At 57.5% G+C, this 49,774-nt stretch carries 40 protein-coding genes and 2 pseudogenes; 23 read left to right on the top strand and 19 right to left on the bottom strand.

All coding sequences use genetic code 11. The features are described 5' to 3' along the window. Positions 1-360 precede the first annotated feature (360 nt). The gene (locus tag CLV97_RS14875) at positions 361-1,476 is read left to right on the top strand and encodes a KamA family radical SAM protein (protein ID WP_106346313.1); all 1,116 of its coding nucleotides are present in this window, start codon (positions 361-363) and stop codon (positions 1,474-1,476) included. A gap of 242 nt (positions 1,477-1,718) precedes the next feature. Beyond that, entirely contained in the window at positions 1,719-3,329 is a 1,611-nt protein-coding gene (locus tag CLV97_RS14870; RefSeq protein WP_106346312.1) for an FMN-binding glutamate synthase family protein, read from the top strand. Between the two features lie 9 nt (positions 3,330-3,338). Here CLV97_RS14870 and CLV97_RS14865 read toward each other — a convergent pair whose 3' ends face one another. After that, positions 3,339-3,647 (bottom strand): hypothetical protein, encoded by a 309-nt coding sequence (locus CLV97_RS14865; protein ID WP_106346311.1) that lies wholly within the window; start codon positions 3,645-3,647, stop codon positions 3,339-3,341. Between the two features lie 20 nt (positions 3,648-3,667). Between CLV97_RS14865 and CLV97_RS14860 the strand changes: the two are divergent. Further along, positions 3,668-3,928 (top strand): annotated as a pseudogene (locus tag CLV97_RS14860) (23S rRNA (uracil(1939)-C(5))-methyltransferase RlmD); the annotation flags it as partial. Between the two features lie 238 nt (positions 3,929-4,166). After that, on the top strand, positions 4,167-5,066 hold the full coding sequence (locus tag CLV97_RS14855) for an alpha/beta hydrolase (protein WP_106346309.1): 900 nt from the start codon (positions 4,167-4,169) through the stop codon (positions 5,064-5,066). Positions 5,067-5,083: 17 nt separating this feature from the next. On the opposite strand, the gene CLV97_RS18415 is transcribed toward CLV97_RS14855, so the two are convergent. Then, on the bottom strand, positions 5,084-5,593 hold the full coding sequence (locus CLV97_RS18415) for a hypothetical protein (RefSeq protein ID WP_211295766.1): 510 nt from the start codon (positions 5,591-5,593) through the stop codon (positions 5,084-5,086). Positions 5,594-5,805: 212 nt separating this feature from the next. On the opposite strand from CLV97_RS18415, the gene CLV97_RS14845 reads away from it, so the two are divergent. Beyond that, positions 5,806-6,702, top strand: coding sequence for a GNAT family N-acetyltransferase (locus CLV97_RS14845; RefSeq protein ID WP_170070556.1), 897 nt, complete (start codon positions 5,806-5,808; stop codon positions 6,700-6,702). A gap of 203 nt (positions 6,703-6,905) precedes the next feature. Here CLV97_RS14845 and CLV97_RS14840 read toward each other — a convergent pair. The 3 genes and pseudogenes from CLV97_RS14840 to CLV97_RS14825 all read right to left on the bottom strand — a co-directional run. Beyond that, positions 6,906-7,196, bottom strand: a pseudogene (locus CLV97_RS14840) (hypothetical protein); the annotation flags it as partial. 255 nt (positions 7,197-7,451) lie between these two features. Next, entirely contained in the window at positions 7,452-8,957 is a 1,506-nt protein-coding gene (locus tag CLV97_RS14835) for an MDR family MFS transporter (protein WP_106346306.1), read from the bottom strand. 477 nt (positions 8,958-9,434) lie between these two features. Next, complete coding sequence (locus CLV97_RS14825) at positions 9,435-9,959, bottom strand: type 1 glutamine amidotransferase domain-containing protein (protein ID WP_106346304.1); 525 nt, start codon at positions 9,957-9,959, stop codon at positions 9,435-9,437. Positions 9,960-10,297: 338 nt separating this feature from the next. On the opposite strand from CLV97_RS14825, the gene sufC reads away from it, so the two are divergent. The 8 genes from sufC to CLV97_RS14785 all read left to right on the top strand — a co-directional run bounded on the left by sufC (position 10,298) and on the right by CLV97_RS14785 (position 18,765). Then, entirely contained in the window at positions 10,298-11,086 is a 789-nt protein-coding gene (gene sufC / locus CLV97_RS14820) for a Fe-S cluster assembly ATPase SufC (protein WP_106346303.1), read from the top strand. 14 nt (positions 11,087-11,100) lie between these two features. Further along, a complete protein-coding gene (sufD, locus tag CLV97_RS14815; protein WP_106346302.1) occupies positions 11,101-12,408 on the top strand; it encodes a Fe-S cluster assembly protein SufD in 1,308 nt (435 codons plus the stop codon). Next, positions 12,405-13,625: a cysteine desulfurase gene (locus CLV97_RS14810; protein WP_106346301.1), complete on the top strand. Its 1,221-nt coding sequence runs from the start codon at positions 12,405-12,407 to the stop codon at positions 13,623-13,625. Before sufD ends, CLV97_RS14810 begins: the two co-directional genes overlap by 4 nt. Then, positions 13,612-14,040, top strand: coding sequence for a Fe-S cluster assembly sulfur transfer protein SufU (gene sufU / locus CLV97_RS14805; protein WP_106346300.1), 429 nt, complete (start codon positions 13,612-13,614; stop codon positions 14,038-14,040). Before CLV97_RS14810 ends, sufU begins: the two co-directional genes overlap by 14 nt. A gap of 90 nt (positions 14,041-14,130) precedes the next feature. After that, a complete protein-coding gene (gene sufB / locus CLV97_RS14800) occupies positions 14,131-15,555 on the top strand; it encodes a Fe-S cluster assembly protein SufB (protein WP_106346299.1) in 1,425 nt (474 codons plus the stop codon). Positions 15,556-16,406: 851 nt separating this feature from the next. Continuing rightward, entirely contained in the window at positions 16,407-17,951 is a 1,545-nt protein-coding gene (locus CLV97_RS14795; RefSeq protein ID WP_245891623.1) for an MFS transporter, read from the top strand. A 215-nt stretch (positions 17,952-18,166) separates the two neighbouring features. Beyond that, a complete protein-coding gene (locus CLV97_RS14790) occupies positions 18,167-18,436 on the top strand; it encodes an AbrB/MazE/SpoVT family DNA-binding domain-containing protein (protein WP_106346298.1) in 270 nt (89 codons plus the stop codon). Next, positions 18,436-18,765 carry a type II toxin-antitoxin system PemK/MazF family toxin gene (locus CLV97_RS14785; RefSeq protein WP_106346297.1) on the top strand — a complete coding sequence of 110 codons (330 nt, stop codon included), beginning with the start codon at positions 18,436-18,438 and terminating at the stop codon, positions 18,763-18,765. Before CLV97_RS14790 ends, CLV97_RS14785 begins: the two co-directional genes overlap by 1 nt. Positions 18,766-19,081: 316 nt before the next feature. Here CLV97_RS14785 and CLV97_RS14780 read toward each other — a convergent pair whose 3' ends face one another. The 6 genes from CLV97_RS14780 to dapD form a co-directional block, all read right to left on the bottom strand. Then, positions 19,082-21,010: an oxidoreductase gene (locus tag CLV97_RS14780; protein WP_211295765.1), complete on the bottom strand. Its 1,929-nt coding sequence runs from the start codon at positions 21,008-21,010 to the stop codon at positions 19,082-19,084. Positions 21,011-21,453: 443 nt separating this feature from the next. Then, complete coding sequence (locus CLV97_RS14775; protein ID WP_146130516.1) at positions 21,454-21,783, bottom strand: hypothetical protein; 330 nt, start codon at positions 21,781-21,783, stop codon at positions 21,454-21,456. Between the two features lie 302 nt (positions 21,784-22,085). After that, complete coding sequence (locus tag CLV97_RS14770) at positions 22,086-23,162, bottom strand: Cfr family 23S rRNA (adenine(2503)-C(8))-methyltransferase (RefSeq protein WP_106346295.1); 1,077 nt, start codon at positions 23,160-23,162, stop codon at positions 22,086-22,088. 380 nt (positions 23,163-23,542) lie between these two features. Further along, positions 23,543-24,682: an N-acetyldiaminopimelate deacetylase gene (locus tag CLV97_RS14765; RefSeq protein ID WP_106346294.1), complete on the bottom strand. Its 1,140-nt coding sequence runs from the start codon at positions 24,680-24,682 to the stop codon at positions 23,543-23,545. A gap of 66 nt (positions 24,683-24,748) precedes the next feature. Further along, entirely contained in the window at positions 24,749-25,954 is a 1,206-nt protein-coding gene (locus tag CLV97_RS14760) for an aspartate aminotransferase family protein (RefSeq protein ID WP_106346293.1), read from the bottom strand. Between the two features lie 105 nt (positions 25,955-26,059). Continuing rightward, a complete protein-coding gene (gene dapD / locus CLV97_RS14755; RefSeq protein WP_106346317.1) occupies positions 26,060-26,770 on the bottom strand; it encodes a 2,3,4,5-tetrahydropyridine-2,6-dicarboxylate N-acetyltransferase in 711 nt (236 codons plus the stop codon). Between the two features lie 508 nt (positions 26,771-27,278). Between dapD and CLV97_RS14745 the strand changes: the two genes are divergently transcribed. Further along, the gene (locus CLV97_RS14745) at positions 27,279-27,965 is read left to right on the top strand and encodes a response regulator transcription factor (protein WP_106346316.1); all 687 of its coding nucleotides are present in this window, start codon (positions 27,279-27,281) and stop codon (positions 27,963-27,965) included. Beyond that, positions 27,949-29,427, top strand: a complete 1,479-nt coding sequence (locus tag CLV97_RS14740) for a HAMP domain-containing sensor histidine kinase (protein ID WP_106346291.1) — start codon at positions 27,949-27,951, stop codon at positions 29,425-29,427. The genes CLV97_RS14745 and CLV97_RS14740 overlap by 17 nt, the downstream gene beginning before the upstream one ends. A gap of 95 nt (positions 29,428-29,522) precedes the next feature. Here CLV97_RS14740 and CLV97_RS14735 read toward each other — a convergent pair whose 3' ends face one another. The 5 genes from CLV97_RS14735 to proS form a co-directional block, all read right to left on the bottom strand. Beyond that, positions 29,523-29,999 carry a nucleotidyltransferase domain-containing protein gene (locus tag CLV97_RS14735; RefSeq protein WP_106346290.1) on the bottom strand — a complete coding sequence of 159 codons (477 nt, stop codon included), beginning with the start codon at positions 29,997-29,999 and terminating at the stop codon, positions 29,523-29,525. Positions 30,000-30,397: 398 nt separating this feature from the next. Further along, positions 30,398-32,254 (bottom strand): ABC transporter ATP-binding protein, encoded by a 1,857-nt coding sequence (locus tag CLV97_RS14725; protein WP_106346288.1) that lies wholly within the window; start codon positions 32,252-32,254, stop codon positions 30,398-30,400. Next, positions 32,251-33,975: an ABC transporter ATP-binding protein gene (locus CLV97_RS14720; protein ID WP_106346287.1), complete on the bottom strand. Its 1,725-nt coding sequence runs from the start codon at positions 33,973-33,975 to the stop codon at positions 32,251-32,253. The genes CLV97_RS14725 and CLV97_RS14720 overlap by 4 nt, the downstream gene beginning before the upstream one ends. A 3-nt stretch (positions 33,976-33,978) precedes the next feature. Continuing rightward, positions 33,979-34,452 carry a MarR family winged helix-turn-helix transcriptional regulator gene (locus tag CLV97_RS14715; protein WP_170070555.1) on the bottom strand — a complete coding sequence of 158 codons (474 nt, stop codon included), beginning with the start codon at positions 34,450-34,452 and terminating at the stop codon, positions 33,979-33,981. 683 nt (positions 34,453-35,135) lie between these two features. Beyond that, positions 35,136-36,593, bottom strand: a complete 1,458-nt coding sequence (gene proS, locus CLV97_RS14710) for a proline--tRNA ligase (RefSeq protein WP_106346285.1) — start codon at positions 36,591-36,593, stop codon at positions 35,136-35,138. Positions 36,594-37,047: 454 nt separating this feature from the next. On the opposite strand from proS, the gene aceB reads away from it, so the two are divergent. After that, entirely contained in the window at positions 37,048-38,652 is a 1,605-nt protein-coding gene (gene aceB, locus CLV97_RS14705) for a malate synthase A (protein ID WP_106346284.1), read from the top strand. Positions 38,653-38,875: 223 nt separating this feature from the next. After that, positions 38,876-40,159: an isocitrate lyase gene (gene aceA, locus CLV97_RS14700; protein ID WP_106346283.1), complete on the top strand. Its 1,284-nt coding sequence runs from the start codon at positions 38,876-38,878 to the stop codon at positions 40,157-40,159. Positions 40,160-40,265: 106 nt separating this feature from the next. Here aceA and CLV97_RS14695 read toward each other — a convergent pair whose 3' ends face one another. Together CLV97_RS14695 and CLV97_RS14690 are read right to left on the bottom strand one after the other, a co-directional pair. Continuing rightward, entirely contained in the window at positions 40,266-41,732 is a 1,467-nt protein-coding gene (locus CLV97_RS14695) for a nicotinate phosphoribosyltransferase (RefSeq protein ID WP_106346282.1), read from the bottom strand. Positions 41,733-41,819: 87 nt separating this feature from the next. Beyond that, entirely contained in the window at positions 41,820-42,236 is a 417-nt protein-coding gene (locus CLV97_RS14690) for a M67 family metallopeptidase (RefSeq protein ID WP_106346281.1), read from the bottom strand. 175 nt (positions 42,237-42,411) lie between these two features. Here CLV97_RS14690 and CLV97_RS14685 point away from each other — a divergent pair, with 175 nt between their 5' ends. Beyond that, positions 42,412-43,263 carry a DUF72 domain-containing protein gene (locus CLV97_RS14685; protein ID WP_106346280.1) on the top strand — a complete coding sequence of 284 codons (852 nt, stop codon included), beginning with the start codon at positions 42,412-42,414 and terminating at the stop codon, positions 43,261-43,263. A gap of 448 nt (positions 43,264-43,711) precedes the next feature. On the opposite strand, the gene CLV97_RS14675 is transcribed toward CLV97_RS14685, so the two are convergent. After that, positions 43,712-44,272 (bottom strand): flavodoxin family protein, encoded by a 561-nt coding sequence (locus CLV97_RS14675; protein WP_106346279.1) that lies wholly within the window; start codon positions 44,270-44,272, stop codon positions 43,712-43,714. Positions 44,273-44,703: 431 nt separating this feature from the next. On the opposite strand from CLV97_RS14675, the gene CLV97_RS14670 reads away from it, so the two are divergent. The 5 genes from CLV97_RS14670 to CLV97_RS14645 all read left to right on the top strand — a co-directional run bounded on the left by CLV97_RS14670 (position 44,704) and on the right by CLV97_RS14645 (position 49,450). Then, a complete protein-coding gene (locus tag CLV97_RS14670) occupies positions 44,704-45,654 on the top strand; it encodes an ABC transporter permease (RefSeq protein ID WP_106346315.1) in 951 nt (316 codons plus the stop codon). Further along, positions 45,647-46,597, top strand: a complete 951-nt coding sequence (locus tag CLV97_RS14665; RefSeq protein ID WP_106346278.1) for an iron chelate uptake ABC transporter family permease subunit — start codon at positions 45,647-45,649, stop codon at positions 46,595-46,597. Before CLV97_RS14670 ends, CLV97_RS14665 begins: the two co-directional genes overlap by 8 nt. Continuing rightward, positions 46,591-47,349: an iron ABC transporter ATP-binding protein gene (locus CLV97_RS14660; RefSeq protein WP_106346277.1), complete on the top strand. Its 759-nt coding sequence runs from the start codon at positions 46,591-46,593 to the stop codon at positions 47,347-47,349. The genes CLV97_RS14665 and CLV97_RS14660 overlap by 7 nt, the downstream gene beginning before the upstream one ends. A gap of 64 nt (positions 47,350-47,413) precedes the next feature. Then, complete coding sequence (locus tag CLV97_RS14655) at positions 47,414-48,364, top strand: siderophore ABC transporter substrate-binding protein (RefSeq protein ID WP_106346314.1); 951 nt, start codon at positions 47,414-47,416, stop codon at positions 48,362-48,364. A 681-nt stretch (positions 48,365-49,045) separates the two neighbouring features. Then, entirely contained in the window at positions 49,046-49,450 is a 405-nt protein-coding gene (locus CLV97_RS14645; RefSeq protein WP_146130514.1) for a CDI toxin immunity protein, read from the top strand. The last annotated feature ends 324 nt before the right edge of the window (positions 49,451-49,774 follow it).

The raw sequence follows: 49,774 nt of genomic DNA, 5'->3' as shown, positions 1-49,774 counted from the left end.
TGGGTTCGTCCTGAACATATAAAAACCTTCCTTCGGAATTGTTTTATTCCGAATTCAACAAAAAAGGCTGTTGACCCTTCTTTGTCAACAGCCTCGACCCGGTATGGGCCGGGTCTTTTTTTTGCGGAGATTCATCCGGACACAAGGATTTTTTGAAAGTTTTATGGTAACGTGTTTTTTTCGTTTACAAAAATGAGGAATTCTGTCGTTTTTTTATTTGCGCAGATTCGCCGAGCGGGTTTCGTCCATTTCAAAACTTGAGGAAATACTTCATCCGCCGGGGATTCTGACAACTTTTGAAACATATATAAATCTTTGTTATCCTAAATGCGGATGACATTCTCTAAAGGAGGTAGGGAGATGCCGCGCTATATTACCGACATCCGGAAGATTGAGGCGATTCCTGAAGAAGAGCGCGAGAAATTGACACCGATCACGGATAAATTCGTGTTTCGGGTGAACGACTACTACCTCTCTCTGATCGACTGGGACGATCCCGATGACCCGATCCGCAAGCTGATCATCCCCAACGAGCGGGAATTGGACGAATACGGACGCTGGGATGCCTCCGAAGAGCACCTGAACTATGCCGCTCCGGGTTGTCAGCATAAATACGCGACCACTGCCTTGCTTTTGGTATCCGAAGTTTGCGGCGCCTACTGCCGTTTCTGCTTCCGGAAGCGGTTGTTCCGCAACGATGTGCACGAAGCGTCGCTCAATATCGAGCCGGGGCTGGAATACATCTCCAAAAACCCGCAGATCAACAACGTGCTGCTCACCGGCGGCGACTCGCTGATTCTGGGCACCAAGAAGATCCGCTCCATTCTGCAGCGGCTGCGGGAAATCCCCCATGTGAAGATCATCCGCTTCGGCTCCAAGCTGCCTGCCTTCAACCCGATGCGCATCTATGAAGACGAGGAGCTTTTGGAGACGCTTTCAGAATATTCCCGTCCGGATGCGCGGATTCACGTGATGGCTCACTTCAACCATCCGAGGGAGCTGACCGAGCACGCTTACCGGGCGATCAACGCCCTGCAGCGGGCCGGCGTGATCTTGGTCAACCAGACTCCGGTTCTCCGGGGCATCAACGATGACCCGAAGGTGCTCGCGGAGCTCCTGGATAAACTCTCTTGGGCCGGCGTCACTCCCTACTACTTCTTCCAGAACCGTCCGGTGGCCGGAAACGCGGACTTCGTCATCCCCTTCAAGGAGCAGTACCGGATCATCGAAGAGGCGAAGGCGCGCACCTCGGGCCTCGGGAAGCGGGTCCGCTACGTGATGAGCCACTCCTCCGGGAAGATCGAGATTCTGGCGGTGGATGGAGACAAGATCTACCTCAAGTATCACCAGGCTCGCCACCCGGACTACTACGGCCATTTCATGGTGTTTGACTGCCCGGACGACGCCGCCTGGTTCGACGATCTTCCGGGAGCCGACAAAGTGCTGGAGGCACAGAAACAGGACGTGTCGGCCTGACGGCGAAGATCGCGGAAACCGGTGTCCCCCTGCGGGACGCCGGTTTTTTTATGGATTTTCCCTGCCGGGAGGGGGACGGCGCGGGACCCGGCCGGGAATCCGAAAGCGACCCGTTTTTCTTGTTGAGCCGAAGGAAAAACTGAAAACGAGTTTATGCCCGGGGCGCATCGGGGGAGGGAGGACTTCTCCCAAGAGAAGTTTCTGCGGCCGGGGCCGAAGGTGTGGAAAGAGGTGGTGGAATCATGGATTTTTTGGAGGGCTTCTTAACGCTCGAGGTGACCGTCCTGATCGTTGCCGTCCTCGTCCCCCTGATCACGGCGGTTTATCTATACCTTTACGACCGGCGGCAGAAACAGCATTCTGTTCTGCGCAATTATCCGATCCTCGGCAAGGTGCGCTACTTTCTGGAGATGATCGGTCCGGAGCTGAGGCAATATCTCTTTGACAGCGATAACGAGGCAAAACCGTTTTCCCGGGAACAATACGGCCACATCGTCAAGCGCTCCAAATATGTCCGGGACGTGATCGGATTCGGCTCCAAACAGGATTTCGAACGGGCGGGCTACTATATCCGCAACGCCATGTTTCCCCTGCAGCTGGAGGAAATGAAGTATGACCGGAAGACGACGGTTTCCACTTACAAATATGTGCTGCTCCGGGAGGGGCTGTTTTCCCGAAAAGAGGCCCGGGTTCAGGACGAGCTCTGCGCCTACCTGCTGGATGAATCCGACGCGGTCGTGATCGGGGAGAATTGCCGACACCCCTTCGTCGTCCGGGGGCCGATCGGAATGTCGGCGATGAGTTACGGTTCCCTGGGCTCCCATGCCATCTCCGCCCTGTCGATCGGCCTCGGGATGGCCCGGGGGACGTGGATGAACACCGGAGAGGGCGGGCTGTCTCCTTACCACTTGGAGGGGGATGTGGATCTGATCATGCAGATCGGCCCGGGATTGTTCGGCGTGCGCGACGAGGAGGGGCGGTTCGATTGGGTGGAGCTGAAGAAAAAAGCGGAGATGCCCCAGGTAAAGGCCTTTGAATTGAAGCTGGGGCAGGGGGCCAAGATTCGCGGCGGTCACGTCGACGCCGAGAAGGTGACGCCGGAAGTTGCCGCGATTCGCAAGGTGAAGCCGTATCATTCGATCGACAGCCCCAATCGGTTCCGGGAGTTCCACGACGTGCCGACGATGGTCGATTTCATCGAGCGCATACGGGAAGCGACCGGGAAGCCGGTCGGCATCAAAATCGTCGTCGGCGGACCCGATTCCCTGGCGGAGCTGGCATCCTACATGAAAGAGACGGGAAAGGGGCCCGATTTCATCACGGTGGACGGCGGGGAAGGGGGGACTGGGGCGTCCTATCAGGAGCTGGCGGACAGCGTCGGCCTGCCGGCCAAATCGGCGCTGATGATCGCCGACGCCACCCTGCGGCGCTTCGGTGTGCGCGACCGGGTCAAGGTGATCGCTTCGGGCAAGCTTTTCTCCCCGGACCGGATCGCCGTCGCCCTGGCCATGGGTGCCGATTTGGTCAACATCGCCCGGGGGTTCATGATCGCCGTCGGGTGCATCCAGTCCCTCAAGTGCCACTCCAACGACTGTCCGGTCGGCGTAGCGACGACGGATCCGAAACTGCAACAGGCTCTGGTGATCGAGGAGAAGTGTTACCGGGTGCTCAACTATCTCGTGTCCCTGCGCGAGGGGCTCTTCCGCGTCGCCGCGGCCGCCGGGGTGGATTCGCCGGTTCGGTTGACTCCCAGCCACGTCATCTACAAGGATGAGAAGGGAATCGTCACGTCCCTGGAGGAGGTTTACCGGTTGATGTCCGCCAGGGTGGGTTCCGATTTCCCGACCGCCTGACAAAGCGGCCTATTTCCAAACGCTCAACCGTTCCGCCCGCTCGACAAAGACGGCGGACATGGCGCGCATCCTGGCCTGAACCAATGTCTTTCTTCCTTCCGGGGTGCGGGAGTAGATGAGTTTGGCGGGACCCATCGATTCGGTCCATTTTCGCAGGAACAATTCCGCGTATTCCTTTTTGCGGCCGAGCTCCTCCGGGACGGCATGGTAATCTTTCCGTTTGATCAGCCACAGCCACTTCGACTCCCGGTATAACAGGTGGCGGGGGTTTTCAATCGGCTCGAGAAATTCCTGGAGGTCATTCAGGAACCGCGTCAATGGCTTCGATGCTGTTCAATGCGGAAACCGTCATTCCCCGGTGGGCGGAAGAAGGGATGCGGGCCGACGTCATTGTCGTCGATCCGCCGCGAAAGGGGTGCGACCGGCGGCTTTTGGACGCCGTTTTGACGATGGCACCGGAGCGGCTGGTATATGTTTCTTGCAACCCGGCCACATTGGCCCGGGATTTGAAGCATCTGGCCGCTCACGGGTATGCGGTGCAAGAAGTCCAGCCGGTGGACATGTTTCCGCAAACGGTCCACGTGGAGCGCGTCATTTAGATGTCAAAAGAGCGCCATTTGTTTAAAGTATTGTTAATAAATATTTTTGTTTTTATAATGAAAAGTGTTGTAATGGGGAAGGATTCTCGGAGGCAAGTCCATATCTTATTTGTCCATCGTATTTGCATTCTTGAAGCGGTCAGGTTCATTGAGGATTGGCTGATTGAGATTGTGCGGGCGGATGGATGTGAAGATGAAGCGGATGGTTTGTCAAATGCCGAGATCAAGGTGATGTGCGATGGGTTTTTCAAGGATGGATTGTCAGTTTCCAAGCCATGGCGATAAATGTTCCGCTTGGCTTTACTTGCCGGACGGCGCGGTTAAGCCCCCGCTGGTTGTTATGGCCCATGGTTTCGGGGGATTGAAAAACTGCGGATTGGAACCGTATGCTGAATTGTTCGCCGAACACGGATTGGCCGTTTTGCTGTTTGATTACCGGGGATTTGGGGAAAGTGAAGGCACCCCAAGGCAGTTGATTTCTCCGCGGCGGCACGTGGAGGACTATCATGCCGCCGTGACCTGGGCGCGGGGGCTGAAAGATATCCATTCCGAAAAGATCGCGCTGTGGGGGACCTCTTTCAGCGGCGGCCACGCCATTGTGGCGGCAGCCCAGGATCCGAAGATCGCCGCCATTTCCATTCAAGTCCCGTTTGTTTCCGGGATAGCCAGTGCTACTCCGATCGTGATTCAGAACGGTCCGAAATACTTTTTCAAAGCCGCTTTCTCGGCATTCAGAGACCTTTGGCGGGCCGCAACGGCACGGGAACCTTACTTGATCCAAATTTATGGCGCGCCCGATGAGTTTGCCATATTAAACACCCATGATACCAAAGCCGGATATGAATCCCTGATACCTCCGGGGCTTGAGGTGGAGAATGCAACGCCGGCCCGCATTTTTCTGACCTTGGTCTTATACCGTCCATTAATTGTGGCCGGCAGGGTAAAATGCCCGGCGCTTGTCATCGCGGGGGAGCACGACTCGTTAATTCCCATCAAGTCCGTCAAAAAGGCGGCGGCGAAAATGAAGCGGGCTGAGTTGATATCCCTTCCCATCGGTCATTTCGAACCCTATTTAGGCGAAACATTCAACCAAGTGTCGAAAAAGCAGCTGGACTTTCTGAAAACCCATTTGTTATGAAATGATTGAGCAGAAATTTAACCGCACCCGATGGATTCCATTTTTTCTCGGATGAAGCGCGCTTCAGGAGCGCTGGACACTTCTTCCCAGCCTTCCCCGCCTCCTTCCGCGCCGGTTTCCATTTCTTCCGCCGCGTCCGCTTCTTCCGTTTCTTTTTCCGTTTTGAACAGGCTGTGCAGCGCCTGATAGGTGGTGATCGTTACAAAGGCGGGCTGTTTGAGATCGGTGGAGACCCAGTCGGGTTTTTCGTTTGTTTGCAAAAAAAGTTCCAAGAAGCGTTGAAGCCATTCGTCAAGGTCGGGGTGAGAATGATCGTCGGCTTGTTTATGCTCAGCATCACCTCCAGCCCGAGGACGGTCTTTCCGGAACCGGGCGGGGCGACCAGGTGCAGATGTCGGTTTTCCAGATGGCGATCCGGATGTTCCAACACCCGTCTCTGGTAGTTTCTCCACGGATGGATGAAAGAGATGTGATCGGGAAATCGCTGCATGGTATCCCCTTTCCGCGAGCATTTGTTTCTGCCGCATTCCGGGCGCGCCTCGCCTCTTTTTTATCGGGGCGAAGCCCCCTTTTTTAAATGGATTTGAGGAAAGAAAGGTCCCAAAAGGGCTCCTTTTTTGTTAAGGTGAGTTTATCTACATCCAGAGCCGCTGCTTTTGAGGAAGCGTGGAAGCGACGGCGATCCCTTCGTTCGGGGAGGGGGGCGCTGGTCGGAATTTGTTTTTCGGGGGTGACCTTCTTGATCGAAATCAGACGGTTGAGCGAATGTACGTGGAAGGAGGCGGTGGGCGTCTGGAACGAGGGGTTTCAGGATTACTTCGCCGATGTGAAGATGGATGCGGACACCTTCACGGCCCGGATGGCCCGGGAAGGGCTCTCCCCGGAATTATCGATCATGGCTTTTCATGACGGTCGCCCGGCGGGGATCCTGCTCAACGGCATCCGTCTCATCGAGGGCAAGCGGGTCGCCTGGAACGGGGGAACCGCCGTCGTTCCCCGCAGCCGCCGCTTGGGGGTGGGCAGGGCGCTGGTGGAGGCGGCCTTGGGCATTTACCGCGAGAACGGGGTGGACATCGCCACCCTGGAGGCGATCCGGCAGAATGAAAGGGCGATCGCTCTGTACAAACGGATGGGTTATGTAGTGATCAACCGGCTCGGGGTGTATCGGTGCTCCGGTTCCCTGGAAGAACTTCGGGACGGGGGCGGGACAAGTTATGCGGTTCGGAGGGGGATGCCACAGGATGCGGCCCGGCTTCCCTTTTACCGCCTGACGGCGCCCTGGCAAACCCATTGGCCCAGTCTCACCGGAGGAGAATCCCTTATCGCCTTCGACCCCGAGGGGAGAGCGGCGGGGTACGCCCTGCGCCGGTGCGCCTTTGATGCGGAGGGAAACCTCGCGGGGATCACCCTGTTCCAATGCGAAGCGGATCCGGAACGGAGCGACGGTGAGGCCGTCATGCGTTCCCTGTTGGGAGAAGCGCTGGCCCCCCTGCATCAGCCGGTCAAGCGGACGGCGATCAACCTGCCGCTTTCCAACCGGACGGCGGCGGAACTTCTGGAGAGAGTGGGGTTTTCTCTGGAGCTGGAACAGGTGCACATGATCCTTCACTGCCAGGAAAGCCCCGGAGAGCGATGATTCTTTCCAGATCCCGAACAGTTCCGGATGTCTCTCTAAAAGGCGGAAAGCGATGTCCATCGCCTTCTCCTTAGGAACCCATGGACGGCACCAATCGAAGTTGGGCCGACCGATCGCCTTGAAAGCCGAGTCCGCCAATTCCTTCAGCTCGGCTCCCGCTTTCGGTCAGGTTCAGCCATCGACGGGACAGAGAAGCAGTCCCTTCACGTCGTCTCCCGGCCGGATCGGGTCCCAAGCCTTTGGCCGGGAGAGGACAGGGCAAAGTCGATGAAGGGACCCGTCGGCGGCCCGGGGGCATCGGGCCGATCCGGACGGGGATTGGCGGTCCGGCTGAAGAGCAGCGGCGCGACGCGGTCGAGGACCCGGATCCGCCGAAGCTCTTCAGTGTCCATGTTGTGAAAATAGGTGACAGGGGAGGGGATCAGCTCCACACCGACATGGGTTTCCTCCCTTGCTGCCCGCAGTGCACAGTCCCAAACCGTTTCTCCCGGTTCCTGACCTCCGGCCGACCCGCCACGCGGTCCCCTTCAGCGGTTCCGGGACGCCGTCAGCGTTCGGCGTGAGGAGGAAGGGCCGCTCCTTTGCAAATCACCCCTCACCAAAGGGCGGGTTGCGGGTCAGGGAGGAGATGTCCATCATCGCTTGGTACATGGGGAATTATCTCCTGATAAGTGTCACCATTCCGAATTCTGAATGGGAAAAACAGCCGGAGGAAGAGCACCGCACTTCCCTCCGGAGATTGCATTTGTTTAAACCATTTCGGGTTCCTTTTGGAAACCTCCCGTTTTTTCCGGTCCGTCTTCCCCCGGCTTTGAGGGCGAGGTCACCACCCGCTTCACAAACAGGGCGAGGATCAGGGCGAGGATGCCCAGGAGAAATCCGAAGGTGAAGGCCTGCTTGACGCCCGCCGCCAGAGCGGCTGTCTCATCGGCCGCGCCGGGATGTCCTTCCATGTAGCGTTGCTGCCCCAGGGTCATAATGGTGACGAACAACGCGGTTCCGATAGCGCCGGAGACCTGCATCAGGGTGTTGGCGATCGCCGCGCCGTGGGGATACAGGAAGGGGGGCAATTGATTCAGGCCGTTGGTTTGGGCCGGCATCATCACCATCGCCACCGAAACCATCAGCAGCGTGTGCAGGACGACGACGGTCAAGGGCGACGTATCCTGATCCAGGGACCGGAACAGGAAGACGGTGATGGTCATCGTGACAATGCCCGGGATCAGGAGCCAGCGGGGTCCGAACTTGTCAAACAGATACCCCATCACCGGCGACAGGGCGCCGTTGATCAGGCCGCCCGGCAGCATGATCAACCCGACCGTCACGGCGCTGAAGGCGAGCACCTTCAGCAGATAGATCGGCATGACGATCATGGTGGCAAACATGGTCATCACCACGATCATCATGACGACGATGGCCAGGCTGAACATCGGGTAGGCGAAAACCCGCATGTCGAGCATGGGGGTTGCCAATTTCCTCTGGCGGATCACAAACAGGACGAGGGAGATCAGACCGGCCGTCAGCGCGATGATCACTTCCGGGTCCTTCCAGCCCCCCGCCCCTTCTCCGGCGGAGCTGAATCCGAAGACCACTCCGCCGAAGCCGATCGTGGACAGCACGACCGAGATCAGATCCATTTTCGGGCGGGTCACTTCCGTGACGTTTTTCAGGGAAAGGGCGCCGTACAAAATGGCGATGACGGCGATCGGAAGGACCAGATAAAACAGCCAGCGCCAGGACAGGTAATCCACGATCAGCCCGGACACCGTCGGACCGACGGCGGGGGCGAACATGATGACCAGCCCGAACAGACCCATGACCCGTCCTCTTCTTTCCGGCGGAATCAGGGCCAGGATAACGTTGGTGAACAGCGGGATCAGAATCCCGGTGCCGGAGGCCTGCAGGACGCGCCCCAGCAGCAGAAGCGCAAAGACGGGAGCCGTTCCGGCGATCAGGGTTCCCACGCCGAACAGGGTCATGGCGGCTGTGTAAAGCTGCCTTGTGGTGAAGCGCTGAATGAGAAAGGCGCTCACCGGAACCAAGACGGCAATGACGAGCAGGTAACTGGTGGTGAGCCACTGGGCGGTATTTGCCCCCACCTGAAAGGACTCCATGATCGGCGTGATCGCCACGTTAAGCAGCGTTTCATTCAGGATGGCGACGAAGGCTCCGGAAAGCAAAACGGCCAGCAGCGGCACGACTCGGACTTGGTTTCTCTCCGCTTTCTTCGGCGGTTGTTTTTTTGGTTGCCCCATAATGCGTCCCCTCTCTCAGATCATGTGCACTCCTCTTTTGAACCCTTATTTTTTGAATAAAAAAACCTTCCATTCCCACAGGAAGGAGCCGTTCGCCTGTTGAATTGTGAGATGTGGAGGTTGTGAATACCCGAACAAAAGGTCAGATGAAAAGGGCTGCAGAATACAAAAATAGCAGAACCGAACCGATGTGTCAATCGGAGCGGTTTCGGTTTGGTGTTCCATTTTTTGGGCTTCAGCACGCTTCACAGCGGGGACGGAGGGGGTGTTACCCCATCGTCCTTTTTAAAAAAGGACCGGTCTACGGGGAGGGATTCTTGTCTTCCGCGGATTTTCGGTCCTGCTCTTCCTTTTTTACAAACCAACCGCCGCCGATGGGCCGGTACAGGTGGCGGTTTTTCCGATGAAGGGGACAAAAATCGCATCGACCGCCCGGCCGCCGCAGGTAGCATTCCAGGCATCGGATCGGCCGCGTGGTCATCTTTCCGCCAGCAGATCGCAGAAGGTCTTGGCATAGGCGGGCAGATCCGGGGGGCGACGGCTGGAGACCAGGTTCCCGTCGACAACCACCGGCTCATCCACCCAGAGGGCTCCGGCGTTTTCCATGTCGTCCCGGATGCCGGGGGTGGAGGTGACCCGCTTCCCTTTCAGGATCTGGGCCGAGATCAGCACCCAACCGGCGTGGCAGATCTGTCCGATAGGCTTCCCGGCCTCATGGAGGGAGCGAACGGTCCGGAGCACCTTCGGGTCGCGGCGCAATTTATCCGGCGCCCATCCGCCGGGGATCAGGAGGCCGTCGTACGCATCGGGATCCAGCTCTTCAAAGGAAAGGTCCGCCGTCGCGGGAACCCCGTATTTACCTTTATATACCGCGCCCCGCTCGGGGCCTGCCAACAGGACCTCCGCCCCCTCCTCCCTCAGCCTCATCACGGGATACCACAGTTCCAGGTCTTCAAAATCCGCTTCGACCAAACAGACCACTTTTTTTCCTTTCAGTCGCATGGCGCATCCCTCCGCAAACCCTTTCGGAATCGGCCCATTTTTTTCATGTGCGCAACCCTTGAGTTCAACCTTGATGTCCGTCGGGTCATCGGATAAAATGGAATAAGAATCAATTGAGAATCAGTTTAAAATGAAAATCACGTGAGAATCAATTCAAAGTGAAGCTCTTCGCTCATTATGTTATCATAAACGAAGGGCCCGAACACAGGTCCTTTGGTTTTTTGTTGGCAATTCCCGAGATGTCCGGATGAGGGGTCGATGAGTCCTGCGATTCCGCCGCCCCGGACCGGTCATCATCGGTTTGAAATAAAAAGAAAGAAACATTGGAGGTCATGCACATGGCGAATTCACCGAAACTGATCATAGAAGATCTTCATGTCTCCGTGGAGGACAAGGAGATCTTGAAAGGGGTCAACCTGGAGATCAACGGCGGGGAAGTTCACGCGATCATGGGTCCCAACGGGACCGGAAAGAGCACCCTGGCCCAGGCGATCATGGGGCATCCCAAATATGAAGTGACAAAAGGGAGGGTCCTCCTGGACGGCGAGGACGTCCTGGAGATGGAGGTGAATGAGCGGGCGCTCAAGGGGCTGTTCCTGGCGATGCAGTATCCCTCCGAAGTGAGCGGGGTGACCAACAGCGACTTCCTGCGCAGCGCCATCAATGCCCGCCGGGGAGAAGGAAACGAACTCTCCCTGATGAAGTTCATCCGCCAGCTGGATGAGAAGATGGAGATCCTCGGCATCGACGAATCCTTCGCCCAGCGCTACCTGAACGAAGGGTTCTCCGGCGGGGAGAAGAAGCGGAATGAGATTCTGCAGATGATGATGCTGGAACCCCGGATCGCCATCCTGGACGAGATCGATTCCGGTCTGGACATCGACTCCATCAAGGTGGTGGCCCACGGGGTGAACTCGATGCGCAGCCCCAATCTGGGTGTTCTGATCATCACCCACTATCAGCGGCTCCTCAACTACATCAAACCCGATTTCGTCCACGTCATCATGCAGGGGCGGATCGTCCGTTCCGGCGGACCGGAATTGGCGCTTCAACTGGAAGAGCGGGGCTACGACTGGATCAAGGAAGAGCTGGGCATCGAAGACGAAACGGTCGAGCAAGAGGCCTAAGGTGGGTGACGGCAATGAGTGTGGATACGGGAATTCTTTTTGACCAGAAAACGGTAAACCAGCTGTCCGAAAAACATCAAGAACCCGATTGGATGCGCCAGTTTCGTCTCGAAGCCCTTCAGGCCGCAGGCCGCCTCGACTTGCCCCGGGTGCAGAAAACCCGGATCGACAGGTGGAATTTCACCCGGTTTGAGCCCATGGCCGAGGCGTCCCCTCTGGACAGCCTGAAGGCCCTGCCGGAATCGGTTCAGTCCCTTCTGTCTTCCGACATGGAGAAGGACAACGTCATCGTGCAGAAAAATGCGGATCCGGTGTACGTTCACCTGGACGCGGCGCTGAAGGAGAAGGGGATCATCTTCACCGATCTCGCCTCCGCCGTGCGGGATTATCCGGATCTTGTGCGCAAATACTTCATGACGAAGGGCGTGCGTCCGGATGAACACCGCCTGGCCGCTCTCCACGCCGCCCTGTGGAGCGGAGGCGTCTTCCTCTACGTTCCCAAGGGCGTGGAAGTGGACCTTCCCTTCCAGAGCCTGTTCTGGGCCGACGGCGCAGGGGTGGGGCTCCTGTCCCACGTGCTGGTTGTGGCGGAGGCCAACAGCCGGGTCGACCTCGTCGTCAACGTGGTTTCGGAGCAAGAGGAAGAAGCGGTCCACAACGGGGTCTTGGAGGCCATCGTCGGTCAAGGGGCCCGCGTTCGGGTGGCCACGATCAACCACATGGGCAAGCAGGCGACGGACGTCTTTTATCGCCGCGGTGTGGTGGACCGTGACGGTCAGCTGGAATGGCTGGTCGGCGATCTGAGCGGGGGCAACACCCTGTCGGACATCACGACCCATTTGAACGGGACCGGCGGACAGGTGGATGTGAAGTCCATCGTCGTCGGCTCCGGGGAGCAGCGTTCCAACGTCACGGCCAGCGTGCACCACTGGGGAACCCATACGAAAAGCAACATCCTTTCCCGGGGCGTCATGCGGGATCAGGCCAACAGCATCATCAACGGCATCACCAAAATCGAAAAGGGTGCTACCAAGGCCGACGGGCAGCAGGCGGAAAACGTGCTGATGCTCAACTCCCGGGCTCGGGGGGATGCCAACCCGATCCTGCTGATCGACGAAAACGACGTGAAGGCGGGTCACGCCGCCAGTGTCGGTCGAATCGACGAGATCCAAATGTTTTACCTGATGTCCCGCGGCATTTCCCGGGAGGAAGCGGAGAAGCTGATCATTTTCGGGTTCCTCGCCCCGGTTCTCTCGGCGATCCCCTTTGAATCGCTCAAGCAGCAGTTGAACCGCGTCATTGAAAGGAAGCTGCAGCGATGAACCGGTATGCCCAGGATTTTCCCATCCTGAATCAGGAAGTGAACGGCCATCCGTTGGTATATCTTGACAGTTCCGCCACCTCCCAGAAACCGTTTCAGGTGATCGAGGCGGTGGAAAAGTATTACAAGGAGTATAACTCCAACGTCCACCGGGGGGTTCACACTCTGGGGAGCCGGGCGACCGACGCCTATGAGGGCGCCCGGGAGAGGGTGCGCCGGTTTATCGGAGCCCGCTCCGAGAAGGAAGTGATTTTCACCCGGGGCACCACCTCCGCCCTCAACCTGGTGGCCCACAGCTATGCCCGGGCCCGTTTGGGCCCGGGGGACGAGATCGTCCTGACCCCGGCGGAACACCACAGCAACCTGATTCCCTGGCAACAAGCGGCCAAGGCGACGGGGGCCGCTCTCAAATATTTGCCATTGGAACCGGACGGCACGCTGGATCTGAACAAGGCGAAGGAGGCCATCACCGAGCGGACCAAACTGTTGGCCATCGCTCAGGTCTCCAACGTTCTGGGGACGATTCACCCGATCCGCGAACTGGCGGACCTGGTCCATCAGCAGGGCGGCGTGATCGTGGTGGACGGGGCCCAGAGCGTGCCGCATATGAAGGTGGATGTACAGGAGCTGGACGTCGACTTTCTCGCCTTTTCCGGCCACAAGATGATGGCGCCGACCGGCATCGGCGTCCTCTACGGCAGGGAATCCCTGCTCGAAGGGATGGAGCCGCTGGAATACGGCGGGGAGATGATCGACCACGTCGATCTGTACGAATCGACGTGGAAGGAACTCCCCTGGAAGTTCGAAGGGGGAACGCCCATCATCGCCGGCGCGGTCGGCCTCGCCGCCGCCATCGACTATCTGGAATCGGTGGGGATGGACAACATCCATCGCCATGACAAGGAATTGGCGGCCTATGCCCTGAAGCGGCTGGAAGAGGTCGAGGGCATCACCGTCTACGGCCCCCGGGAAAACCGCACCGGTTTGGTCACCTTCAATCTGGAGGGGGTCCACCCCCACGACGTGGCGACGGTGCTGGACGCCGAGGGAATCGCCGTTCGCGCCGGCCATCACTGCGCACAGCCGCTGATGCGGTGGTTGGGGGTGACGGCGACGGTCCGGGCCAGTTTTTACCTGTACAACGATGAATCGGACATCGATCGATTGGTTGAAGGGATTCGGAAGACAAAGGAGTATTTCGGAAATGTCCTTAGATGACCTCTATCGCCGCGTCATCATGGATCACTACCAACGCCCCCGCAACCGGGGCCGGCTTGAGGACGACGCGGTGACCATCGACATGAACAATCCCACCTGCGGTGACAGGATTTCCCTTCAACTGCAGGTGGAGGACGGCAAGATCAAAGACGCGAAGTTTCTCGGGGAAGGCTGCTCCATCAGTCAGGCATCGGCCTCGATGATGACGGAAGCGATCAAGGGGCTGAGCATCGAGGAGGCCCTGCAGCTTTCCGGTCTCTTTTCCGCGATGATGCAGGGGGAAGAGGTGGACACGGAGCAGTTTCCCCTGGAGGACATCGAGGCGCTCCAGGGTGTCGCCAAGTTTCCGGCGCGCATCAAGTGCGCGACATTGGCCTGGAAGGCCCTGGAAAAGGGAGTCAAACAGCCCCATTAAGGGTGGCGGGAAGGTTCGAAGCCGCGGAAGCCTGACCGGAGGGAACCTTCCCGGCCCGATCGCTTTTTCCTTAGAAAGGGAGGGATTCGTATGGCGAAGGAACTGCCCGAACTCTCGGAGTACCAATACGGGTTTCGCGATAAAGACGTTTCCGTATACCGCTCCAAGCGGGGATTGTCCCGGGAAGTCGTCGAGGAGATTTCCCGGATCAAGGGCGAACCGGATTGGATGCTCGAATTTCGGCTCAAGGCGCTGGAGCAGTTTTTCAAAATGCCCATGCCCAGCGACAAGAACAGCAAATGGTTTTCCATCCTCCCCGGTGATCTGTCCGAGCTGAACTTCGACGACATCACCTATTACGTCAAACCGTCGGAGCGGCAAGGACGCAGCTGGGACGAGGTGCCGGAGGAGATCAAACGCACCTTCGACCGGTTGGGCATCCCCGAGGCGGAACGGAAGTTTCTGGCGGGGGTGTCGGCCCAGTACGAGTCGGAAGTGGTTTACCACAACATGAAGAAAGAGTTGGAACAGCAGGGTGTCATCTTCTGCGACACCGACACGGCGGTGAAGGAGTATCCCGAACTGGTGCGGGAATACTTCGGAACCGTCGTGCCTCCCACGGACAACAAGTTCGCCGCGCTGAACAGCGCCGTCTGGAGCGGCGGGAGCTTCATTTACGTGCCGAAGGGCGTGCGCGTGGAAATCCCCCTCCAGGCCTACTTCCGGATCAACTCGGAGAACATGGGTCAGTTTGAGCGGACGCTGATCATCGCCGACGAGGACAGCTTTGTCCATTACGTCGAAGGCTGCACGGCGCCGATCTACAGCACCGATTCCCTGCACAGCGCCGTCGTGGAGATCATCGTCAAGAAAAACGCCCGCTGCCGCTACACCACCATCCAGAACTGGTCCCACAACGTGTACAACCTGGTGACGAAACGGGCCGTGGCCTATGAAGGGGCCCACATGGAGTGGGTCGACGGCAACATCGGGAGCAAGCTGACGATGAAATATCCGGCCGTCATCATGAAGGGAGAGGGAGCCAAGGCCGACGTCCTGTCCATCGCCGTGGCCGGCAAGGGACAGCATCAGGATGCCGGAGCCAAGGTGACCGCCCTCGCGCCCAACTGTACGGCCACCATCATCTCCAAGTCGATCAGCAAGGACGGCGGCAAGGTGACCTATCGGGGGCTGACCAGCTTCGGCCGCAATTCCCAGGGTTCCAAAGCCAACGTCAAGTGCGACACGCTGATCCTGGACGACAAATCGACGTCGGACACGATCCCCTACAACGAAATTCTGAACGACGACATCACTCTGGAACACGAAGCGACGGTCAGCAAGGTGAGCGAAGATCAGCTCTTCTACCTGATGAGCCGCGGCCTCAGCGAAGAGGAGGCCACACAGATGATCGTGATGGGCTTCATCGAGCCCTTCACCAAGGAATTGCCGATGGAATACGCGGTGGAGATGAACCGGCTGATCAAGTACGAGATGGAAGGCAGTATCGGGTAAGTTTGATCGATACGGTTTATGGGTGGGTGAAACAAGGGCGTTTTGCCCACCAAATTTTTTTAGTTACCACGGCTTAATACAAGGCGACATCCTCGGCTTTGCGAGGGACGCGGAGATATGGCACCAACGATACCTTCACACCTGCGTGTCCGAGATTTCCGGACACGCTTTTTTGACTTGCGGCTATCCTCGCATCCCGATCTACAGTTAAGATTTGTTACCGAGGGCCCCATGATATAAGCAGCGGGGAAAAAGGTCTGCACAAGGAAAAGCTTCTGCATGCCGGGTTCCGGTGAAAGAAGCATGCCACCCATCGCCTTGCATCCCGATGAGGTTTAATCATATTGCAACTTTATCTGCATAGTGGCATGATGGAAGCTCATGGTGCAGATAATGAAGAACGCCAAAAAGGCATTTGGACTCTGGAAAGTGATCAGAAATGTGCCATCGCAGCAGTCTCTATTGGGCGGATCCTTTTCAGTAGCATGTGGACGGCCTTTGGACCCGTTATAAGGAAATGAGCAAAGAGGTTAACGAATTTATCGCATCATTTGCTGCGGATGAATCCCATTCCCTTTTAAATTCGAGATGGAAGGCTCTACCGGATAACGGAATGTCAAGATGATCATCGGGCTACTAAAGGCCGGGGTTTTGACTGGGATTCCGTGACCGCCGCATTCCTCTTTTCCATCTGATGGATTTTGGTGTAGGATGAAAAATATAATTGTTTATTAACAATGTGTCGGAAGGTCCATTCCGCCGGGAGGGAGCGAACGGTTTTCCTTCCGGCCACGGGCTTTTGGAAGCCTCAAATGTCAAATGTGGAGGGAAATAATGTGAATCGACGTCTCATGGGATCGGTGGTTCTTTTTTGTGTCGGCGTGTTTATGGGTGCCTTGGACAACGGGATCATATCCGCGGCCTTGACGACGTTGATCGATTCCTTTGACGTGACGGCAACGTGGGGTTCCTGGACCGTCACCATCTATACATTGGGGATGGCGATCAGCATCCCCATCGTCGGAAAAATGTCCGACAAGTACGGGATCAAGAAGCTGTTTCTGATCGAGATCTTTTTGTTCGGCCTGGGTTCCCTCCTGGTTGCCAGCAGTTTCAATTTCGGGATGTTCCTCGTCGCCCGGCTGATTCAGTCCCTGGGCGGAGGCGGGATCTTCATCATCGCCAGTTCCTACATACTTCGGAGTTTTCCGGTGGAGAAGCAGGGCGGGGCTCTCGGAATGCTGGGAGCCATGCACGGAATCGCGTCCGTTCTGGGACCGAATGCGGGTTCCTTCATTTTGAGCGTCACCGGAAGCTGGCACTGGCTGTTTCTCATCAACATTCCGATCGCCGTGATCCTGCTGATCCTCGGCTTTAAAGTGATCCAGGATCCCGAGATGGACGATGCGGTGCAAAAAACGGATTGGGCGGGCATCGGCCTGCTCAGCTTTGCGCTGCTCAGCCTGATGTACAGCTTTACCCTGTTGGAGGGCGTGGACCTGCTGGAAAGCATGGCTTCTCCCGAATTTCTTCTCTTTGCGGGGGCGGGCATCGTACTCCTCGTCGCGTTGGGGTTTGTCGAAAGGCGCATGGAGGCGTCCCGGGATGTGGATCCTCTGCTGCCCGTGACCTTGCTGAGGGACGCCAGCTATCGCTGGACGCTCGTTTTGGCGCTTTTGTCGGGGGCCATACTGGCTTCGGTCATCTTTATTCCCGCCTACATTGAACAGTATCTGGGCGTGGATCGAAATCTGTCGGGGTACTGGGTCACTCCCCTGGCCATCGCTTCCGGCGTGGGAGCCGGCGCCGGGGGAGCGGTGGTGGATCGGCGCGGGCCGATTCAAGCCCTGTTGGTGGCCACGGTCCTGACGGTAATCGGGTTTTTGCTGTTCCCCCTGTGGGTGAACTCCCTGTGGCAGATGGTGGTGGCGAGCTGCCTTGTCGGAGTGGGGTTCGGTTTCATGCTGGGGGCTCCCATCAATGTGCTCGCGGCGGAAAAGGCGGGGAATCAAAAGGGGATCGCCCTGGCCACCAGCTCCCTCCTCCGTCAGATCGGGATGACCCTTGCGCCGACGGTGTATGCCGGTTTCATCGCCCGGTCCTTCTTGAACCTGGAGGATACGATCAAAAAGAAAATGGAAGATGCCAACATTCCCGTGGGGGGAAACATGGCCCATCCCACCGGGGAAGAGATGGATGTGGCGGCGATGCAGGAAGCCTTTGATAAAATCCCGGATCCGACCGTGAGGGAGATCCTGTCTTCTTCCCTGCACGAGGCGGTGGAAACCGGGTACAGCGGTCTGTTCTACGCGTCCACGACCGTCGCCATCGCAATGCTGCTTGCGGTGATCCTGCTCGGTTTGGTCCGCAGGAAGGCAGCCCGACAGGAAGCTTGATTTGGAAAGCCCCCCGCGCCGGGGTTTTCGCGCTGCTGACAAATTCTCAACACCCGGGAAGGAGGGAAGTGACTTTCCCTCCTTCTTTATGCTTGCCTTGCAACTTTGCAGACCCGATCCCCCCTGCCGTTCAGGATTTTGGGCCCTTTTCGGGTATCCCGGCTCCCTCCGTTGTATAAACTATGTGTATACAGCCTGTTCTTGAGGGTGATATAATGGAATCAAAAGGAAAAGGCGGAGGGATGGCGGTGACCACGCGGGTGCAGAAGTGGGGGAACAGTCTGGCTGTTCGGATTCCCAGCCATATTGCCGAGGAGACGGGCATTCACCAGGGATCTGAAGTCGACATGTGCGTGGAGGGCAACGTCATCAAATTGGTGCCCAAGAAAAGAAAGCCGACCTTGCAGGAGCTGCTGGAGAAGGTGACACCGGAAAATCGCCATGACGAGATCGATTTCGGCGTGGAAGGGAATGAGCGCCTCTGATGCAGGTGCCTGACCGCGGAGACCTGGTCTACGTCAACTTTCACCCTCAAGCGGGACATGAGCAGGACGGGAGGCGTCCCGCCATTGTTTTGTCGCCGAAGGCCTTCAACGAGGTGACCAAATTTGCGGTGGTGTGCCCGATCACAAGCCGGGAAAAGGGGTATCCCTTCGAGGTGAAATTGCCGGAGGATTTGCCGATTCAGGGAGTGGTCCTGACGGACCAGGTCAAAAGCCTGGACTGGCGGGCTCGTCGGTTCCGAATCGAAGGGCGCGCTCCCGTGGAAGTGGTTCAGGAGTGTCTGGACCTCATACATACGTTTTTGTCATAAGATCCGCAGTCTGGGAAGATGGGCCCTTAAGTGTTTTTCTCATACCGATTCAAGGGGGGACAACCTTCCTTGAACATGCAGAGGGGCCGATCGTTTTTTTTGACTCCGAGGATGAGGGGGCGTACGGGAATACCATCCTTTGACACAAGGAAAAGGTGAAGACGGCCTTTTCGGCCGTCGTAACTGCTGACTCGGGAGGCGATTTTCGTCGAGCGACTCGCTACCCCGCGTGGGGCCGATGCGGAAAATCGCCCCCATCCTGACACTTTGTCAACAGCTTGGACGGCCTGTTCGGCCGTCCATTATTGATGCAGCATCACAGGGAGGAGGCGACTTCGTAGGCATCCCAGATGGCGTACATGATGTTGGCCACCCGGCGCGAATCGCCGATCCGGTGGATGTTCGCGAAATCATGTTTCAGCTCGTCGTACAGAGTTTTGTCGGGATCGAAACCGATGGCCAACACGACGGTGTCCGCCTCGATTTCTGTCTCCTCACCGTCCGCGTGGACGAGAACCCCTTTCTCGGTGGCTCGGATCACCTTCGTGGAGGTCAACACTTTTATGCCGTAATGTGGAATGAGCGCCTTGAGCATGTCGGAGTTGGCGTGGCAGAGCGGGCCGTTTGCGGCGAGAAGTTCATCCATCTCCTCCACCAAAGTGACCTGTTTGCCCTTCTTGGCCAGCCAGAGGGCCAACTCGCAGCCGACCAGTCCGCCGCCGACCACCACCGTGCGCTCTCCCGCCGTTTTTTCCCCCAGCAGGACCTCTGTGGCGGTGAAGGTGTTATTGCCGTCTCCCAGGGGGATCCGCTTCGGGATGGACCCGGTGGCCACGATGACGGCATCGGGATTTTCTTCCCTCACCATATCCGCCGTGACGGGGGTGTTCAGTTTGATTCTCACCTGCAAATCCCTCAGCACGTTTTCGTACCAGGCGGCGAGGGCCCGGTCATCCTCTTTGAAGTCGGGTACGCCGCCCGCCAGAAGATTGCCTCCCAGGCGGTCCCCTTTCTCGTAAAGGACGGGCTCGTGCCCGCGGAGCTTCAGCACCCGGGCCGCTTCACAGCCTGCGACGCCTCCCCCGATGATCATCACTTTTTTCGGTTGAAGCGCCGGCGTCAGCCGGGCTTCGCGCTCCCGACAGGCGGCGGGATTGACCGCACAGCCCAGGGAGGAATATTCCTGGATGCGGCCCATGCATCCTTCATGGCAGGAGAGGCACGGACGAATCAATTCCCGCTTTCCGGCCCGCAGTTTGTTCACGTATTCCAGATCCGCCAGAAGGGGGCGTCCCAGACCGATGATGTCGCAGGCGCCGCTCACTAGGGCATCCAGGGCGAGGTCGGGGTTGTCCATCCGCCCGGCGCAGATGACGGGAACATCGACGGTTTCCTTCACCCGTTTCGCGTAGGGGATGTAAAGGCCCTTCGGCATGTACATGGGGGGATGGCTCCACCACCAGGCGTCGTAGGAACCGACGTCCACGTCGAGGGCGTCATAACCGTAGCTGACCAGCAGCTTGGCCGCTTCGATCCCCTCCTCCACGTCGCGTCCCTTTTCATCAAAGGTTTCGCCCGGCAGCCCGCCTTCCCTCCAGTCCTTGATGAAGCTTTTGACGCTGTAGCGCAGCGCCACGGGGAAATCGTCGCCGCAGCGCTCTTTGATTTCCTCAACGACTTCCCGCGCAAACCGGAGCCGGTTTTCCAGGGATCCGCCGTATTCGTCGGTGCGCCGGTTGAAGAAGGAGATGGCGAATTGGTCCAGCAGATACCCCTCATGCACGGCGTGGATCTCGACGCCGTCAAAGCCTGCCCGCTTGGCGTTGACGGCTCCGATTCCGAACATCCTGACGATGTGCCGAATCTCCTCCTTGGACAAGGCCCGGCAGGTCTTGTTCAGCCACCGGTGGGGGATGGGAGAAGGCGCCACGGGCGGATGGTCGCCCAGATTGGTGGGGATGGTCACCCTCCCGCCCGCGCTCATTTGCAGGAAGATCCTGGCGTCATAGGAGTGAATCCGCTCGGTCAACTCCCTGGCGGTCCGCACGAAATGGATGCCGTTGTGGGTGGGGCAGGGAACGCTCGGCATGGCGTGCTTTTCCACCTGATTGTCGACAAAGGTGACGCCGGTGATGATCAGGGCGGTTCCTCCCCGCGCCCGTTCCACGTAATAATCGATGCCGCGCTGATTGAATCCCCCCTTCGGAATCGGAAAGGCCGAGGGGGCCCATCGGCGCCATCGCATAGCGGTTTTTCAGCTCCACCGGTCCGATGGAAACCGGTTCAAACAGTTTGGCGTACTTTTGGGACATACTTCGCTCCTCCTTATTTTGGAAAAACTCTCAAGCTGTCCGTTCCGTCCCACTGCTCCCGCACAATGTTTTTTTCTTGATCCAAAGACAGTGTACAGGGAAAAGCGGAGATTATTTGTGATAAATTGAACAAAAAGGGTTTCGACTTGTGATATTTTGTTTCCGTTGTTTGACAGGCAGTCCTTCCCGGGAGAGGATGAGGGGGGATGAGTCGGTCTTACCCGCTTTTTCGAAAAGCGGGCGGCTCGGCCGGAAAAGGGGAAGGGGAAAGGTCCTTGGCGGGGAACGGCTGACCGTCTTTGCGGGTGATTTGGGGGACACTGGAAGTTTTCCGCCGAAGGGTGTCTGGCAAGGGCAAAGAAGAAGGGTATGTGAATTATTGAACATGGGGGCGCAGACTGCAAAGTCTGCAACTGAGATGGGTGATTTCCGGGGCGGGATGCAGTTTTGGAAAGATCCACCGGCCGGACGGAAGGAATCGCCGGGATAAGGAATCCGGCGCGAATCTCGCCTTCCAAGTTGCGACGGCCCAATCCACTGCCGGCATGGCCTGGGAGGAGGAACTGCTCATCGCGATGCGATGGAGCAGGATTCCCTCTTCCTTCAATCGGATGCAAACGTGCCGGATTACGCCCCGGAGGTTGACTCTTTTCCGGAAATAGGATCGGAGCGGCAGGGAAGGGGATGCGCAGATGAAGGCCATCACCTGCGTCCCTCCGCACGTCGGAGATGGGTTCCGATCTGCCGAGAGGCTGACTGAACGGGACATCAGGTGTAAGACCTGCGGGTTCGCGGGGCGTTTTGCGCAGGGGAATTGGCTCCGGATTCTGAAGATCCACCGGAGAAGCGGGTGTTGACGGGTTTTCTTCTGCCTGATCGGATTATCCTGAAAATGTGGAAATCCCCGGCTCCGTGACGGGGCCGGGGCATTTTCGATGCGCCGGGGTGTCGGCCGGGCACATCCAAAAGGTGTTTTCTGCTGCCGGTCGATGTTTCCCCGGAGTCGCTTCACTGCTCTTGCGGCGCAGGGCTTTTTCGCTCCTCCGGCTTGCCGCGGATGTAGTACCGCCCGTACAATTGTCCGCAGGCGGCTTCGATGTCCACGCCGAAGGATTGTCTTACGGTCACCTTCACACCCGCTCTTCGCAAACGCCTGCAAAAGCGGGTCAGTTCATCCTCGTTCGGCCGCTGGTACGCCTTCGGAGCCCCGCTGGCGGGATTGTAACGGATCAGGTTGACGTGATACAGATAATCCCAGGGGCCACGTCCCCGCAGCAGGGAAATCAGTTTCCCGGCATGTTCGGGTGTGTCGTTGACACCGGGCAGAACGATGTAGGCGATGTACACCTTGCGCCGATTTTTGCGGATGTGCGCATCCAACGCGTCCAACACCTCGTTCAACGGATACTTCCGGTTGATGGGCATCAGAGCGCTCCGCTGCTCGTCAAAGGGGGAATGGAGCGAAAAGGTGAGATTCACCTGCGGAAACTCTCTGGACAGACGTTCGATTTGGGGGATGAGCCCGATTGTGGAGACCGTGATCCTCCGGGGGCTCAAGTTGAACAACCGGGGATCGGTCAGGACTTTCAGGGCGGCGAAGGTTTGCGGGTTGGCCAGCGCCTCCCCCATTCCCATCAGGGAAATGCTGTCGATGGGATGATTCTGCAGATGAAAATAAAGGATCTGATCGGTGATCTCATCCGCGCTCAAATTGCGCTTGAAACCGATCTTGCCCGTGGCGCAGAAGCTGCAGCCGAAGCCGCATCCGCACTGGGAGGAGACGCAGTAGGACTGCCAGCCCGCGCGGTAGATCAGCCGGACCGTTTCGATCTTATTGGAATCGGGCAGTTCAAACAGCACTTTGTCCGCCTGGCCGGACCGTTTTCGGAGTGCGGGTCTCAGGCGCAAAACGCTCTTGCCAAACCGTTCCCGCAACTGATGGCGAAGCGGGAGCGGCAGGGTCGCCATCCGCTCGAATTCGCCGATCCTCTCCTTGAAGATGGCGTGCAGGATTTGGTTGAAGCGGTACATGGGCCATCCCTTCTCAGCGACAAACGCCTTCAGCCGGTCGTATTTGGTTTCCATGACGTTCCCTCCTCGGCAGGCACCAGAGGCACGGCGGCGCCGGCGCCCCCTCGGAGGAAAATAGGGTTTCCAACAAAGAAAGGCGCCGGGTAACCGGCGCCGGAGACAAACCGAACAGATCATCGCTGTTCCAGCAAAAAAGGCGCCGGACATACCGGTGCCTTTGCTGCCTGCGTTTGTTAATGTCGATTTTTATACGTATAAAAACAAGCAGGTTGTGAAGAGCTCCGGTATGTTTTCGCTATGCCATTTAAGCTGAGCGAAAACATTGAACATGCTCTTCACAACCCCCTCGCTTTATACTGATTGTTATTATAATCCAATTTCCGGGGAAAGGCAATCTTTTTCAGGATGTGAGCAACCGGACGGCAGGTATGCCCTCATCCTCTTCCCCGACGCGACTTCCATTCGATGTAGCGGGTAACCAGGCGGATGGCCACCTCGATCGCCTCTTCCTTCGGCTCGATCCGGGGATGATGGAGTCCGTAGGGGGTTTCCACCCCCAGCCAGAACATGAAACCGGGGATCTCCCGCAGGAAGTAGCCGAAGTCTTCGCCGGTCATCGCCTCCCGGCATTCGACCAGCCGAACCTCGGTGGTGCGGATCCAGTCCATGAATTCCCGGGTGAGGGACTCGTCGTTATACACCTGGCAGTAGCCCGCCCCCCAATCGATGGCCGTCTGGCAATCGAAAGCTTCGCCGATTCCCCGCACCATCGCCCCGATCCGGTCCTTGACCTTCCGCATTGTATCCGGGGAGAGGGTGCGGATCGTCCCTTCCAGCCGGGCCTTTCCGGCGATGACGTTCTGCCGGGTGCCGGCGTGAAGCTTTCCGATGGTCAGGATGGCCGCCTCCTGCGGATCCACGTTGCGGGAGACGATGCTCTGCAGTTGGATGGCCAGTTGGGAAGCGGCAACCACCATGTCGTTCGCCAGGTGGGGCATGGCCGCGTGGCCGCCCTGTCCGACCAGATCGATGTACAGCTCGGAGGTGTTGGCGAACAGAATTCCCGGTTTGACGGCGATGGTTCCAACGGGGTATTCCGGCGCGATGTGGAGGGCCAGCATCATATCCGGCCTCCGGGCGTTGAAGATTTCGCTTTCCAGTAGGGGTTTGGCCCCACCGGGCCCTTCCTCCGCCGGCTGGAAGACGAAGAGAAGGTCGTCGTCGATGGGATGATGGACGAAATGGGTGAGGACCCCCAGGGCGATGGCCATGTGGAAATCGTGACCGCAGGCGTGCATCCACCCCGGATGGGTGGAGCGAAAGGGGAGGGTGGTCTCCTCTTCCACGGGCAGCGCGTCCATGTCCGCCCGATATCCGATGCGGAGGGAGGGATTGTTCCCCGCGATGTGGACGAGGATCCCCGTTCTCCAGGTTTGGATCTCCATCCGTTCCCCAGGCAGCGTGGCCAGGTAATCCAGCAGCAGCCGCTGGGTTTTCACCTCTCCGAATCCCGGTTCCGGAATTTGATGCAATTGGCGCCGCAGAGCGACAAAGGGGTTGAGAGCCGTCGTCATGTCCGGACTCCTTTCCTGAGAAGCTGGGTGAGAAAGCCCTCGGCGGGTTTCCCCGGCGGCCGCTCCCTATGCGGAAAAACGGGCGGTGATATACCCGTCGAGGGTGTCGGCGAAGCGGTCGATTTCTTCCCGGGTCAGCGTGAGGGGAGGAAGCAGGCGGATCACCGTTTTGGCGGTCACGTTGACCAGGATCCCCTCTTTCAGAAGATCCTGCATCAGCCGGAGGATCTCCTCCGGGGAGCGCCCCGTGTGAATGCCGATCATCATTCCCTTCCCCCGGATGTCACGGATCACATCCGGATGTTTTTGCCGGAGCGCCCGCAGGCGGTTCCAGAGGTGTTCCGCCGCCCGTCGTCCCATCTCCAGTCCGTCCTCTTCCAGCAGCACGTCGAGGACGGCATTTCCCAGGGCGGCGCTGAGGGGAGAAGGGGCGAAGGTGGTGCCGTGGTCCCCGGGGCGGAACAGGTGGGACAGCCGCCGGCCGGCGATGATCCCCCCGAGAGGGAGGCCGCCGCCGACCCCTTTGGCGAAGAGGAGCAGGTCCGGTTGAAGGCCGGTTTGCTGGTAGGCGAACAGCGTGCCGGTCCGCCCCATTCCCGTCTGGATTTCATCCATGCAGCACAGGATGTTTTGCCGCCTGCAGATGTCGCCGATCGCCTCCAGGAACGCCCTGGAGAGAGGGAGCACTCCCCCGGCTCCGAGAATCGGCTCCGCCAGGATGGCCGCGGGCCGCTTCGTTTCGCACACGCGGACCAGCTCGTCCACGTTGTTGGGCTCCACTTCGTAGATGGGAAAATCGGGCTGGGGGTAATCCTGGTAGACCGAGGGTTGGCGCGTCAGGCGCAGGGCACCCAGCGTTCTCCCGTGAAAGCTGTTTTTCAGCACGACGATGCCGTCCCTTCCCTCTCCTTCGGCGCGGATCCACTTGTGGATCAGCTTGACGGCGGCCTCCGTCGACTCCGCTCCGGAGTTGGCGAAATAGACCTTGCCGGGAAAGCTGTTTTCCACGAGCCGCCGGGCCAGGCGGATGGCCGGAGGATTCAGGAAGAGGTTGGAGATGTGCAAAAACTTCTTCCCCTGTTCCTCCAACGCCCGGAGGATGGCCGGATGGGAATGCCCCAAGACGTTGACGGCCAGTCCCGTGAAGAGGTCCAGATAGCGTTTTCCGTCGGTATCGATCAGATAATTGCCTTCCCCCCGCTCGATGGCGATGGGCAGCCTGCTGACGGTGGGCAGAATGTATTGTTCGTCCAGTCTTTTCCATTCGTTCATCGCGGTTCCTCCGATCGGAGTTTCGTCTGAAGAAAAAGGGCCGTGCGGCCCTGAGGAGGAGATTCCGGGCGCCAATCCGGCGGAACGCCGGGCGGCTTTTCCGAATCAAAGCTGACGCAGTTCCTGTTTGATCTCCGTCTTCGCGCGGGTTTTCTCGTCGATCTTTTTGATCACCCGGGCGGGAACTCCGGCGACGACGGTGTATTCCGGCACATCGTCAGTGACGATGGCCCCCGCCGCCACCACGGACCCTTTGCCGACCCGTACGCCTTCCAGGATGACGGCGTTGGCTCCGATCACCACATCGTCTTCGATGATCACCGGCTTGGCCGAGGGCGGTTCAATCACTCCGGCGATGACGGCTCCGGCGCCGATGTGGCAGTTTTTGCCGACGGTTCCCCGACCTCCGATCACGGCGTTCATGTCCACCATCGTTCCTTCGCCGATCACGGCCCCGATGTTGATCATCGCACCCATCATGATGACCGCGTTTTTCCCGATCTCCACCTGTTCGCGGATGATCGCGCCGGGCTCGATCCGCGCCGGGATGTCTTTCAGATCGAGGAGGGGGATGGCCGAATTGCGCCGGTCGTTTTCCACGACCATCTCCTCAATGCTTTCCTTGTGGGCATCCAGCACGGGCTTCAGAGACTTCCAGTCGCCGAAGACCACGCCGACGCGGCCGGCGACAAAGGCCTTCGCGTCCGGGCCGAAGTCGATTCCCTCGAGATCTCCCTTGATGTATACCTTTACCGGGGTTTTCTTTTCACTGTTCTGGATATAGGAGATAATTTCGTGGGCATCCATCATCTTCATCATGATACCGCCTTTCCGAGTGGGGTGTTTCGGGCGAAAGGGCCCGTTCCGCAACAGGTTCCGATGTCTAAATGAAGTATACCATACCCAAATGCGGGGACAAATCGGGAAGCGGGGATTTCTCTCCGTTATGAGGGCGCTTTTCGGGTTTGGGAGAGAGACTGCCGGCGCGTTTCTTTCCCGGAAATGCCCTGACATTTCCCTGACACAAACGGCGGCTACAATAAGCATGTCCAAACACCATCACCCGGACCTTGTCCGAGATGTTGCCGGACGCGTGAGGAAACCGAGGGCGGGACCCGAAGGCGACCGGGATGGACCCCCTGACTCGGTGACGGACCCCATATAGCCGGTTCCGATGTTCCTTCGGGATTCTTCGCGCATTCTCCGGCGCGGACATCCAGCGGCATGATTGCAACCTCCTTTCGGGCCGATTCCCTTCGGCCCGTTTCTTTTCATTCAAGTACAATAGAGGAAGGAATGCCGGAAGAAAGGCGGGGTGGTGTCCTTGAGACTGGTGTTGGTGGTGGAAGACGAAGTTCCCATTTCCCGGGTCCTGGCGGCTTATCTGCGCCAGGCCGGTTTTCGGGTGGAGGCCGCCTTTGACGGAAAGGAGGCGCTGGATCGGTTTGAAGCCCTGCAGCCCGATCTCGTCATCCTGGATGTAATGCTTCCCGAGATGGACGGGTGGGAAGTGCTGAAGCAGATCCGAAGCCGGAGCTCCTGCCCCGTCATCATGCTGACGGCCCTGGGGGAGATGCACCAGCGCGTAGCGGGGCTGAACGAAGGGGCGGACGATTATGTGACCAAGCCCTTTGCTCCGGAGGAGGTCGTCGCCCGGGTGCGGGCGGTGCTGCGCCGCCCCCGGCCGATGGTGCGGGGGAGGGAAATCGCGCAGTTCGGCAGCCTGAAGATCGATTTTGACGGGCATTGTGTGTTTCTTCGCGGCAAACGCTTGTCACTCACACCCCGGGACTTTTCCCTGCTCTCCTTTTTCGCCCGCCATCCCAACCGGACGTTTTCCCGGGATCAACTGCTGGACCGGGTTTGGGGCTGGGAATACGAAGGAAGCGACCGGGCGGTGGATCTGGCGGTCAAGCGCCTGAGGAAAGCCCTGAAGGAGTGGCCGAAGGCCGAGGGGGAAATCATCACGCTTCGCGGAGTGGGGTATCAGTTCCGTGTCTACGAAAGCTGACCAAAAGCGGGTTCCTCTTCTGAAGTACTGGACGATTCGCTATCTGCTGGTGTTGCTCTCCAGCCTGGTCATCGTGGCTTCCCTGTCCGTGTACTGGACGCAGGAAAGGGAGAAGAAGCACCACCTGCAACTCAACCGGCTCTTCGCCCAGGAGATCGCCGAGCGGATCGGCAGCGAGGGGGAGTTGGTGATCAGCTCGGCGGTGTGGAACCGGTTGTTGTCCCGGGGCCGGAGCTATTTCGATCTCCCCGGAGAAGAACGGGAGACGCAGCCGCTTCCCCTGATCCTGATCGTCGATCGGGAGGGGAAGGCGGTCTACCAAAACCGGGCCATCGACAATGAGCGGCTTCTTCACTATTTGCTGGAGAAGGGCCCCGTCGCCGAGGAAGAAGTCATGGACACGCTGGAGAATGGGGATGTGGCCTGGTACATCGTCGCCGAGCCGATCTGGAGGGGGAATTGGCTGATCGGAACGGTTTTCGTCATCAGCGAAGAGAGCGTTCGTTCCACCATGCCCTTCCGTCAGATCTTCCCCTGGATCATCGTCATCCTCTGCCTGGGGATTTCGGGGTGGATGGTCCTCTATTGGCTGTCGCGCAAGCTGACGGACCCCATCCGCCGGGTGGCGGCGGCGGCATCCCAGCTCAGGCAGGGGAATTACGACATCCGGCTTCCCCGGGACCTGAAGGAGCGGGAACTGTACGAGCTGACCCATTCCTTCTCGGAAATGGCCTCCCGGCTGAAGCGGTCGGAGGAGCTGCGCACGGAGCTGTTGGCCGGGGTCACCCACGAGCTGAAGACCCCGATCACGTCTATCGGGGGGCTGCTGAAGGCGGTCCGGGACCGGGTCGTGACGGGCAAGGAGGCGGACGAGTTTCTGGACATCTCCCTGGAGGAGACGAAACGGTTACAGAAGATGGTGGAAGACCTGCTGGAATTCAACGCGTACGCCACAGGCACCGTCCCGATCGAATTGAAGCCCCTCTCCCTGAACGAGTTGATCCGGGAGATGGCGGAGCGGTGGAAGGTGGTGAATCCCCCTCCCTCCCTTCACCTCCGGACGACCCTGCCCGAGGAGATCCTGATGGTGCGGGGGGACGCCCACCGCATCCAGCAGATCCTGTCCAACTTGCTCGACAACAGCCGATCGGCGCTGAAGGATCAGGGAAACATCGAAATCCGGCTCTATGCCCGCGATCCGGAAACGGCGGCCGTGGACTTCACCGACGACGGTCCGGGGATTCCGCCGGAGGAACAGCCGCTGATTTTCGAACGCTTTTACCGGGGGAAGAAAAAGAAGGAGAAAACGAGGGGACTGGGATTGGGTCTGCCCATCAGCCGCCTGCTGGCCCGGGCCCAGAAAGGGGACCTGTTTTTGAAGGAAAGCGCTCCGGGGCGCACCACTTTTACCCTGTTGCTGCCCCGTGCAAAGGAAAAATCTTTGGCCGGCGGGATCGAATAAAAGAATATCTTCGAAAGCGCCGGGGCATCCTCCCGGTCTTTTTATCGTTCTTTTTCATGAATTCTGCCGGGAAAATCGGTGTTTTTCTGCATAAGTCAGGAATTTTGTCCCTCCAGCCACCTCCGGATCGTCTCCGCCTTCTCCCTGCGGCCCAGACGCAGATAAGCCCGGTATTCATACTCCAGGGAGAGGACCGGGATGCGCATTCCATCCCTTTCCACATACAGGCGAAAGCGGGCCGGATCGACGGGTTCTTCCCAACGCCAGTCCTCCAGCCGCTTTTGGATGTCGCCCATGATCTCCACCCGGATGCCGTCGATGGTCAGGCTGCCGAAGTGGGAGCGGATGGTCTCCGCCTCGGAAAAGGTCACCTTTCGCGTGACAAAGGGGGCGAAGCGCCTTTCGATCTCGTAGGCGCCGGAGCGGTCGGTCTGAATGTCGATATCGTTTACCGTCATCGGCATTCCCTGCAGGGCCATGCCCAGGCTGCCGGTGACCGCCCAGACCGCGGAGGAGCCGGCCAAGCCGTCGTGAATTTTCCGGAGAACCTGGAGGTAGATGGGTTGGATCAAGTGCTCCACCTCTTTGCTGCAGATTTTATAGTCATTATCCGTTTGAACCTGACTCTTTGACAAGAAGTGGGCTCTCAGGCAGTGGAATAAAGACATTCGGAATGGAGAGGAAAATGGAACTTGGGGTGTGGTGAAGGGCCGGGACATCTCCGGAAACGGGGTTGTCAGTTTCGCAGGAGAACAGACATGCAAAATACATGTCGATGTTCCCCGCAAAATATGCCATTGTATCCTTCACATCGCAAAAGCGGCCCTCTATGTAGAGAGCCGCTTTCTTCCAATCGGCAGAGATCAACTCGAACGGATGAAAAGTCAGACCCTTTTTTTGCAGACGATGGTCAACCCTCCACAGGATTTTCTTCAGCGATTTTCCAATTCGGCATCCTCGTTCTGTTCCTTCAGACGGCCGTTTTGTTCGGAAACTGGCTGTTATAGAGGTCAGCATAAAATCCGTTCGCTTTCAGAAGCTCGTGGTGGGTTCCTTGTTCGACAACCTTCCCTTGATCCATGACCAAAATGAGATCGGCGTTCCGGATCGTCGACAGACGGTGGGCGATCACAAAACTCGTCCGCCCTTCCATCAAACGGTTCATCGCTTGCTGGATCAAAAGTTCCGTCCGTGTATCGACGTTGGATGTCGCTTCATCCAGAATCATGATCGGCGGGTCGGCGAGGATGGCCCGGGCGATGGTCAAAAGTTGCTTTTGCCCTTGAGAGATGTTGGATGCCTCCTCGTTGATGACGGTGTCGTAACCGTCCGGCAGTGTCCGGATGAAATGGTCCGCACAGGCCGCCTTCGCCGCCGCAAAAATTTCTGCATCCGTCGCCCCGTCTTTTCCGTACGCGATATTCTCTTTGATCGTTCCGTTAAAAAGCCACGTATCCTGGAGCACCATGCCGAAGGTGGCGCGAAGATTTTCCCTGGACAATTCGCGGATGTCAATGCCATCGATTTTGATGCTCCCGCTTCGAACATCGTAAAACCGCATCAACAGGTTGATCAAGGTTGTCTTGCCCGCGCCCGTCGGTCCGACGATCGCCACGGTTTGCCCGGGTTTCACATCGATGTTCATATCCTCAATAAGCGGTTCGTCTCCGTAGCTAAAGGAGACATGGTCAAACGTCACGGCACCTTTTGCGCGGGTCAATGCGGACGCGGCGGTTTCTGCCACTTCTTCTTCTTCATCAAGCAGTTCAAAAACGCGTTCCGCCGCCGCGATCGTCGCTTGGATGATGTTTGCGATGTTCGCCGTCTGGGTGACCGGTTGCGAGAACTGCCGGGAATATGAAATGAACGCGTGGATATCGCCGATGGATATCGCGCGCTGTGTCACTAAAATGCCGCCGAAGACGCAGATCATGACGTATCCGAAGTTGCCGACGAAAAGCATCAACGGCATGATGATGCCCGAAATAAATTGGGCGGCGCGTCCGGCGTCATACAATTGTTCATTGACCTCGTCGAACCGTTCGATCGCCTTTTTCTCACGGCCAAAGGCCTTCACAATCTGATGTCCCGTATAGGTTTCTTCGATATGGCCGTTGAGTTCGCCGAGCGTGCGCTGTTGGTCCGCAAAACGTTTTTGCGATCTTTTCAAAATGGGACGCATGAAAAAAATCGACATCGACAAGCTGGCGATGGAAATCACCGTCAATAGCGGGCTGATCGTCAACATCATGATGATGATCCCGACAATGGTCACAAACGACGTAATGAACTGTGCCATACTTTGTTGGAGGGTCGTGCCGATCAGGTCGATATCATTGGTAACGCGGCTCAACGTCTCCCCGTGCGGATGGCCGTCGTAGTATTTGAGGGGCAGTTTTTTGAGCTTTTCGTTGACTTCTTGCCGCAGATGGTACACCGTTTTTTGCGCGACCGTTGCCATGAGGTACTGCTGAATATAACTGAACAAACTGCTGAACACATATAATCCGGCGATCAGGATCAAAATTTGGGCAATGCCGTGAAAGTCGATGGCGGCGCCAGGTATGCCCTTCAGCTTGGCGAAGCTGCCTTCAAACAATTTGGTGATTGCATCTCCGGTCAATTTCGGTCCAAGGATCATAAAAACGGTGCTCAACGTCGCAGCAACGATGACGGCGGAAAGTTGCAGGCGAAACGGTTTTAAATACGCCAGAAGCCGCCACAACGTACCTTTAAAATTCTTGGCCTTTTGGCCGGCCATCATCAAGGCGGCACCGTGCCCGAAACCGCGTCCGCCAGGTCCTTGCGTCCTTTTTTGCCCGCTCATGCGATCTCATCCTCCCGAAATTGCGACGCGACGATTTCTTGATAAACCTCATTCGTCTCAAGCAATTCTTGGTGGGTGCCGATTCCGGCGATTTTTCCTTGGTCCAAAACGATGATCCGATCCGCGTCCATTACGGTGCTGACGCGTTGGGCCACGACGATGACCGTCGCCTGTTTCGTCTCCTCTTTCAATGCCGCGCGCAGATCCCTGTCCGTTTTGTAATCGAGAGCCGAAAAACAGTCATCAAAAATATAAATGTCCGGTTTTCTGACCAATGCCCGGGCGATCGACAACCGTTGTTTTTGACCGCCTGATAAGTTGGTGCCGCCTTGCGAGATCACGGACTCGTAGCCGTCTTTCATTTTGTTGATGAAGTCATCGGCCTGAGCGATGCGGGCGGCATGTTCAATTTCGGCTTGCGTCGCGTCTTCCTTTCCAAAACGAAGATTGTCGCTGATCGTGCCCGAAAAGAGCAGCGCTTTTTGCGGAACGTAACCGATTCTTGAACGAACATCCTCCAGTGTACAATGCCGGATATCAACGCCATTGATGCGGATGGTTCCGCTCGTTGCATCAAAGAAGCGCGGGATCAAGTTGACCAGGGTTGTTTTTCCGGAACCTGTGCCTCCGATGATCGCGGTTACTTCACCCGGGTAAGCTTTAAAACTGATATCCGACAATGCGGGTTCTTCGGCACCGGGATAACGGAACGTCACGTGTTCAAATTCCAGCGCACCCCGCTTGCGATCGGCCGTCTCATTCCCCTCGCTGAAGACGACCGGCTTCATATCCAGCACTTCATTGATCCGATTGGCAGAAACCGAAGCGCGCGGAATCATGATGAACATCATCGAGGCCATGATCAGCGCGAACATGATTTGCATGATGTATTGGACAAAAGCCATCAAATCACCGATCTGCATGGCGCCATGGTCGATCCGAATGCCGCCGATCCAGACGACGGCAACCACCGTCAAGTTCATGACGAGCATCATGATCGGCATCATGAAAGCCATCACTTTATTGACTTTGATCGAAACGTCCGTCAAATCTTTATTGGCGTTTTGCAGCCGAGCCTGTTCCTGTTTTTCCCTGTTGAAAGCACGAATGACGCGAATGCCGGTCAAGTTTTCACGCAGTACCAAATTCAACCGGTCCAAGCGTTTTTGCACCATCCGGAAGAGCGGAATGGCTTTCGACATGATCAAAAAGATGGCTCCCACCAAAATCGGCATCGTCGCCACAAGAATGAGCGATAATTTGGCGTCCTTCGAAAGCGCCATGATTAACCCGCCGATAAACATGATCGGGGCGCTTGCAATCATCCGGAAAAGCATGATCACGACTTGTTGGAGTTGGGTAATATCGTTGGTTGTTCTCGTAATGAGCGAGGCGGTTCCCACCCGGTCAAATTCCTGCAATGAAAAGTTCAACACGTGGACAAATACTTTCCGGCGAAGGTCGCGCCCGAAGCCCATCGCTGCGCTTGATGAGAAGTAGCTTGCGGCAATGGACGCAAGCGCTCCAATCGCGGAAATGAAAAGCATGAGCCCGCCCATTTTCCATATATAGGGTTTGTTGCCGACAACGACCCCTTTGTCGATAATGTCCGACATCAGCGTCGGCAAATACAGATTGGCCATCGACTCGATAAAGACGCAGGCGAAGACCGAAAGGACAATCCACTTATACACCTTGAGATTTTTCAATATTTTTATCATAGGTCATTCCCCTTGCTCCATAAGGGCTTTTTCCAAATAGCTCTCAATTCTGCTCAGGTAGTCGAGCAGTTCTTTTTGTTGCTTTTCGCTGAGCGTTCTCACGGCCGCTTCAAAAACATTATTGGCATAACCTTTATGTTGCCGAATGTTCTCGTACATGGCCCTTCCCTTATCGGTGAGGGTAAGTTGCATTTCCCTCCGATTCTCTTCGACCGGCCGTCGATCCAAGAATTCCGCCTGCACAAGCCCTTCCACGGCCTGGCTCAATGTGCTCTTCGGAAACCTCGTCATTTGTCCGAGTTGTTTCTGTGTTGTCGATTCAAGCGGCCCAATCGTCATCAAAAGAAAAAATTGGGGCAGAGACAGCCTATTGTCCGTCGCCGTTTTGTGGGCTATTTTTCTCAGGTAAGTATTCACTCGCCAAAACGTGCGCAATATCTCTCTTGGTTGTCCGTCTGTTTGCTCTTCCGGATTCATCTTAACCACCCCTATTTTCCAATTTGAACTGTTCATATACGAACTGTTTATAGCCGTATTTTATAGTCAGCCGGTATCCTTGTCAATAGGGGTCAGCATCACAAAGAAAATGGACCGGTTGCGGGAGGCCGGAGAAGCTAAGGGAATCAATTTTGGTCGGCGATCAAGGGCGTGCCGGAGATGGAGGAGCCTGTCGGAAAATGAAAGCCGGGCCGAAGGGCCCGGTTGTTGACAGAGTATAGGTGGGAGCGGTTTTTCACAGAGCGACCCCTGCTGATAGGGCCGAGGAAGTTGTGAAACCAACCATCCCCATCGGATGCCGAAAGGGGGTGTACCGTTTTGTTTCGTTCATATGGCCAAGGTACCCGGCGGCACACTCCCTTTCCCCAACATCAATTTTTAAAGAGCCTTTGGCGCGCGGTATGTCGCCAGTCTCAACCGGGCCATGGGTCGGGGTTCAGGCTGTTGACAAAGCGTCAGGCGGAGGCCTTTTTCCCCCTCGGCTTCACTTGAGGGGCGTGTGCTCGGAGAAACATCGCCTCCCATCGTCTTCGACGATTGCCGGAAATCCCGCACCCTGGCCTGGGGCCCGGGTTGCCCGCCCTACGCGGCAGCCGTGGCGAAAAAAAAGCACCCGGGCTCTTCGGCCCGGGTGAGTTTTTTTGTGGCGGCCACCGCGCGGATCAATAGGCCCGGGCGAACCAGACCGTATGCCGGGCGCTGTCGCCGCACACCAGGCAACGCTTCTTTTCTTCCGGAGGATGGAAGGGAATGTTGCGGGAGGTGAATTTGGTCTCCTCCTTCACTTTCGCTTCGCAGGCGTCGCTTCCGCACCATCCCGCCAGCATCCAACCCGCCGGTTCGCCCCGCTCGGAGGATGCGGCGATGTGTTGTTGAAGGTCGTCCAGGGTTTCCAGGTCCAGGTGGGAGTGGCGGTCGCGGAAGTCGACGGCCATCCGGAACAGGTTTTTCTGAATCTCCGTATCCAGCAGGGATTGAACGGTTTCCAGGACCTTGTCCAGGGGGACCGTCAGTTTTTCGCCGGTGTCCCGGCGGGCCAGGACACACTGGTTGTTTTCGACGTCCCGCGGCCCGAGTTCGATCCGCAGCGGCACTCCCCGCATCTCCCACTCGTTGAATTTCCAACCCGGGCTTTCATCCCGGAGATCGGCCTTGACCCGGATTCCCGCCTGTTTCAGCGTTTCGAAGATCCGGTCGAAGGGGCCCATCACATCCTTCCGCTTTTTGGGCGGCCCGACGGGGATCATGATCACCTGCACCGGTGCCAGCCGCGGCGGCAGCACGAGCCCCTGATCGTCCCCGTGCACCATGATCAGGGCGCCGATCAGGCGCGTGGATGCCCCCCAGGATGTGGTGTGCACGTACTTCCGCTGGTTATCCCGGTCCAGGAATTGAATGTCGAAGGCCTTGGCGAAGTTTTGGCCGAGGTAGTGGGAGGTGCCCGCCTGCAGCGCCTTGCCGTCCTTCATCATCGCTTCGATCGAGTAGGTTTGAACGGCTCCGGCAAACCGCTCCGAAGGGGTTTTTTCCCCGGTCCAGACGGGAATGGCCAGTTCGCTTTCCACGAAATCCCGGTAGATTTCCAGCATCTGCATCGTTTCCCGCCGCGCTTCCTCCTCGGTCGCGTGGGCGGTGTGCCCTTCCTGCCAGAGGAATTCCGAGGTGCGCAGGAACGGAAAGGTCCGCTTTTCCCAGCGGAAGACGTTGGCCCACTGGTTGATCAGCACCGGAAGATCCCGGTAGCTCTGGATCCATTGACTGTACATGTGGCCGATGATCGTCTCGGAGGTGGGGCGGAGGGCCAACCGTTCCTCCAGCTGTTCGCCGCCGGCCTCGGTCACCCAGGGCAGTTCGGGGTTAAAGCCTTCCACATGATCCTTTTCTTTCTGGAAGAAGCTCTCCGGCACCAGCATCGGGAAATACGCGTTGCGGTGCCCCGTCTCCTTGAAACGTTTGTCGAGACCGGCCTGGATCCGCTCCCAGAGTTCGTAGCCGTCCGGCTTGAACACGATGCAGCCGCGAACCGGGGAGTAATCCATCAGGTCGGCCTTTCGGATGGTATCGATGTACCATCGGGAAAAATCTTCGGACTGCGGGGTCACACCCTTTTCGTCGTGCATGGCATGCGCTCCTTTCCTTAAAATGCAAAAACTCCGCCCCTGATAGGGACGGAGAGTCGCTCCGCGGTACCACCCTGCTTGACCGCCGCTTGTGGCGGCCCGCTTTGACCCGTTAACGGCGGGGACCCGGCACGGCTCATCGCCGGCTGCTCCAGGGTGGGTGCAAGGGGCTCCGCGTACCGGCTTCGCACCGTCCGCCGGCTCTCTGGGACGCGGCGCTCCCCTTGTCGGCCCTTTCATCGCATTTCTCTCATTCGTACAGTCAACTTTATCAGGTTGGAGAGCGGATGTCAATGCGATCGCCCCCTTCGGGCGGCAATGTTTGAAAGCGGGAGGAAGTGAAAAAATGAAGAAGAGGTAGTTGCAAGACAACTACTGTTGTAATACAATAACGGTGAACGGGCGAATTGTATTACTACAGAATCGTCCCGAGCGGAAGGGGGAAGCAGCATTCATGACGACCACCCTCTCATGTCCGGAAGGGGTAGAGGTCAAAGGACGGGTGACACCGGAGGTTGCGGAGATCTTAACCCCGGAGGCGCTGGACTTTGTCGCCCGGTTGGAGCGGAAATTCGGTGACAGAAGGAAGGAGCTCCTCGCCCGGCGCGCCCAGCGTCAGGAGCGCCTCGACGCCGGAGAGATGCCCGATTTCTTGCCGGAAACCCGATCGATTCGCGAGGGATCCTGGACCATCGCGCCTTTGCCGAAGGATCTGCAGGATCGTCGGGTGGAGATCACCGGTCCGGCGGGCGACCGGAAAATGGTGATCAACGCCCTCAATTCGGGAGCCAAATGCTTCATGGCCGACTTTGAGGACGCCCTCTCTCCCACTTGGGAGAATGTGATCCAAGGGCAGATCAACCTGAGGGACGCCATCCGCCGGCGGATCGATTTTGTCAGCCCCGAGGGGAAGAAGTACGCCCTCAAGGATGAAGTGGCCACGCTGATCGTTCGGCCCCGGGGCTGGCACCTGGAAGAGAAGCACCTGTTCGTCGACGGGGATGCGATGTCCGGCGGGCTTTTCGATTTCGGCCTGTATTTCTTCCACAACGCCAAGGAATTGATCGACCGGGGAACGGGTCCCTATTTCTACCTTCCGAAGATGGAGAGCCACCTGGAGGCCCGGCTGTGGAACGACGTGTTCAACTTTGCGCAGGATGAGCTGGGGATTCCCCGGGGCACCATCAAGGCGACCGTGCTGATCGAGACGATCATGGCCGCCTTCGAAATGGATGAGATCCTCTACGAGCTGCGGGAACACTCCGCGGGTTTGAATTGCGGCCGTTGGGATTACATTTTCAGCTATCTGAAGCGGTTCCGCAATCGGCCGGAGGTGATCCTCCCCGACCGGAGCAAGGTGACGATGACGGTACCCTTCATGAGGGCTTACACCCTGCTGACGATCAAGACGTGCCACCGGAGGGAGGCGCCGGCGATCGGAGGCATGGCCGCCCAGATCCCGGTGAAGAACGACCCGGAAAAGAACGAGGCGGCCATGGCCAAAGTGCGGGAAGACAAGCGGCGTGAAGCTTCCGACGGCCATGACGGGACCTGGGTGGCCCATCCGGGGCTGGTTCCCGTGGCCAAGGAGATCTTTGACGAGCTGATGCCCACGCCCAATCAGATCCACAAGAAGCGGGAAGATGTCCGGGTGACCGCCAAAGATCTGGTGGCCGTCCCCGAGGGCCCCATCACCGAACAGGGGATCCGGACCAACCTGCGGGTGGGACTTTTGTACGTGGAGGCATGGCTCCGGGGTTACGGCGCCGTCGCCATCGACAATCTGATGGAGGATGCGGCCACGGCGGAAATCTCCCGGGCCCAGCTGTGGCAGTGGATTCGCCATCCCGAGGGCAAGTTGGAGGACGGCCGCGAGGTGACCTGGGAGCTGGTGGAAGGGTTCATGCAGGAGGAGCTGGACCGAATCCGGGAGGAGATCGGGGAGGAAGCCTTTGAAAAGGGCAAGTTCAATGAGGCCCGGGAGCTTCTGACCCGCCTGATCAACCAGGAGCAATTGGCCGAGTTCCTTACCCTTCCGGGATACGCGTACCTGGATTGATGCAGAAAAGGGGAGATGGCCGGGGACTTCGTCCCCCCTTCTCCCCAGAAGTTCAAGAGTCCGACGCGATCGGACCGGCTTTAGTCCCTTCATGCAAGTTCAGAGGCTGTCTCATCCGCTCCTTTCCCGAGTTTCAACTTCCGGAAAGGGGAGGGGACGGTATTATACCGAGTATGTAAAATATTTACAATATTATCAAATATATACCAAGGAGGTATGGATCATGATTGATGCGCAGGAAGCCAAAGCCCTGCAGGAGAGCTGGGAGAAGGACGAACGGTGGAAGGGCATTGTCCGCCCCTACACCGCGGAGCAAGTCTTGAAGCTGCGCGGTTCCGTCAAGATCGAGTACACCCTGGCCAAGATGGGCGCCGAGCGGCTGTGGCACCTATTGAAAACGGAGCATCACGTGAAAGCCTTGGGCGCCCTCACCGGGAACCAGGCGGTCCAGCAGGTGAAGGCCGGCTTGAAGGCCATCTATCTGAGCGGTTGGCAGGTGGCGGCGGACGCCAACCTGGCCGGTCAAATGTATCCGGATCAGAGCCTGTATCCTGCCAACAGCGTCCCCCACGTGGTGAAGCGGATCAATCAAGCCCTGCAGCGCGCCGATCAGATCGAACACGCCGAGGGCGGGGCCAAGCGCTACTGGTTCGCGCCGATCGTCGCCGATGCGGAGGCCGGGTTCGGAGGCACCCTCAATGTGTTTGAACTGATGAAAGCGATGATCGAAGCGGGTGCCGCCGGCGTCCACTTTGAGGATCAGCTGTCCTCGGAGAAGAAGTGCGGACATCTGGGAGGAAAGGTGCTCATCCCGACCCAGCAGGCGATTCGAAACCTGGTGGCCGCCCGCCTCGCCGCCGATGTGATGGGAGTGCCCACCATCCTCATCGCCCGGACTGACGCCAACGCCGCTAAACTGCTCACCAGCGACATCGATCCCCGGGATCGGGAGTTCATCACCGGGGAGCGGACGGCGGAGGGTTTCTTCCGGGTGCGCGCCGGTCTGGATCAGGCCATCGCCCGGGGATTGGCCTATGCGCCCTACGCCGACCTCATCTGGTGCGAAACCTCGGAACCCAACCTGGAGGAAGCCCGCCGCTTCGCCGAGGCGATTCACGCCAAATATCCGGGCAAAATGTTGGCCTACAACTGTTCGCCCTCCTTCAACTGGAAGAAGAAGCTGGATGACGAAACCATCGCCCGCTTCCAGGATGAGCTGGGCGAAATGGGATACAAGTTCCAATTCGTCACCCTGGCCGGTTTCCATGCCCTGAACCACAGCATGTTCGAACTGGCCCGCCAGTACAGGGAACGGGGGATGGCCGCCTACGCCGAACTGCAGCAGCGGGAGTTTGCCAGCGAAGTGCACGGCTATTCGGCCACCCGCCATCAGCGGGAAGTGGGTACCGGTTACTTCGACGAAGTCTCCATGGTGATTTCCGGGGGCAGCTCCTCCACGACCGCCCTCACGGGATCCACGGAAGAGGAGCAATTCACCCAGGTTTGAGGTTTCCCTCATCTCCGTATCGGCTCATCCGGGAAATCGCGCAATAAAACGGGCGCCTGCTCGAACGATGCGTTCGAGGGGCGCCCTTCTTTTATCCTCCTGCGGTTTAACCCCCGTTTTCCTCCCGGATCGATGCGTAGATCTTGTTCAGGAGATTCTGCTTTTCCTCCCACAGGTCCCGGGAGAGATCGACGGGGTACTCCTCCGGGTTGAGGAGGCGCAGGTATTCTTCCCAAAACAGGGAGAGCTGCTCCCGATGGTAATTTCGAATTTCCTCCAGGGAAGGAAGTTCGTACACCCGTTTTCCGTCCCGGAAGATGGGAACGAGGAGGTTGATCGCCCGGAAATGGGTGACCTTTTTTTTCCGGAAGGTGTGGACCGGGTGGAAGAGGATGAGGGGACGGCTTTCATCGATGACGGTATCCACCCGGGTGATCAGATCCCCCCGCGCCTTGCCCGTTTTCCGGTCGACAATCCGGTAAACCGTCTTGCGGCCGGGAGTGGTCACCTTTTCCGGATTGGAGGAGATTTTCAGGGTCGGAAGCCACCGGCCCTGCTCGTACCGGGCCACCATTTTGTAAACGGCACCGAGGGCGGGTTGATCATAGGCGGTGATCAGCTTGGTGCCGATTCCCCAGGAGTCGATCCGGGCTCCCTGGGATTTCAGGTTGAGGATGGTTGTTTCGTCCAGATCGCTGGAGGCGACGATCAGGGTGTCCGTCAGCCCCGCCTCGTCCAGCATCTGCCGGGCGCGTTTGGACAGGTAGGCCAGGTCGCCGCTGTCCAGGCGGACGCCGGCCAGTCGCTTTCCTTCCCGCTTCAGCTCCAATCCCACCTGGATGGCGTGGGGCAAGCCGCTCTTCAGGGTGTCGTAGGTGTCCACCAGCAGGATGGCCTGGTCCGGGAAGGAGCGGACGAAGGCGCGGAAAGCTTCCAGTTCGCTGTCAAAGTCCTGTACCCAGGAATGGGAATGGGTTCCCCGGGTGGGGATGCCGAAGAGCTGACCGGCCCGAACATTGCTGGTGGCGTCGAAACCGGCGATATAGGTGGCCCGGGCTCCCCACACCGCCGCATCCGTCTCCTGGGCCCGCCGGGTGCCGAATTCCATCAGGACGTCCTTGGGGGCGACGTGGCGGATGCGGGCCGCCTTGGTCGCCACCAGCGACTGGTATCCGACGAAGTTGAGCAGGGCGGTCTCCACCAGTTGCAGCTCCATGATCGTCCCTTCCAGCCGAAGAAGGGGCTCGTTCGGAAAGACCAGTGTTCCCTCCGGGATGGCGTACAGATCGCCGGTGAATCGGAAGGAGCGAAGCATCTTCAAAAAGTCCGGGTCGTAGTTTTCCGGCTGGCCGGCGAGATATTCAATGTCTTCCTCGGTAAAGCGGAGATTTTCCAAATAGTGGACTGCCCGTTCCAGTCCGGCGAAGACGGCGTAGCCGTTTCCGAAGGGGAGTTGTCGGAAATATAGGTCAAAGGCACGGCGCCTGCGGTGAGTTCCGTTTTTCCAATGGGCGTACATCATGTTGATCTGATACTTGTCCGTATGTAAGGAGGGTACAGGGGACGGTACCATCTTTTCTTCATTCCTCCGATTTACTGTTCTTGAAAACGCGCGGTGCCTTCCCGTAGGAAAAGGCGGCTCCGGGCCGTTTCCGTTCCTTCAGCGGTCGACGATGATCTGGTACATCACCGGGACGACCTTTTCTTTTGCGATGTAGTAGGCCGAGAGGCGGCTCTGATCTCCCTTGAGGGAGAGGATCCAGTAGCTCTTTTCCGGGTAATGCCAATTGGCCAGATCCCGGGCGGAGGGAACCGGATCCGTGTTGGGGTGGGAGTGGACGATGCCGATCCAATCCAGCCCCCTTTTCCGGATTTCCCGAATCGTATCCAGATAGGTGCGAGGTTCGAATTGAAAGGAGTGGGGGCTTTGGTCCAGGTTCGGGATGGGAAAAAAGTGGGTGATCTCCTGATCCTGTCCGGCCAATATTCCGCACGCCTCGTTGGGCAGCTGTTTCATGCAGTACTGCCGGAGATGGTCGACCACCGCCGCCCGGATCGACAATACCTGGCGGGCCACTTTAGAAACCTCCTCAACGGCAGGGTGTCCCGGTGTGAGCTATTTCTGTTCCGGGTCAACGGTTTCTTTCATCTATTGTATAACTAAAGCCGCCCAAGGGAAAGGGAGGCCATGTCGGGGCGAAATTTCGATTCCTGTGATAGAATGAGTTCACCAGAGACAGGGAGGGAGCCGGATGAATCCGATTCAAGTGGGCGTGTGCGGTTGGGGAGATCACGACCTGTATCCGCCCGGGACCCCCTCGCGGGACAAGCTGGCCCTCTATGCCGGCCATTTTCCGGTGGTGGAGGTGGACAGCACCTATCACGCCATTCCTCCCGCTGAGCGGTGCGCCCGCTGGGTGGAGGACACGCCGGAGACCTTCCGATTCGTGGTGAAGGCCTACCGGGAGCTGACCGGCCACGGCCGACCGAAGGGAGCGCCCGAACGCCCCTGGAAGGAGGTGGCCGACAGCTTTGCCGCCGCGCTTCGGCCGTTTCAAGAGGGGGGAAAGCTGTCGATGGTGTTGTTCCAGTTTCCCCCGTGGTTCGACTGCACCCGGGAACACGTCCGACATATCCGGCGGTGCCGGGAGGCCTTCGCTGATTTTCCCCTGGCCGTCGAATTCCGCAACCGGACGTGGTACGCACCCCGCTTTCGCGAGGGGACCCTCCGCTTTCTCCAGGAGGAGGGGCTGATCCACACCGTCTGCGACGAGCCCCAGGCCGGGGAGGGCTCCATCCCGGTCGTTCCCGTCGTCACCCATCCCGATGCCGTTTTGATTCGTTTCCACGGCCGCAACCGGGAGGGATGGAACAACACGGGCCGCTCCAACTGGCGCGGAGTCCGCTATGCCTACCGCTATTCCCGGGAGGAGCTGGCCGAGTGGATTCCCCGCATCGAAGCGATGAAGCGGGAAGCCAGGCAGGTCACCATCCTCTTCAACAACAACTCCCAGGGGGACGCGGCCCCCAACGCCAAAGAGCTGATCGACATGATGGGGCTCACCTTCGAGGGGCTGGCCCCCCGCCAGCTGGGGATATGGTAGAGGGAAGGGGACGCCCTTGTCCGGCGCCTGATTTTTTGGCGCGGACGGGGCGGGCCGCATCCCTCGGCGCGGTGTTAGCCGGCGGGGACATCGCCCGTGTCGGGATGCATCCGCAGGGACGTTCTTTCGCCCGGTCCTCGGCGGTTGGTTACAATAGACAAAGGAGACGACGAAGCCGCGGATGGACCATGCGGGCCGAGGTCGACCGAGCGGGATACGGGGGTTCTTTTCATGAGGTTTGAGGAAAGAGTGCAACTGAATGAGGACAAGCTGAATGACACCGATGACCAAATCGTCGATTACATTCGGGAAAACCGGGCCGGGATCGGAGACATCTCGATCCAGGCGATGGCCGAAGCCTTCTACACCGTTCATCAATTGAATCGTTATGGATTGCGGAAAAGCGATCATAAAAGGGTGCCGTCTCGGCACCCTGGTTTTTTTGTGATTAGCGGTGGGATCCGGCCTCCATTTCGGCCAGGATCCGGCTCCTGATCTCCCGCGCGGCGGAGAGTGCTTCGGCATCCTGTTCGATGTCCCCGGGGCGGTTTCCCCGTCCGATCACATGGCCGGCGAACCGGATGCCGACGAAATCGAAGATGTGCCGGAATTGCTCAATCAAGGCCCTTCCCTTCACATGGGGGTCATCATCGCCTACAGCCAGCACATACGCCCGTTTTCCCGTCATCCGGTCCAGGAATTCTTTCCGGTTTTCCCGCAGAGATTGGGACCAGCGGTCGATGAAGAGCTTCAAAGGTCCCGGCATTCCGTACCAGTAGATGGGGGTGGCAAAGATCAGGAGGTCCTGCTTGAGCACCCGGTCCAACAGTTTCCGGTAATCATCCTCGGGATAGGATCCCGGCTCCGTATGCCGATAGTCGATGATCGGTTCGATCCGATAATCGGTCAAGAAAAGGGAGTCGACGTCCATTCCTTCGACCAGCACCTTCGCCAAGCGTTCGGAATTTCCGCCTCTGCGGGAGCTGGCATATAGTACGGCGATATTCACGGCATGTCCTTCCTTTCCTGGTTGAGATGATAGGTTTCCTTTACCGGACCCGCATGATTATTTTATCAGACTTTCATGTCCCTCCTTCACAGACTCCCGGGGCAGGGGCTTTCTTTGACGTTCGGGCAGGATTTGGATCACCGCTCGCCCCGCCGTCCAATGTGGACCGTAGCGGAAACTCGAACACCGGCTGACGCCCTTTGGCCATTTTTTCACAATTTGTTTTACAACTTTGTCATTGACGATGAGAATCATTATCAATATAATCGTGGATGGGATCCCAATATGAAATCGGGGGGGGAGGCAGGAGGAGCTTATTTTTTTCCACATGAGATGAGAATGATTCTCTCTATCATGTAGAAGCCGATAGGACGACTGAAAGGAAAGAGCGCGTGATTGCGTACAGCATAGAGGAAACGGGCCAGATTATGTTGAAAAAAAGGTTTCTCATCCCGGTTTTGCTTATTCTTTCCGTGCTGTCCCTGTTTGTCGGGGTCAAAGAGATCCAACTGACCGGTTTGCTCCAAGGGGATGAAGACCAGTGGCAGATCCTGTGGGTCAGTCGCGTTCCCCGGCTGATCAGCCTGATCATCGCGGGCGCCAGCATGGGGATCGTCGGTCTCATCATGCAGCAATTGAGCCGGAACCGGTTCGTTTCACCCACCACGGCGGGAACGGAGGATTCGGCCCGGCTGGGCATTCTGGTGTCCCTGATGTTGTTCGGCGCGGCCACCACTCTGCAAAAAATGTTGTTGGCGTTTCTGTTCGCTCTTCTGGGGACCTTTCTCTTCATGAAAATCCTGGCGCGCATCCGGTTCAAAAATGCCGTCTTCATCGCTCTGGTCGGCCTGATGCTGGGCAATGTGATCGATTCCGTCACCACCTTTTTCGCCTACAAGCATGACTTGATCCAAAGCATCGGAGCCTGGTTTTACGGCGATTTTTCCATGATCGTCAGCGGGCGGTACGAAATGATGTACATCAGCATCCCGCTGATCGTCATCGCCTATCTGTACGCCGACCGCTTCACGATCGCCGGCATGGGCGAGGAATTTTCCGTCAATCTGGGACTTGATTACCGGCAGGTGGTGAATATCGGAATGGTCATCGTCGCCATGGTGACGGCCGCCGTCATTCTGACCGTCGGGGTGATTCCATTTTTGGGATTGATCATACCGAACATCGTGACCATCCTGCGGGGGGCTCATTTGCGGCAGAATCTCTTTCTCACGGCCTTGCTGGGGTCGGTTTTCCTCCTGGTCTGCGACATCCTCGGGCGGATTCTCATATATCCCTATGAGATCCCCATCGGGCTGACCGTCGGGATCATCGGCAGCGGGGTGTTCCTGTACCTGCTGTTGAGGAGTCGGGGCCATGGGTGATCGGACCAAACTGACCCTCCTTGCCGCGGTCGCCCTCGGATGCGTTGCGTTGTTTATGCTGACTCACCTCAGCGGCAATCTGGATTACATCGTCCCGAGAAGGGCGGCGAAGCTGGCCGCCATCATCATGACCGGCGTGACCATCGCCTTTTCCACGGTCGTCTTTCAGACCATCACCAACAACCGGATTCTTACCCCGTCCATCATCGGGCTGGATGCCCTGTACCTGTTTATCAACGCGACGATCGTGTTCCTGTTCGGATCTCAAGCCTTTGTCTTCATGGACGACAATGTGCGGTTCTTGATGTCCGCCGGTTTGATGGTGCTGTTTTCCGTCCTATTGTACCGTCTGCTGTTCCGCCGTGAGGAGAAAAACATCTTTTTTGTCCTCCTGGTCGGGGTTATCATGGGCACCCTTTTCCGCAGCGCCACGTCGTTCATGCAGATGCTCATCGACCCCAACGAATTTCTCGTCATCCAGGACCGGATGTTCGCCGGCTTCAACAACATCCACACCGATTTGCTGTGGGTTTCCATGGTGACGGTCGCCGTCGTGCTTTTGTACTTCCTGCGTTTCGCTCGGTTCTTGGACGTCCTGGCGCTGGGCCGGGATCATGCGGTCAACTTGGGGGTGGATTACGATTATGTCGTGTCCCGGCTGTTTATCATCGTGGCCGCCCTGGTATCCGTCGCCACGGCGCTGGTGGGACCGATCACCTTCCTGGGGCTCATCGTCGCCAATGTCGCCTACCATCTCCTGTCCACGTACCGCCACCGGCCGGTGATTGCCGCCGCCGCGTTGATCGCCGTGGTGATGTTGGTCGGGGGGCAGTGGGCGGTTGAACGCCTCTTCACCTTTTCCACCACCATCAGTGTGATCATCAACTTCTTCGGCGGCATTTACTTCATCTATCTCTTGTTGAGGGAGAGTAAATCATGGTAGAGGTGCAAAACGTGACCAAACGGTACGGGGGTCGTGCGGTCGTCGATGCCGTCTCGGTCAACATCCCCCGGGGGAAGATCACTTCGCTGATCGGCCCCAACGGCGCCGGAAAGAGCACGCTGCTGTCCATGATCAGCCGTCTGGTGCCGAAGGATGAGGGGGAGATCCGGATCGACGGTCGGGAACTGGGGAGCGTCAAGAATAACGAACTGGCCAAAAAGCTGTCGATTCTGAAACAGTCCAACCACCTCCAGATCCGGCTGAAGGTGCGGGAGCTGGTCAGCTTCGGACGCTTCCCCTATTCCCGGGGGCGTTTGACGAAGGAAGACTGGATGCACGTCGAGCGGGCCATCGAGTACATGGAGCTGGAGGATCTGCAGGATCGGTTCCTCGACCAATTGAGCGGCGGCCAGCGGCAACGGGCGTTCATCGCCATGGTGCTGGCCCAAAACACCGACTATATCCTGTTGGACGAACCGTTGAACAACCTGGACATGAAACACTCGGTCCAGATCATGAAGACCCTGCGCAAAATGGTGGACGATCTGGGAAAGACGATCGTGCTGGTCCTTCACGACATCAACTTCGCCTCTTTCTACTCGGATTACATCATCGCCATGAGAGGCGGAAAGGTGCTCCATGAAGGGCCGACCTGCGATATGATTCAGCCTGACGTGTTGAGGGACGTGTTTGACATGAACATCAAAATTCAGGAAGTGGACGACAATCGCCTGTCCATCTATTACACGTGAAGGGATGAACCGGGGGGCTTCCGGTGAGTTCCTATAAGAGAAGGGGAGGATCGAGATGGTTCGTCTGCGCAAACTGTTTCTCGGTACATTGATGCTGATGCTGGTGCTCTCTTTGGCCGCCTGCGGCTCCTCCGCCAATACGGCCCGGGAGGATTCCGCTTCGCAGGAAGGGGAAGAAATCGTCGTCAAACATCAGCTGGGCGAGACAAAGGTGAAGAAAAACCCGAAAAACGTGGTGGTCTTCGACTTCGGCGTGCTGGACTCGCTGGATAAACTGGGCGTGGAGGTGGCCGGGGTTCCTCAGGCCAACGTTCCCCCTTATCTGAAAAAGTATGGGGCCGGCGACTATGCCAACGTGGGCAGTCTGAAGGAGCCGGATTTTGAAAAGGTCAGCTCCCTCGGTCCGGAATTGATCATCATTTCGGCTCGGCAGTCGGATCAGTACGAGGAGTTTTCCAAAATCGCCCCGACCATTTACATGGGCGTGGATACCAGCCGCTACATGGAGTCCTTCACGGAAAACATGGAGACCCTGGGGAAAATCTTCGGCAAGGAAGCGGAAGTGGAGAAGGAACTGGAGGCCATCAACGAGACCATCGAGAAGGTAAAGGAAAAGGCCTCGGCCAGCGACAAAAAAGCGTTGATCATTCTCACGACCGGCGGAAAAACAAGCGCTTACGGGCCGGGCTCCCGCTTCGGACTGATTCATGACGTCCTGGGCGTCAAGCCGGTGGACAAGAACATCAAGGCCGCCACCCACGGGATGAGCGTTTCCTTCGAGTACATCGCCGAGAAAAACCCCGACTATCTCTTCGTGATCGACCGGGACAAAGTGGTCAGCGGTGAAGGAGGCCAGCCGGCCGAGCAGGTGCTGAACAACGATCTGGTGAAAGGGACCAAAGCCTACAAGGACAAAAACATCGTGTATCTGGATCCGAACTACTGGTATCTGTCCGGCGGCGGCTTGGTCTCCCTCGGCGAGATGGTGAAGGAAGTGGAGGCGGGCCTTCAATAGAGGGCGACAGAATAGCCTGCCCTTCGCTCTTCGATCGGAGCGGGGGCGGGCTTTTTATGTTGACAAGCGCACCGGGATGGCTGTTGAAGCATTTTGATTTTATCGCCATGTTATATATTGTGTTGAATATCTCGAATGTGGATCGGATTAGGATCCGCCCTGGTGGCTTTCTGTTGGGCATCAGCGCCCGGAGGGGAAAGGATATGGACATCCAGCAGAGGATTCGGCGACCTTTTCTTTCTCCTGGTGCGTACGTTCCGGGATCATAACAACCCCGTTTCAGGAGTTGTTTTCTTCTTCATCGCTCTTATGGGATAAGAGAGCCTCCGGTAGGGGAAAACCCTTGGGGTCGGTGTCTATTTTTTCAATGGAAGAAATTATATAATAGAACATATAGCAAATCATGTATTTATTGAATTTTTTGGGGTAAATTCAGTTTTGCTATTGATTCTATTTACTTTACACCAGAACTATTACTCACGCGTTTGGCTGATCAGTCAAGATTGCTGGTTTTGCACTGGAAGCGGTCCGGGATTGTTGTACGTTATTCTTTACCTATCACATATAAGCATTTTAGGATTCCTTTTCTATTGGGTAGTGCGATTCTTTGGGAGAAGATGAAGGGAGGGGGGGTAGAAGCCTCGGGTCCCAACGGTGATGCTAGATCGGGGAGAAGTGAAAATGACTCTTTTTGATGAATGTATCGAGGCATTGAAAAGAGAAGGCGAGGTTATTGTTTTGTCTGAGGAAGAATCAAAAGAAATTGAAAAAGAATTTGAAGAAATTGTTCCTATTCATCCGACTGTGGCAAAAGTTGATTTCAGCAAAATGTTATGGAAGAGGGAAATTGTAGTAGATGAGGACATATTGGAGGAATTATTTAAAAATAACGTTAATGTAAATGAGCCGGTTTATGTTTTCTGGGATAATGTAGCGTACCCAACGCTTAAAACCTCTATAAAAAATGTTATTAATGCCATAGATTATGTTATATCCGTCAGCTTTGATACTTGGATCTTTTGCCCCAAGGAAAGGTACATTGTGGAGTATTATCATGAGGGTGAAACCTTTTTGGGGTTCTACTAAGCAGGTATACGATCTCCGATAGTGCAAACTACCTGGGAGTGATGATCCGTTCAGTTTTGTGCCAATAATCCCTGGGGAATTGTGTCCAAAGGTTATAGCGTAGATGTATACCCATCGATTTGCACGGCAGCCAAAGTCAAAGTTTGCCGACGAAGCTTCCACCTGGGAAGTCAATAAAATTGTTTTCCAATTTTGAGCGAACGAAAGGGATGACGTAGATGTCATCCCTGAGGCTGTTGACAAAGAAGGGTCAACAGCCTTTTTTGTTGAATTCGGAATAAAACAATTCCGAAGGAAGGTTTTTATATGTTCAGGACGAACCCA

It is taken from the genome of Planifilum fimeticola, assembly GCF_003001905.1.
In the GTDB taxonomy this organism is placed as follows: Bacteria; Bacillota; Bacilli; order Thermoactinomycetales; family DSM-44946; genus Planifilum; species Planifilum fimeticola.
The sequence above is the reverse complement of the archived record's forward strand: the minus strand, read 5'-3'. Positions and strand labels throughout refer to the sequence as shown.

Excerpts from the sequence above, each read along its gene's own strand:
- CLV97_RS14875 (WP_106346313.1), top strand. The coding sequence starts at position 361 with ATGCCGCGCTATATTACCGACATCCGGAAGATTGAGGCGATTCCTGAA.
- CLV97_RS14870 (WP_106346312.1), top strand. The coding sequence starts at position 1,719 with ATGGATTTTTTGGAGGGCTTCTTAACGCTCGAGGTGACCGTCCTGATC.
- CLV97_RS14855 (WP_106346309.1), top strand. The coding sequence starts at position 4,167 with ATGGGTTTTTCAAGGATGGATTGTCAGTTTCCAAGCCATGGCGATAAA.
- CLV97_RS18415 (WP_211295766.1), bottom strand. The coding sequence starts at position 5,593 with ATGCGGCAGAAACAAATGCTCGCGGAAAGGGGATACCATGCAGCGATT.
- CLV97_RS14835 (WP_106346306.1), bottom strand. The coding sequence starts at position 8,957 with ATGGGGCAACCAAAAAAACAACCGCCGAAGAAAGCGGAGAGAAACCAA.
- CLV97_RS14825 (WP_106346304.1), bottom strand. The coding sequence starts at position 9,959 with ATGCGACTGAAAGGAAAAAAAGTGGTCTGTTTGGTCGAAGCGGATTTT.
- sufC (WP_106346303.1), top strand. The coding sequence starts at position 10,298 with ATGGCGAATTCACCGAAACTGATCATAGAAGATCTTCATGTCTCCGTG.
- sufD (WP_106346302.1), top strand. The coding sequence starts at position 11,101 with ATGAGTGTGGATACGGGAATTCTTTTTGACCAGAAAACGGTAAACCAG.
- CLV97_RS14810 (WP_106346301.1), top strand. The coding sequence starts at position 12,405 with ATGAACCGGTATGCCCAGGATTTTCCCATCCTGAATCAGGAAGTGAAC.
- sufU (WP_106346300.1), top strand. The coding sequence starts at position 13,612 with ATGTCCTTAGATGACCTCTATCGCCGCGTCATCATGGATCACTACCAA.
- sufB (WP_106346299.1), top strand. The coding sequence starts at position 14,131 with ATGGCGAAGGAACTGCCCGAACTCTCGGAGTACCAATACGGGTTTCGC.
- CLV97_RS14795 (WP_245891623.1), top strand. The coding sequence starts at position 16,407 with ATGGGATCGGTGGTTCTTTTTTGTGTCGGCGTGTTTATGGGTGCCTTG.
- CLV97_RS14790 (WP_106346298.1), top strand. The coding sequence starts at position 18,167 with ATGGAATCAAAAGGAAAAGGCGGAGGGATGGCGGTGACCACGCGGGTG.
- CLV97_RS14785 (WP_106346297.1), top strand. The coding sequence starts at position 18,436 with ATGCAGGTGCCTGACCGCGGAGACCTGGTCTACGTCAACTTTCACCCT.
- CLV97_RS14780 (WP_211295765.1), bottom strand. The coding sequence starts at position 21,010 with ATGCGATGGCGCCGATGGGCCCCCTCGGCCTTTCCGATTCCGAAGGGG.
- CLV97_RS14770 (WP_106346295.1), bottom strand. The coding sequence starts at position 23,162 with ATGGAAACCAAATACGACCGGCTGAAGGCGTTTGTCGCTGAGAAGGGA.
- CLV97_RS14765 (WP_106346294.1), bottom strand. The coding sequence starts at position 24,682 with ATGACGACGGCTCTCAACCCCTTTGTCGCTCTGCGGCGCCAATTGCAT.
- CLV97_RS14760 (WP_106346293.1), bottom strand. The coding sequence starts at position 25,954 with ATGAACGAATGGAAAAGACTGGACGAACAATACATTCTGCCCACCGTC.
- dapD (WP_106346317.1), bottom strand. The coding sequence starts at position 26,770 with ATGAAGATGATGGATGCCCACGAAATTATCTCCTATATCCAGAACAGT.
- CLV97_RS14725 (WP_106346288.1), bottom strand. The coding sequence starts at position 32,254 with ATGAGCGGGCAAAAAAGGACGCAAGGACCTGGCGGACGCGGTTTCGGG.
- CLV97_RS14720 (WP_106346287.1), bottom strand. The coding sequence starts at position 33,975 with ATGATAAAAATATTGAAAAATCTCAAGGTGTATAAGTGGATTGTCCTT.
- CLV97_RS14715 (WP_170070555.1), bottom strand. The coding sequence starts at position 34,452 with ATGAATCCGGAAGAGCAAACAGACGGACAACCAAGAGAGATATTGCGC.
- proS (WP_106346285.1), bottom strand. The coding sequence starts at position 36,593 with ATGCACGACGAAAAGGGTGTGACCCCGCAGTCCGAAGATTTTTCCCGA.
- aceB (WP_106346284.1), top strand. The coding sequence starts at position 37,048 with ATGACGACCACCCTCTCATGTCCGGAAGGGGTAGAGGTCAAAGGACGG.
- aceA (WP_106346283.1), top strand. The coding sequence starts at position 38,876 with ATGATTGATGCGCAGGAAGCCAAAGCCCTGCAGGAGAGCTGGGAGAAG.
- CLV97_RS14695 (WP_106346282.1), bottom strand. The coding sequence starts at position 41,732 with ATGGTACCGTCCCCTGTACCCTCCTTACATACGGACAAGTATCAGATC.
- CLV97_RS14685 (WP_106346280.1), top strand. The coding sequence starts at position 42,412 with ATGAATCCGATTCAAGTGGGCGTGTGCGGTTGGGGAGATCACGACCTG.
- CLV97_RS14665 (WP_106346278.1), top strand. The coding sequence starts at position 45,647 with ATGGGTGATCGGACCAAACTGACCCTCCTTGCCGCGGTCGCCCTCGGA.
- CLV97_RS14660 (WP_106346277.1), top strand. The coding sequence starts at position 46,591 with ATGGTAGAGGTGCAAAACGTGACCAAACGGTACGGGGGTCGTGCGGTC.
- CLV97_RS14645 (WP_146130514.1), top strand. The coding sequence starts at position 49,046 with ATGACTCTTTTTGATGAATGTATCGAGGCATTGAAAAGAGAAGGCGAG.